Origin of the sequence: Rhodopirellula islandica (assembly GCF_001027925.1) — a bacterium.
GTDB lineage: Bacteria > Planctomycetota > Planctomycetia > Pirellulales > Pirellulaceae > Rhodopirellula > Rhodopirellula islandica.
Genome location: NZ_LECT01000023.1, coordinates 115,343 through 160,480 on the forward strand (window position 1 = coordinate 115,343; position 45,138 = coordinate 160,480).

Genomic DNA, 45,138 nt, shown 5'->3' on the forward strand with positions numbered 1-45,138 from the left:
CTGGTCAGGGACGCTGACGAGCGCGCTCGCGTTTCGGTTTCAATCGCTATCCGACGTGGGTGGTCCCACTCGTCCAGGCATTGTGCATCGTCTGGATCGAGACACCAGCGGCGTGATCGTCGTTGCCAAGAACAACGCGGTGCACCTGAATTTAGCTGCCCAGTGGCACGACCGATTGGTGCAGAAGGAATACACCGCGATCACATCGGGCCGACTCGATCGAGATCGTGACTGGATTCACGCTTCGATCGGACGTCATCCCTACCAGCGCGACAAACAAGCGATCCGTGAAGACCATTCGACCAGCAAGTCCGCGTCGACGTTCTATGAAGTCGTGGAACGCCATGGCCGCGTGACGCGAGTGGACGTGCGGCCCAAGACGGGGCGCACGCACCAAATTCGAGTTCACCTGGCGCACATCGGCTGCCCGATTCTTTGCGATCGACTGTACGGTGGGCACTCCGAGTTGAGCCGTTCGCAGATTCGCCGGATGGCCGGCATGGAAGTCGCAACGCCTGGTGTGCAGCCGACTTCTGAAGACCAGCAGGTTTTGCTGGGGCGTCAAGCCTTGCACGCCAAAGCATTGACCTTCACCAACCCACAAACCGGGAAAGAAATGACGCTGACCGCGCCCATTCCTCCCGACATGCAAGCCGTTCTTGATCTGCTGTCTTCTGACCCTTCTCATTAATTCTTCTCTCTGCAATTTCCTGGAATCTCGTCGCCATGGCTGAGCTCTTTTCGATCTCCGGTTTGTTCACGCTTGGGATGCTGGTGCTGTTGCAGGCGGTGTTGGGGTTCGACAACTTGCTCTACATCTCCATCGAGAGTCAGCGTGTTGCCGAGGACCAGCAGTCCAAGGTCCGAAAGATCGGCATCGGATTGGCCGTGATCTTGCGAATCGTACTGCTGTTCGTGGTCGTGAGGTTGATCGCGTTGTTAGAAGAGCCCTTTATTGAGTTCCACAATGGCTACATCGACGCTGCCATCTCCGGGCACAGTTTGATTGTTCTGTTCGGTGGTGCGTTCATTCTCTGGACCGCTCTCAAGGAAATCTATCACTTGCTCGCTGAACCCGAACTCGGGCATTCCGAAGACTCAGCGAAGGCCAGTTTTGGCAAAACGATTGGATTGATCGTGATGATGAACTTGGTCTTTTCGTTTGATTCGATTCTCAGCGCGATGGCACTGACCAAGAGCTTTGCAATCATGGCGACCGCGATTGTGATCAGCGGAGCAATGATGATTTTCTTGGCTGACCGGGTGGCAGATTTCTTGAAGAAGAACCGCATGTACGAAGTGCTGGGCCTGTTTGTGTTGTTCATCGTCGGGGTGATGTTGGTCAGTGAAGGCGGTCACCTGGCTCACGTCGCGTTGTTTGGTCATGAAGTCCATGCGATGGCGAAGAGCACGTTCTACTTTGTGTTGGCGATTCTGATCGTGGTCGATGTGGTTCAGGGCAAGTACCAGAAGACGTTGCTTGCACGGCAAGAAGCCGCCAAGGCAAATCTCCCAAAGAAAGTCCAAGCCTAGAGGGTTCGTATGTCCGCGTCCCCGCACCGGCGACCTGCTCCCAAGCGACGTCCCGTCACGGATCTGGAACCTGGCAGAGTTCCACCGCCCAAGGCTGTTCGATCGAAGTCGGCTCAGCCCCCGGTCGCTCCTTCCAGGCCGAAAGGGGCGGCGCCCTCCATTGCTGCAGCCCAGTCGTCGGCCTCGGGGAAGCACTCGTCCGAGCCGGTCGTGGATTCAGCGAAGGTTCCACCAGGAGTCGTTCCGCCTCGCGACCGAGACACATTGTTCGCATTGGCAGAGTTTCTGCAGACGCGGCGGCCGGACCCCCAGCGGATTCCCGTCGTCCAGCGTGAGATTCACGCCGAGGTGTTGGGGCTCAGTCGGACGATCGACCGGCCCAATTTCAAACGGGTTGGACGCGATGACTTGGTGCGTTTGATCCATCTGCTCGACGAAGCTTTCTTCGAAGGCCGCGTGTTGCCAGTCGCGAAGGCGGAAGGTTTGGAGTTTGGGTTTTCGTCTCGGATGACCAGTGCCGCCGGCAAACTTGTGACGCACTATCCCGGCGGCAAACGCGATGGTCCGCGGCGTTTTGAGATGATCCTTTCGTCGACGCTTTTGTTTCAGACATTTGAGGATGTGGATCGGCCTGTCACGGTCACGGGGCGCACGTGTCGCGATCGCTTGGAAGCGATGCAGCGAGTCGCGGAACATGAAATGACACACCTGATCGAGATGTTGATCTGGAACGCGGGCAACTGCAATCAAAAGCGTTTTCAGTCGATCGCCCGCAGCTTCTTTGGGCACACGGATTACCAACACAATTTGATCACCCAGCGTGAGCGGGCCGCGACCAAGTTCAACATTCGCGTTGGCGACCAAGTTGCGTTTCGAGAGGGATCGCGGCGAGTGGTCGGGCGAGTCAATCGCATCACACGCCGTGCAACGGTGCTGGTGAAAGACCCGAAAGGGGAGTTGTTCAGCAACGGGGATCGCTATGTTCGTTACTATGTGCCTCTGGAAAAGTTGAGTCTCGTTTCATCGAAGTAGAGGTCCCTGATGCCGTCTGTTCTTGCTGTTGCCGCGCACCCTGATGACATTGAGTTCTTGTTTGCCGGGACGATGCTGTTGCTGGGCCAGCGTGGCTGGGATCTGCACTACATGAATGTGGCCGATGGTTCTCGCGGCAGCACCACGATGGGACGCGAGGAGTGTGCCGCAACTCGCCTGCAAGAGGGCAAACTCGCCGCCAAGTGTCTCGGGGCAACGTTTTATCCACCGATTTGTGCGGACATGGAAGTTGCCTACACGACCGAGAATGTTCAGAGGGTTGCCGCGGTCGTGCGTCAGTCCAAGGCGTCGATCGTGTTGACACATTCGCCCATTGATTACATGGAAGATCACGAAAACGCCTGTCGGTTGGCGGTCAGTGCCGCGTTCGCCCACGGGATGCCGAACCTGGAAAGCATTCCGCCGACGCCGGTTTACATGGATCCTGTGACGGTCTATCACGCTCAGCCGGTCGGTTGTCGTCAACCAACCGGTGAGCTGGTGACGCCGCATTTTTATGTCGACAACGGATCCGTCGTGGAGCAGAAGGCCGATGCGTTGGCATGTCACGCCAGCCAAAAGCAATGGCTCGACGAGAGCCAAGGCATGGACAGCTACATCGAGTCGATGCGAGACCTGTCACGGATGGTCGGTAAGATGAGCGGGCAGTTTGAGCACGCCGAAGGCTGGCGTCGCCGCGAGCACTGGGGATTCTGTGGCCCCAACGATGATCCGCTGCGAGCCGCGCTGGCCGACCAGATCGCCGAAGGAACCAGGAACCTGTAGCTCGGTGGTTTGCCACGAGGGCACGTGGGGTGTTTGCAATCGGCAATTGCCATTTTGCAATCACCCCGTAGGCCATGTTTTACATGGCAATCATGCCGATGCTTTGGAACAAAGCGAGCCGTCTCCTCGAACGCTTTCGCGAGAGCAGGGTCTGCCGGCGGAGAGCGATCGCCAGGTGGAACCTGGCCTACGCGCGCTGTTCAGTCGAGATGTCGCCAGCCAACCGCGGAGCGGTGACATTCGATCGCGTCGGGTTTCAACCGGACGTCCCCCGCGGTTGCGGAAACACGTTACGAGTTGATGCCGAGTCGTTGCTGAAGCGTTTTTAAATCGGTGGTCATGGCTTCGAGGTGTTGGGGGACCAAGGCTGGATCGCGGTGGTCGAGGTATTCTTCGTGCAGCGAGATCGGGCAGTTCAAGTCGCTGGCTTTCACCGCGTCAAAGAATCTTTGGCTGACCAGTCCATCGCCCAGCGGCACGTTTTCGACGCGGCCATCGACCCACTGATAGTCTTTGACGTATAGCATCCGAACGCGGGGCTGGATCATTCGCCAGGTCACCGGCCAGCTCATGCCGCCTTCGACTTGGGCATGCCGGATGTCATAGACAACGCCCATGTGATCTGGCGCGATGTCCGTGAGGACTCGGTCCAGATCCCAGAGCGAGGCGCCCAGGTAGTTCTCGCCGGCATGGTTTTGATAGAGGGCCTGCACACCAAGTTTTCCGCAGTAGTCTGCCAGCTTTCCGAATCGTTGTTTCCAGTGATCCAGCTGGCTTGCGATGGGTTGTTGATGGTCGTACTTGCCGTATCGCATGCGGAATCGTGAGATGCCCAGGTCGGCTGCGGTTTCCAAGACCGTCGCTCGATGTGAATCGTCCATGTCGCCGATGTCGGTCGTGATCAGCGTGATTTCCAAGCCGTGCTTTTGCATTGCCTTTTGCATCTCGGGCAGTTTCTCAGCGGCTTCCGCGGGGGCCACGTTGCCGCCTTTGCGGACGGTGGCTTCGACACCGTCGTAACCTGCTTCGGCGAGTGCCGAGGCCATGTCGTCAAAGGACATCGAGTTCAGGGGCTTCGTGAAAACGCAGATCGGCCAGCGGTGATCCGCCTTCGGTTCGGCTGCAAGCAGGCTGCGTGTGGAAAGCGATGCCAGGGACGCGGCGGCGAGCGAGCCAGCGAGGAAATCACGGCGGTTGGGCATGATGGATTCCGAGAGAGCGGTGGGGCGTGAGGTGGGGGCGTCACTCTCGCCTTGCGTGCAGGCAAGGGAGGACGGGAGCCAGTTTAACCGAACCGGTGTCTGCCGTTTTCGCGAATGGTGTCATCGCGGGTTGGAAGTGGCGCAGGAGGGTTGGGCGCAGACCGGTCGTGAGGTCGGGCGAGACCAAGGTGTGCGCAGCCGAGGCTTGTGTCGCTCTTCTCGGAGGGGACACAGTGTGCCGAGCGATTCGTTAGCTGACGAACGCGGATTCGAGGCCGCGGGTTTGCGTCAAGAATTCTTTGATCGAAGGCAGTCGATCATCGACATTCGGTTCAATCATCCGCGTGATCACGCGAGCCACTTTGGGGTGGATGTCGTCGCGTCGTTCTAGGATCGGGGTGGAAGTTTCCGTGTCGTGTTGCAGTGCCGCACGTCCGCTGACGATCTCACCTTGCCACGGGTGTTTGAAGGTCAGCAGGCAGTAGAAGGTCACGCCGAGAGAGAACACGTCGACGCGTTGGTCGGTCGCACGTCGACGTACAATTTCGGGGCACATGTACAATGGCGTGCCGGTGCGGTTGCCGGGTGCCATGAACGGTGGTGTGGCGGGAACGGACAATCCAAAGTCGATCAAGCGGACACCCGAGACGGTTTCTTCGCCTTCTTCCGGGGGTGTGCAAATGAAGTTGCGAGGGCAAACGTCGCGGTGGATGAAGCCTTGGTCGTGCACGTAGGCAAGTGACTCGGCCATCTCTCGCATCAACAGCATTTCCTTGCCGTCGATGACATCGCGTTTCTTGCGAACGATGACGTCTTGGATGCCCACGCCGGCGATGTATTCCATCACCAAGATGCGTTGGTTTTTGGCCGTGATGCCGTGTTCGAATGTTTTCACGATCAGCGGATGCTTCATCTGCATCGCGATTTCGCCTTCGGAAGGTTTGTTCAAACCTTTGAAGCGACTTTCGAACAGTTCGTACTTTTCGGGGTCCAGGATTTTAACCCCGACGTTCTCTTTGCGTTCCAGGTCGTAGGCAACAAAGAAGTTGCTCATTGTGCCGGTGGCTGCCGTTCGAGATCGCTCGAATCGTTTCTCCACATCGATCCGCTTCAGCGAACCGCCGCCGCCTTTGGAGAACGCACCTTTGATCGAATCGAGCAGCCCCATCGGTTACTTCCCGCAATAGTCGATGGCGGTGGCAATTTCTGTCTTCAGAGTTTTGCGATGGACGATGCGATCGATGTAGCCGTGCTCCAGCAAGAATTCGCTGGTTTGGAACCCTTCGGGCAGTTCGATGCCGATGGTGGCTTTGATCGTTCGCGGTCCAGCAAAACCGATCAGGGCCTTGGGTTCGGCAAAGACCAGGTCACCGAGCGAGGCGAAGCTGGCGGCAACACCACCCATGGTTGGGTTGGTCAGGACACTGATGAACAGTCCGCCTGCGGAGTGATAGCGAGAAAGAGCGGCGGAGACCTTGGCCATTTGCATCAGCGACAGGATGCCTTCGTGCATTCGGGCCCCACCACCGGAGGCGCTGATGATGATCAGCGCGAGGTTTTGTTCGGTGGCGCGTTCGATCAACCGCGTCAGACGTTCACCGACGACGGATCCCATGCTGCCCATGATGAACGCACTGTCGGTCACCGCGAAGGCGACTCGGCGAGCGCGGATCATGCCGGTGCCGGTCAGGACCGCATCGGTCAAACCGGTGCGTTTCTGCTCGCCGATCAGTCGTTCGGCGTAGGGACGGCGATCGCTGAATTCGAGCGGGTCCGTTGGTCGCAGATGTTCGTTCATCGGTTCGAACGTGCCATCGTCGAGCACCTGAGCGACGCGTTCCCAGGCACTCACGTAAAAGTGGTGATCGCACTGGGGGCAGACGTTCAGGCGTTGCTGGACTTCTTTGTAGAACAGCGACGCGCCGCACGAGTCGCACTTCCGCCACACGCCCTCGGGCACCCCTCGTTTCCGATTGCCGGCCGTGTTGGGCGCGGGGCGGTTGGGGGTGGGAGAGGTTGGCGCTGCGTCGGAGGTTGACGACGTCGCGGCTGAAGACGGTTGCCCGTTGCTGTTAACTGCGCTATCCACTGCGGGATTTTCCACTGCGGTATCCATTTCCACTTTCGGGATCAGTCCAAGAGCATGTCGTCCACGGTCATTCCACCGGGGATCATGGGCAGCACGTGTTCTTGGTAGGGCACTTCGACGTCCAACAAGAAGGGGCCTTTGTGATCAATCATTTCTTGCAAGGCGCCTTCAAGGTCCGCTTTCTTTTTGACCGTGGCGGCTCCGCATCCGTAGCCTTTGGCAATTTGCACAAAGTTCGGGTAACGGTCGCTGGCGTATTCGAAGCGATCTGCGGTGCTCTTGCCCTTGGCTTCTTCGTGATCGATGGGGCCAAGGTAGGTGTGGGCGCGGTTGCGGTCCATGAATCGGTCTTCCCACTGAACCACCATTCCCAGGTGTTGATTGTTCAGCAACAGGACCTTCACCGGCAGTTTTTCGCAGAAACACGTCGCGAGTTCTTGGATGTTCATCTGGAAACTGCCGTCGCCGTCGATGTCGATGACGAGTGCGTCCGGGTGAGCGGCTTGCACACCCATGGCGGCTGGCAATCCGAATCCCATCGTGCCGAGTCCGGAGCTGCTCATCCAAGTCCGAGGCTGGCGGAACTTGAAGAACTGAGCCGCCCACATTTGGTGTTGGCCCACGCCGACGCTGACGTACGTCTCGCGATCAGCGGTGATTTTGCTGAGCGTCGCGATCGCGTGCTGTTGCAGAATTCCGTCGAACGAGTTGTCGTACTTCAGCGGGTACTTGGCTTTCAGGTCGGTGCAGGTCTTCTGCCAAGCTTCGATCTCGGGGGCCTGGACGATTTGGTTCAGTTCCCGAAGCACATCCTTCACGTCGCCGCGAACAGGGATGTGAGCTTGTTTGTTCTTGTTCAGTTCCGACGAATCGATGTCGACGTGAATGATCTTCGCGTCTTTCGCGAACGCTTCCACTTTGCCGGTCACGCGGTCGTCGAAACGCACGCCCAGTGCGATCAGCAAATCGCAATCGCGAACGGCGTAGTTGGCGTAGGCGGCACCGTGCATGCCCAACCAGTCCAGCGAGCGTGGGTCATCGGGCGAAACAGCGCCCAAGCCCATGATGGTGGTCACGGTTGGAATGCCCGTTTTCTTGATCAGTTCACGAAGTTCTTCGCTGGCTTCGCCGGAAACGATCCCGCCACCGGCGTAGATCACAGGGCGACGCGCCAACTTGATGGCCGCAGCCATTTGCTTGATCGTTTCGCTGGCAACCTTGGGTGGTTCGGGGGTGTAACCCGGGAGATCCATTTCTGGATCCATGTCGATTGGGAAGCTTCCCAATTGAACATCTTTGGGCATGTCCACCAAAACGGGGCCGGGACGACCGCTGGTAGCGATGTGGAAGGCTTCCTTCATGATGCGAGGCAAGTCAGCCAAGTCAGTCACGAGGTAGTGGTGTTTGGTGATTCCACGGCAGATTTCGACCATCGGGGTTTCTTGGAACGCGTCGGTTCCGATCGATCCCGTGGGAACTTGCCCGGTGATGCACAGCATCGGGATGCTGTCCAGTTTCGCGTCCGCGATGGCGGTCACCAGGTTGGTGGCCCCAGGGCCGCTGGTCGCCATCACCACGCCGATTTTGCCGGTGCTGCGCGAGTAACCCTGCGCGGCAAACGCACCGCCTTGTTCGTGACGGGGCAGAATCGTGCGAATCGAGTCCCCGTAACGTGTCAGGGCTTGGTGCATCGGCATGCTGCAGCCGCCTGGGTAGGCGAACAAGACTTCGACACCGTGATCGACCAATGATTTGACGAGTACATCGGCTCCATTCATCGGTTGCTGATCGCCTTTCGCGGCGCTGGCGTTGGAAGAGCTCGAAGCGGTACTCATCGGTGGTTGACTACTGGGGACAGAGTGGGATTCGAAAAGAGTCGAAATGGACCTTGCTCCGATCGTGAAAAACTTCCGAAGCTAGGGCCCTCCAACGTAAATTCCTCAGCCCTGACTGGCAATGGTGAAAACGAGGAACTGACCCCAATGAGCTTTGTTTTAGACCTATTCGCGATCGCCCTTGGTGGCTCCATCGGGGCCGTTCTTCGCTACCTGATCGCATTGACGGTGGTTTCTGCCCCGTTAGGCGGATGGTTGACGATGCATGGCAGTGTCGGCACGACGCTTGCAAACTTGCTCGGGTGTTTCGCCTTGGGGGGGCTGTATCAATTTTCTCAGGCGTTGGTGGCCTCCGATTGGGTCGCGACGGGTTGGGCGGCGTCTCTGGCGCAGCCTCGCACGCTCTTGGCCGTTCGGATCGGTGTTTTGGGGAGTTTAACCACCTTCAGCACCCTGATCGGCGAAACCGCTGTGTTTGCCTCGCAGGGACGTATTTTGGCCAGTTCCCTGCTTTTAGGGATCAATGTCATCGCTGGCTGGTGTCTTTTTTGGGCCGCGGTGTCGGTCGTTCGGAACTGGACCTCATGATCGCTTCGGTTGTTTCACTTCCCATTGGCAATTGGGTTCTGCGGTTGTTGCCCCTCCTGGCGGCGCTGCTGGCCGGCTGGATGGCTGCTCCTGCCAGCGGCCAAACCATGCCTGGTTTTTACAATGCGTTCGGCAAGACCGGCACGACGCGTAGTCGCCACGTGGCCTCGACGTCGGAAACGTTTGATTTGCCTGCCACCTACGTTTCGGCTTCGCAATTTGCTGATGACGCCTCGCTGCACGCGGTTTCAGTCTCGCCTGATGGCAAGGTTTTGGTTGCCGTGGGTGATTGGGGCGTGGTCGTTCGGAGTGACGATGCAGGCCAAACCTGGCGAAACTTTGCCTCGGGAGTCGACTTGGCTCTGTGTGATGTTCGGTTTTTGAATGAATCTCGCGTGGTCGCGGTCGGCGGTGGCTACGAGCCTGTCACGGGACTGAGTCGCGGGGTGGCGATTGCCAGCGACGATGCTGGGCGGACTTGGCACCGAGTCGACGCGATGGAAGCGACGAAGTTGCACCGCATGGCCGTTCGAAACAGTTTCGATGCCGAACCGCTGCCCGCTGGTTCCCTGGAGGCAATTGGGGACGACGCGGAAGCTTCGACCGGCAATCGTTTTCACTCCTTCGATGGCGGTTTGACTTGGTTGGAAGACACCGCTCAATCGCCCGAGTCACGCAGCAAGTTGCGTGACTGGTTGCGTCAAGATGTGCTGGTGCAAGACAGCCAATCGGCTCGCCAGACCAAAGGCGAAGGGTGGCGAGTTCGCGTGGATGCTCATGGGCTCATCGAGCGATCGACGGACGACGGACGAACTTGGAACCCTGTCCGCGGTGCCGGACGTGCGCCTGCGGTGATGTTTGTGGCGGCTTCGGAACAGACCGTGCCATGGGCGTTGATCGGTCGCGAAACATTGGAAATGAAACGACGTGTCGTCGTCGTGCTGGATTCTGCGAATCCCGCTAGCGCACAAACCGTCGGCAGGCTGGGCCGGGTGCGGCACGCCGCCATGCGACTGGGAGTTGCCAAAGCGGTTTGGTGCAGCAGTCCAACATCGGATCGGCAGCCTTCCGTGGATTTGCTGCAGCAGCATCAGCCCGCGGTGGTGGTGCTGGACGCGAATTTGCCGGAGGCGACGCGAAAGGCTTGGGTCAGTGCGACGCTGGAGGATTCCAACTTTCCATTGACTGCGTCATTGACACGCAAGCAGCCTCGGCGTGTTTACGCCAGCGAGTTGCTGGCTGGCGCCGTCGTCAGTTCATCCCGCAGCGTTGCCCTTCGCAGCGATGCGCTGTTGTCGGGGCGAGCCGTGTTGGCGGGCGATTTGGCATTGGATGCGATGATGGTGGTTGCCCCAGGAACGGCGGTGCCCGAGAGCGTGGTGGTTTCGCCCATGCCTGGAACCGCGACAGAGCTTCGGCGGGATCTGTCACTGACCGGCGGGTTGGTGCTGGCGGCTGGTCAACAGTTTGGCTCCGGTGTGACCGATCAAGCTTCACGGCGACGCTTGCAAATCGCGACCGCCAGGATGAGCCAGTTGTCGCGTTTGAAAGAGTTGCTCCACGACCCGGGACTCCGTTCCAAGGAACTGGCTGACACGCTGGAGGTCCTCTTGCCTCGGACGGCTTCGGAGGATCGGACGCGGATGCTGTGGTGGTTGTGGATTCAAACTCGGCACGCAGCGCAACTCGCCAGTTCAGAGGGGAATTGGCAGCACGCTCGATCCTTGACGACGTGCGAAGACATTTTGCTGCGGACGATCGTCGATGCCGCACCCGTGGACTCCGTGCGGCGCTGGGCGGACTGCATGTTGCAAGCCCGGCAAGAAAGCTTTGAACGTTCGGTGGTCTCGATGTCACCGAGCCAGCCTGGTTGGCTGGCGTCGAAGGCCGGCGGTTCGCACCCCGGTTGGGGCGACAAAGGATCTGCTAACCGCGATGGCGGCACCCGGGCAGGGGACGGTTTCGGGAACGCGGGCGGTCAGCAGGACGCAGTGCAATCGGGAATGCATTGGCAAACGCAATCGTTGTCGCCCTTTGCGGTGAAGCCGGTGGCGTATGAATCGACTTCGTCTGCGATCAACTCGCGTTCGTCCGCTGGCGGAATGGCTCGCGCCGGTTCGCTGAATCCACTGGCATCTGGAGCACTGGAGAGTTCGTTGCCAACCTTGTCACCGATGAGCCAGCGAACCAATTGGGAATACCATCCCGTTGTGATGGCGGCTCGACGCATCTCGGGCGTGGGCGTGGAAGCGGGGGATGGTCCCTCGGAAGAAGAATCAACTGCTTCCTCGCGATCGCAAACCCGGAAATCCAACGCGTTGCCTCGCGTTGCCTCGCGACCAAGATTGGATTGCGAGTTGGACGATGCTTGCTGGACTGATCTGCGTTGGCAGCGCACCGACGATCTCATGTTCGCTTGCGTGACAGACCGGGAGTACTTGTACGTCGCGGTCGTTGACTCAGGGAACTCCGGTGGCACGGGGGCTGAGTCCGGTCGGCCCCAGGCATTGGAGTTGTGGATCGATGGCGATGGCGATTTGATGTCCTCATTTCGTTTCTGGTGTGACTCGCGAGGCAACCGTCACGCTTCGGTGGACGGGTCGGTGCGATGGCAACCGAACTGGTACGCCGCACTGAGTGGATGGAGCGAGAGCGAATCGAGCGACGAGGTTGCTTCCGAGTCGTCTTTCAGCCGAGGCCCGCGGGTGTTGGCGGAAATTGCGATCCCGTTGGTCGAGATTTTGCCACGTGCGGATTCTTGGTCGCGGTTTTCAGAACAATTTGGTGTCCGTGTGCGTTCGTCGCCGGCGGGGGATTCCGCGGATTCAACGCCAGGCCATTCGCCAATCGGCGACGCCGGGCGATTGGCCTCTGATTTTCAAGCGTTGCCCAATCCGCAACACTGGCGATTCTTTCCCATGCCTGGCGAGTGATCGATTCTGGTGAGTCGCGGCATGCGAACGCCCTGATCCTTTGAGTTCGGTTTTGTCTGACACTGCCCCTGAAACTGATTCCGCCGACGAACCCATTCGGTCGTACACCCGGCCGCCCGAGCAGCCCTTGTTCGATCGCGTTCGGACGTGGACGGACGTCATGCCTTGGCTGCGATTGGTTCGCGTGGCCAGGTTGGCTGGCGCGCCGGTTTGGTTGGTCGTCGTCGCGACCGTGGATTTGATCTGGCGGATTGGGCTGGAACGAATGATTGGTCGTTCGGCCGGTGGATCTCTGGCGGCGGACGGATGGCAAACGTCCACGACCCTAGGAGATTTGATTTGGACTGGACCTTGGGTTCGTCCGGTCCCAGCCCCGTGGATGGATGGCGTGCCGTTGTTCATGCTCCACTGGGCGGCAGTGCTGTGGACGTTTGTTTGGTGGACACCCGTCGCGATGGTGTTGTTGCGATTGGGGATTCTGCTGACCGCCGGGCGTGATTTGCCAGGGTTTGTGGAGACCTGGAAGATCATTGGCACACGCTGGAAGTCGGCCCTGTTGATCAGCGTGTTGCCGGCCGTGTGTGCTTTGCCGCTGGTGTTGTTTCTGGTGTTGGCTGATGGTTTGGCAACCGGCGAGCAACCTCATCTGGTCTGGAGTTTCTTGCTCGCACCACTGGCGATTCCCGCCGCCTTGATTGTCGGGTTGTTGATGGCGGGGGCAAAGGCGGCGATTCCCTTCGGGTTGGCGGCACTGGTCAGCCAAGAGAAGGTGGATGCGATGGATTGCCTGAGCCGAGGCTACGAGGTCACGTTCCGCCGTTTGCCTCAGTTCGTTCTGTTGTTGGTGCCAGCGGGTGTGGTGCTGGCGATCGTGGTGGGTGGCTGGCAGTTGGTCGGTTTGACCGCGATCTCCACGATGCGGAATCCGGTTTGGACCGCACTCCTTTCGCGTTTCCCAATCATCGTTGGAATCACCGTCGGCTGGGCGATGGTCGGCGGCGTGTACTTGCTGCTCCGCCAGTCCGCTGGCGGGCAAGAAGTGGAGGACGTCTGGGACGGCCCGAAAGCGAAGCCATTGAAGATCCCATCCGTCAAACGCGACGCAAAGCCAGAGTAGAACAGTTGTCCCCCACTGTTTGCGTGCTGGCGTGGAATCGTTGAGCGGCCGGGCGCGATCGCGGGTGAAGCTTGACGCAGAGGCGGTGAGTCGCGGAGACGCAGAGGAGTTGGTTGTCTCGGATGCTAGCTCGCTTCGGACCCAGCCTTTTGCCTGAGTCAGAGTAGAACAGTTGTCCTCAACTGTTTGCGTGCTGGCGTGGAATCGTCGAGCCGTCTGACGCGAGCGCGGGTGAAGCTTGACGCAGAGGCGGTGAGTCGCAGAGACGCAGAGGAGTTGGTTGTCTCGGATGCCAGCTCGGTTCGGACCCAGGTTTTTGCTTGAGTCAGAGTCGAACAGTTGTCCCCAACTGTTTGCGTGCTGGTGCGGAATCGTCGAGCTGTCTGGCGCGATCGTGGGCGAAGCTTGACGCAGAGGCGGTGAGTCGCGGAGACGCAGAGGAGTTGGTTGTCTCGGATGCCAGCTCGGTTCGGACTCAGATTTTTGCTTGAGTCAGAGTAGAACAGTTGTCCCCAACTGTTTGCGTGCTGGTGTGGAATCGTTGAGCTGCCTGACGCGAGCGCGGGTGAAGCTTGACGCAGAGGCGGTGGGTCGCGGAGACGCAGAGGAGTTGGTTGTCTCGGATGCTAGCTCGGTTCGGACCCAGCCTTTTGCCTGAGTCAGAGTCGAACAGTTGTCCCCAACTGTTTGCGTGCTGGCGTGGAATCGTCGAGCCGTCTGACGCGATCGCGGGCGAAGCTTGACGCAGAGGCGGTGGGTCGCGGAGACGCAGAGGAGTTGGTTGTCTCGGATGCTAGCTCGCTTCGGACCCAGCCTTTTGCTTGAGTCAGAGTAGAACAGTTGTCCCCAACTGTTTGCGTGCTGGTGCGGAATCGTCGAGCCGTCTGGCGCGATCGCGGGCGAAGCTTGACGCAGAGGCGGTGGGTCGCGGAGACGCAGAGGAGTTGGTTGTCTCGGATGCCAGCTCGCTTCGGACCCAGCCTTTTGCCTGAGTCAGAGTCGAACAGTTGTCCCCCACTGTTTGCGTGCTGGTGTGGAATCGTCGAGCTGTCTGACGCGATCGCGGGTGAAGCTTGACGCAGAGGCGGTGAGTCGCGGAGACGCAGAGGAGTTGTTTGTCTCGGATGCCAGCTCGGTTCGGACCCAGGTTTTTGCTTGAGTCAGAGTAGAACAGTTGTCCTCAACTGTTTGCGTGCTGGCGTGGAATCGTCGAGCCGTCTAGCGCGATCGCGGGTGAAGCTTGACGCAGAGGCGGTGAGTCGCGGGGACGCAGAGGAGTTTGCTGCACGGCCTCACAGGTTACGATCTCGCCGCAACCTGTAGCTTGCTGGGGCCCCCAGCAAGCCGAGCGCGAACCCGCAGCCCAGCAGTCTCCCGCCAAGCAGAGCATGAACTCACGGTGGGGACCACCGTGCTACAGGTTCAGAACATGCCGCCGGTTTGTTGTGGCGTGTTAGGAGCATTCTGGCTGCTGCCGTTTGTGTTTCCGCCTCCCTCAGCGGCCTGAAGGCATGTCCCACAGAAATAGCCCGAATCAATAGCGCCAAAAGAATCTTGGAATGGCACGGACTTGGTTGGCACATCCTCGCCAACCGTTCCGGCTCGGAGGGCATCGAAGAGGGCTTCGATTTTCAAGTGAGTTGCGAACGTGGTCGAAATCAGGATGCCTGGCCGATTGGATCCGCCGGTTGGCAAGGGTGCCATGGTGCCCATTCCACCGAGCGTTTCCCAGCTCTCTGGGTCGATGGAAGTTTGAATCAATTGCATGGCTTCGGAAATCGATTTGGTCAGCCCGGTCGCCTCCAGATAGTGAATTCGATGGAGAGGACGTTCCTCGGCAGCCGTGACCGTCGTCACGACCCACACGTTGTCCTCGAATTGGAAGGTCATATTCTGATCGCGAAGCATTCGATTCATGACCGAACGGAAGCTTGTTTCCTTGGCATGAATATTCACTGGGATGTCGGCTGACAGGCCTTCGCCTTCCATCGCGAAAACGTCAAGCACGATGCGGTGATGAAGCTGTTCTTGCAGAGACGCGACCGCCTCGTCCAAGGGCATGTCGTCGGACTCAATCGAGACCGTTTGGTTCAGGTCGGATTCCATCGTCTCAACGGTCTTGGCAGAGATCCCCGCCCAGCGATCTGTTGCGATGCCAGCCCGAGCCAGTTTCGTGAAATCAGCGGTGATCACCAGGCCGTCCGAGGTCAGCTTGGCGGCCAGGTTCAGTGGAGCCAGAGCTCGCTTCAAAGCAACCTGCAACGGGATCTCCGCCGCTCGCACTTGGACGACCGCGGCGGACGGGTCGACTTTCGCGATTCGCATCGCGGCTTGGTCGAGTGTGCAGGGGACACCCAGTTCTTCTTGGATCAATCGAGGCAATTCGCTGAGTTTGCGTTCGGTGTCGATTTGCACTCGCTGATGGAATTGATGCTGAAGGAACATTGCCCACTCCCGAGCTTTCTGTTCGTGGGACGGGGGGCCTTGGGGCGGGGCGTGTTGTTGGGACGGGCCGCGGTACTGAGGTGGGCTCGAGTACTGAGGTGAGCGCGGAGGTTGAGATGGGGGGGACTGTTGAGCGTTATCCCGTGGCGAAGCGTAGGCCCGTGGGGGCTGATTGGGGACCGGTTGATGGGGCGAATCAGGGTACTCAGGGGTGGGGGCTTGGTAGCGGGGCGAAGTTTGGGCGCGGTTGGGGCCTTCGAATTGGGGGCCCTGAAACGCCGGTGGTTGCGCGTTCGTGATTCCGAACTGGCAAGTCACCAGGGCAGCCACGAGCGTGCCGACTGCCTTCATCCTGTTTCGCTGTTTCATCGTCTTCCACCTGCAAATTGGGGCCGGTTTCGTCCAGAGATGCCAGAGTTTATCAGGCACAATCGGGGGGTGGGGCGATTTGGTGGTCTGTTTCACCCCGGGGCTTTCGTGGTTCGGGCCCCGCCGGTACGCTTTCGGGGTCTGAAATTTTGCTCCTCCAACCATCTCGCGCGTGCCGATGACTGCCACCACCACTGACATTCAAACCCTCGCCATCGACACCATCCGCTGCCTCAGCATGGATGCCGTTCAAACCGCCAACAGTGGTCACCCTGGCACGCCGATGGCGTTGGCCCCCATCGCGTACCAACTGTTCCAAAACACGATGAATTACGACCCTGCCAAGCCTCACTGGCCGGGCCGGGATCGATTCGTGTTGTCGTGTGGTCACGCCAGCATGCTGCTCTACAGCACGCTGCATCTGATCGGCGTTGAAGCGACCGACCGTTACGGCAAACCCACCGGTGGCGAATCGATCTCGTTGGAAGACATCAAGAATTTCCGCCAAATCGGCAGCGTTTGTGCCGGTCACCCCGAATTCGCCGAAGCCGCCGGCATCGAAACCACGACCGGACCGCTCGGTGCCGGCGTCAGCAACAGCGTCGGAATGGCAATGGCCGAAAAGTGGTTGGCTGCCAACTACAACACCGACGATTTGACCCTGTTCAACTACAACACCTACGCCATCTGCAGCGACGGCGACTTGATGGAAGGCATCGCGACCGAAGCCGCTTCCATTGCCGGTCACTTGAAACTCGACAACCTGTGCTGGTTGTACGACGACAACAACATCACCATTGAAGGTGACACCGAACTTGCCTTCAGCGAAGACATGGGCAAGAAGTTCGAAGGCCTCGGATGGAACGTCCTGCAAGTGGACGACGCCAACGATGTGGACGCGCTGGGCAAAGCGATCGCGAAATTCCAAGCCTGCGGCGACAAGCCCACGTTGATCGTGGTGAAGTCGATCATCGGCTACGGTGCACCCAACAAGCAAAACACGCACGGCGCTCACGGTGCCCCTCTGGGTTGGGACGAAGTCGCCCTGGCCAAGAAGTCCTACGGTTTGCCCGAAGACGAGAAATTCTACATCCCTGCAGGTGTCAAAGAGCACTTCAGCGAAGGCGTTGGCAAACGTGGTGCAACTGCATCGAGCCAGTGGGAAGACGTTTGGACCAAGTACGAAGCGGCTGAGCCAGCCAAGGCAGCCGAACTGAAAGCCATGTTCGCTGGCGAATTGCCGGAAGGTTGGGACAAAGACATTCCTGTCTTCGAAGCGGACGCCAAAGGCGACGCGACTCGTAACAGCAGCGGCAAAGTCCTCAACGCGATCGCCAAGAACGTTCCCTTCATGATCGGCGGAAGTGCTGACTTGGCACCGTCGAACAAATCGGACTTGAAGTTCGAAGGTGCCGGCGAATTCTTGCCGCGTCAATACAAGGGCCGCAACCTGCACTTCGGGATTCGCGAGCACGCGATGTCCGGAATCGCCAACGGTTTGTGCTTGTCCGGTTTGCGTGGATACGCCGCGACGTTCTTCGTCTTCACCGATTACATGCGTGGTGGAATGCGGTTGTCCAGCATCATGCATCAACCGACCATGTACATCCTGACGCACGATTCCATCGGCGTCGGCGAAGACGGACCGACTCACCAACCGGTCGAACACCTGACCGCTTGCCGTGCGATCCCCGGTTTGAACGTTTTCCGTCCGGGTGATTCCAACGAAGTCGCTGAATGCTATCGCACCGCGATGGGGATCAACGATCACCCCAGTGCGTTCGTTCTGTCGCGTCAAAACATGCCTACCCTGGATCGCAGCAAGTACGCCGCGGCCTCCGGATGTGCTCGTGGTGGTTACATCTTGAGCGACTGCGAAGGCACGCCCGACGTGATCCTGATGGGCAGTGGCAGCGAACTTTACATGGCCGTTGACGCGGCTGAAACATTGACCGCTCAAGGCAAAAAGGTTCGCGTGGTCAGCATGCCTTGCATGGACATCTTCGCTCAGCAAGACGCCGCCTACATCAACGAAGTCTTGCCATCCGAAGTCACCAACCGCGTTGCGATCGAAGCTGGCATCCAAATGTGCTGGGACCGTTGGATTGGCTTGCAAGGCAAATTCGTCGGCATGCACTCCTTTGGTGCCAGTGGCCCATTCGATGCCGTTTACGAGCAGTTCGGCATCAATGCCGATGCGGTTGTCAAAGCGGCTCTTTCCTGAGTCTCAACGTGTTTGCCGGTCACGGATTCGCTCGCATGTGAATCCGTTGACCGTTAACGAATGCGAGACTCATCTTGTGTCAGCCGTCGGCTGACTTCTTCCAACTTTGATCGAGAACGGAAGGCTGAATGTTTGCGGGCGGATCGCTCGTCGAACGGCCTTTCCGTGTCACCGACCCTTCATCACTGAAAGAAAATCCCTTGTCCGGAACTTGCGTCATTGGTCTGCAGTGGGGCGACGAAGCCAAAGGCAAACTCGTCGACTTGTTGGCACCACGTTTTGATTGGGTTGTTCGCTATCAAGGCGGAGCCAACGCGGGACACACCGTCGTTGCTGGTGATGAAACCTACAAGCTGCATCACATCCCATCCGGGATTCTGCACAGCGATGTTCAAAACGTCATCACCCCTGGCGTCGTGATCAACCCGACCACGATGCTCCAAGAAATCGATGGCCTGCAAGCTCGCGGGATCGACGTTTTTGAGAATCTGAAGGTCAGTGAACGGGCTCACTTGGTGATGCCTTGGCACATGATCGAGGACGCCACGATCAACGCCACCGCCGTGCGCGGCGAATCGATCGGCACCACCAACCGTGGCATCGGCCCGTGTTACCGTGACAAGGTCGGACGGACCCACGCGATTCGCATGATCGATTTGATCGAAGGATCTCGGGACGAACGCATCTCAACCGTTGCTTCACAGAAGCAAGCGTTGTTGAAGAACTTGGGTGCCTCCGAGGAAGAACTTGATTCGATCGCACCTGAAAAGATGGTCGCTCTGGCGGCTTCCTGGGCGGAACGTTTGGCTCCCATGATCGCCGACACGACCGACATGGTCTTGGACGCAGCCGAAGCCAACCAGAAGATGCTGTTCGAAGGTGCCCAAGGTGCCTTGCTGGACATCGACCATGGGACTTACCCGTTCGTCACCAGCAGCAACTCGTCAGGGGTTGGGGTCTGTGCCGGTGCCGGTGTGCCGCCCAAGTGGATCAACCAAGTTCTCGGTGTCTGCAAGGCGTACAGCACGCGTGTTGGCGGAGGTCCCTTCCCAAGCGAATTGGAAGACGAAACCGGCGAGAAGATTCGCAAGCTTGGCAACGAGTTTGGAACGACCACCGGACGTCCGCGTCGTTGCGGTTGGTTCGATGCGGTCGCCGTTCGTTACACCGCGCGCTTGTCTGGTGTGACCCGCTTGGCACTCATGATGATGGACGTGCTCGCTCACTTCGACGAGCTGAAAGTTTGCGTTGCATACGAACTGGATGGCAAGGAAATCCATCGCGTGCCAGCTCATGCGGAACAGCTTCGTCGTTGCAAACCAATCTACGAAACGATTCAAGGTTGGAACACGCCCGTCGACGACGCTCGTTCGGTCGAAGACTTCCCGCCACTCGCGCTGGCTTACGTCAAACGCATCGAAGAGTTGGTGGGGGTTCCGGTGGGCGTGTTGTCGGTCGGCCCCGACCGTTCTCAAACCATCTTCACCGAAGAATCCAAAGCAATGGATCTCTAGGATCGGCAATGGTGTGGGATAGGCTTCCAACCTGTCGTCGCGATGAATTGACAGGCTGGACGCCGATCCCCCCTTCGCTAGCAAGGTTGTACGCGGGAACCGTGGCGAACGCCAAAACGGCTCACATGCCCGCGACAACTGCGTGCCTGCTTCGCCTGTCGTGACCGGCTGGAAGTTGATACCACTGTCTTACGAAGCTTCCGCCACATCCGATGCCGGGACAACCTCAAAGGTTTTCTCGGCGACGATGCTGCCGTCGATCTCCAGCCACATTTGCCACGGACCCAATTTGTCGTCGATCGGGTCCCAGACCGTGTCGCCCAAGTAGAAGTTCCAATCGTTGGTTTTGACGTACACGGAACCATCAAAGGGCTCGCGAGTTTTGCCTTTTTCATCCTTGATGCCAGGGTGATCGATGCAGAAAAACAGCTCTTGGTTTTTGGCACCCCTGATGTTGACGATGAACCCAAATTCAACGTCCACTCGAGCCGGGATGATGGTGGTGCTGCGGATGAACCGTGGAAGTTTTTTGGATTCACCATCCCACTTGGAATGAATCCCAAAGGTTCGCATTCGCGTCTGGATTTTCTTCTTCGCCAACGATGGTTCTCAGTTCGAGGAGGATCCGTGCGAGCGACCTGACAGTGGATGCCTCGCTGTGGTTCTTCACCATGCCATAAATGGGCGGCGAAGAAAATCCCGTGCCGCGGGGGAGCAAACATCGCGTTCGTCAGCCCGAATAGAATGAGGCGGTTGATTGAGTCGACTTTCGGTTCTTCCTGTGAGCCGTTTGGGCGTTCGCCCCGGTTCTTTGTTGGTGGAACCGATGTGAACGCCTAAACCGCTCAGTGAATCAACAGCTCGAATGTTTTGGGGCGTCAGGCAATTGTGTCGGACGCTGGTGAGTTCCTTGGTGGCGGAGGCGAGATCATGCGTTGGATTTTGGGTGCATTGGTGATGAGTTTGTTGGCCGGGAATTTGGCTGTCGATCACGCTCGAGCAAACGATCCCGAAATCCCTGCGATCACGCAGTCAATGCAGCAATTCGTGGCGGACAAAGAAATCGCGGGGGCGGTCACGCTGGTGGTCGGCCCAGATTCGGTGAAGCACGCCAGCGTGGTCGGGATGGCTGATGTTGCCAAAGAAACGCCGCTGCAACGAGACACGCTGTTCTGGATCGCTTCGATGACCAAGCCCATCACCGGAGCTTGCGTGCTGATGATGCAAGACGAAGACAAACTTTCGGTCGATGATCCGATCGCAAAGCACCTGCCAGCGATGAAGGGTTTGAAGCTGGCCGACGGAACGCCAGCGAACATCACGATTCGGCATTTGATGACGCACACCTCGGGCATGAGCGAATTGCCACGCGAGAGTGCCTACACCGAACCCACGCTGGAAGCCGCCGCTGAAAGATACGCCGAGTTGCCCGTGATGTTCGAACCGGGCAGCGAATGGCGGTACAGCCAAACGGGCATCAACACCGCCGCCCGAATTGTGGAGGTGGTTTCTGGAATGACGTTCGACCGCTTTGTCGAAGAGCGAATTTGCCAGCCATTGGGGATGACCGACACGACGTTTTACTTGTCGCCGGAACAGCACCAGCGATTGACGAAGACCTACCGCGTTGTCGATCGTGATGGCAACAAACCAAAGCACCTGGAAGAAGCCACGATCGGAGTCTTGTCCGGTGGCACCGCCATGAACCGCAACCGATTCCCCGCCGCCAATGGTGGTTTGTTTTCCACGGCGGATGACTACGCAAAGTTCAGCCAGATGTTGTTGCGAGGGGGACGAGTGGGCGATCGGCAATTGCTGTCTCAGTCAGCCGTGGAACAGATGCGAACCGTTTGCACCGGCGATTTGAAAACTGGTTTCACCCCCGGCAACGGATGGGCGATCGGTTGCTGCGTGATTCGCGAACCGCAAGGCGTGACCAAGGCCCTCACGCCGGGAACGTTCGGTCACGGGGGTGCTCATGGAACACAGGTTTGGATCGATCCGGAAAAAGAAGTGGCGATGATCCTGATGGTCCAGCGAGCCAATTTTCCGAACGCGGACGCTTCCAAGGTTCGGCAAGCGTTTGGCGAAGCGTTGATGCAGGCTTTGTAAAAGATGGCGGTACGAGGTCGCGTCGCTCTTGATTGCAAATTGCAAAATGCTTTTGGCACGTGATACCGCCCTCTCTCAATTGCTAGTGGTCTGTCACGACTTGTTCTTAGGGTAGTGGACGAGGCTACGAGTCCTGAACTGGCGTCAAATCCAAGGACTCGTTGCCTCGTCCACTACGATCAATCCTAACTTTTAACGGTAACAGACCACTCGTTTGCAATGTTCACTTTGCAATTTGCAATCACCGAGTCGGCTCCAGAGTAGAACAATTGTCCCCAATTGTTCCGTCCTCACACGTTCCGTCGTCAAGCCATTTTCCGATTCTCGCATCCATTGCCACGAGGACCCTCCAGACGCGTCAACGCCCAAGGACCACGTGAACAACAAGTGACGATGTTAGCGGTGTGGCGCAAGCCGCCCGGTGAGGAACCGGAGGGCTCGCGCCCTTCCGCTACGTCACTTGTTGTTCACGCGTTGCTAAAATGAAAGTCCGTGGTAGTGGACGAGGCTACGAGTCCCTCGTTTCTCACTCGCTCAAAAGGACTCGTGACCTCGTCCACTACCTCCGTCTTGGCATCAACCTGTCGGCAGCACACCTTGGAACAACCTCGTGCCGATGCGGACCAGCGTGGCGCCCTCGGCGATCGCGGCGGGATAATCGCCGCTCATTCCCATCGACAATTCCGGAAGTGAAATTCCGGTGGCGGATTCCATTCGATCGCGAAGTTCTCGCAGTTTGCCGAACTGCTTGGCGGCAGCGGCCTCGTCGGTGCCCCAGCCCGCCATCGCCATCAGGCCTTGGATCTGCAGTCCTGAGTCGGATGCGGCCGCGAGATCCCGCCAATGAACCAGCAGCGGTTCCAACTGCTCGATGGGCAATCCGGTTTTGGCCTCTTCCTCGCTGACATTGATTTCGATCAACCCAGCAATGGAACGCGACTGAAGCAGGCTTTCGTTGTGCAACGCAGCGAGCAACCGTTCGCTGGCAATCGCGTGAACGAGTGGTTCGGCGGGAAGGAGGCGGCGGACTTTGTTTCGCTGCAAGTTGCCAATTTGATGCCAGCGAATGGTGGAGTTGTCGAGCGTTTGGAATTTGCTCTCCAGCAATTGCGGACGGTTCTCACCCAGGTCATGGCAGCCTGCTTCGACCAACCAGTCGGTGATTTCGGCATCAACGTATTTGGTGACACCGACCACTCGCACACTATCGGGGGAACGCCCGCAGCGCTCGGCGGTTTCAGATACAGATTGTCGGACCGCGTTCCAATTGTCTGCGATCAGCGACTTCGCAGTCGCTTCGTCGCACGCCATCTGTTGTTTTGAGATTGGTTCAGCCATGCAGGCGTTTTAGCACAACGCCAACCAAAGTGGCATAGGCTTCCAGGCTGTGAGAAAAGCATGTGGCATTGGCTTCCAGCTTGTGAGATCGCGGATGTCGGTTCGAATCACAGGCTCGAAGCCCATGCCACTTTTTACGCAATGATGCTGCGGCGATTGTTGACGTAGTCCCAGAGCACAAACCGGTCAAGGTTCTTGCCGCTGGTGAAGAACACTCGGCCGCGGGTTGATTGGGCCATGCGGTAAGCGAACCGAATGTCCTCTTCACTTTGTGACCAGCTGGGGATCAAGAAAATGTTGATCGTGATCCCTTCTTTGGCGCAAAGCTGAGCTTCCCGCATGGTCGCTTCTTCGGTTTGCGGATCGGGTGGGTACAGCATGTACAGCCACTCGCCTTCGAAGTGGGCGGTTGGCAAACCGTCCGTGATCAACACAACCTGTCGATTGGGAGTGTCGCAGGTGGCCAGGTTTTGCCTGGCCATTTGCAACGCGTGCTGAATGTTGGTGAAGTGCGGGTGGATTTCGTGCTCGCTGATGTCTGGGTTGCTCATGTCGCACTTCAAGCGAACCCAGGGATCATGAATGGTGACCTGCTTGGGCATGCACTCAATGATTTCGCCCGGCGTCCGCAGTTTGGCGAACGTGTACATCTCGATGAACTTCAAAAAGTCACCGGGGTACTCGCTGTTGATCAATCCTTGGAGAGCCAACGCCATGCGTTTGACGTTGATGTATTGGCCCTCGTACCGCATCGACCCGCTCATGTCCATGATCACCGCCGTGGCGGCCTTGGGGTGGTTGCGAGTCTTGTGGACCACAATGTCATCGCTGTGCAGTCGCAGCGGACGTTCATCCTTTTGGCGCAGCAATGCATTGATGATCGTTTGCGGCAAATCCAAGTTGGCGACACTGTCACCAAATTCGTAGGGTTTCGTCTGCTGCAGTTCAACGGCACCTTCGCCGACCACATTGCCTTCGTGACGCCCGGTGCGTGACGGATCGAGTTCACTGAAAATCTGTTCCAGCAAACGGCCTTGGAAGATCTTGTAAGCCTGCGGTGTCAGGCGAAAGCCGGAGCCGTCCTTGTTGCGTTCCAGGCCCTGGCGTTCGGCTTGTTCTCGCATCAAGTTTTCGACTTGGCGACGCATGTCCTCCAGTTGTTCCATATCGCTCGGTTGAGCAAACTCGCTGAGCATGTCCATGTCGATCAAACCGATCTGAGCGGACTTCTCGGCTTCTTCCAATTGCTGCAGCAACTCGTCAATCTTTTCGAGTTCTTCTTTGATCTCGAGTGCCTTGGGAATCGACATCGATTCGTTGCCGATGAAGTCGTACTTGGTTGCCAGCTCTTCGAGGTTGTGTTTGTCCTCCATCGCCGAACCGGTCGCCAGCAGATTGCGGGCGAGGTCGCTGTTGTCGTCGCCCGCCTGGTACCACAGCCGCTCAATCATGAAGGGTTGTTCTTGATTGATCGCCATCTGGAAAAGCTTTTCCATCTTGGCGGGTGGTCGCACGCGTTTGGCGGCCTGATGAAACGCCTTGCGAGCTTTCTTTTGAACCGTTCGAGCTTCGTAGGTTTCCAAGATCTTGCGTTTGCGATCTTCCAGCAACGCTTTCAGAAAGTCGATGCTGGGGCCCAAGCCCGCGATCTGGCTGGGGTCGAGCTTCACCGCGTTGGCGAGGTCTTCCTCGGACAATTCGTGGAAGTTGCCGTACATCAATGCTTGTTCAAACGCGGGCGACACCAGGTCCGGCGGCGGTTGGCTGGGCGGCGGAAAAGCGACCGGATCGTACTTTTGATAGGAGTGGATCACCCCACCGACAGGATCGCGTCGGTCGCGAGACGGCGAATCAGATTTGGGTTGGGAAGTGTCCATGAATGGTTTCGTTGGGAGTTCGAGCGTTGCGGTGGCGTCCTGCGATCGCCAGGAACCGCATTTTACGCGGCTGCAAAGCGACGCGTTCAAAGTAGTGGTCCAAGTGCTTTGCTGGATTGGTCTTGGTGTTCGTAGGCTGGGCTTCCAAGCCCGGCCAAACCGTGTTCTTTCGCCTTGGCAGGGATGGAGTGGACCCTGGAAGGACCTTTTCACCGGTGGGGCGACGGCCTTGGAAGGCCATCGTACGGATTGTTGTCGACGGTCTTGGAAGACCGTCGTACGGGCCAGCGATTCAGGATGGGTTGTGCTCCGGCAGGGAGAGGCAGAGCACCATTTGGTCGCCGCGAATCAGCATGCGATTGCCGACGATCACGGGAGCGGACCAGCACGGGTACCGCAAGGCGGGCCGGTCGCCGGCAGCGGTCTCCAATTCCCAGACCGCCAACTCGTCGAACTGATCCGGCGTGGCCCGGACGACGTGCAGCGAGCCGGTTTCCTTCACTACCAACAGCACGTCGCCGAGCCGGGTCGCGGTGCTTCGGCGTCGATCCAGTGCCGTCCATTTGACCTCGCCGGTGGCAAAATCGAGGCAGCGGAAATCGCTGTCGGGGGCATTCCGACCGCTGCAGGCGTACAGGTTGTCTTCGTGCAGGATCGGCGTGGACATGTGGGAACGCAATGACTGAGATCGCCTGCGACCGACGGGATCTTTCCAAACCGTTTCGAATGTGGCTTGCTTGCCATTCACACTGATGTCATAGACCGCCGCACCCGCGTCGTAGCACTCGCTGATCAGCACTCGATTGCCAGCGACGATCGGGACCATCGCGTTGACGCTCTCCAGAATGTCGGCCCGGTGATAGACCTTGCCGAGGGATTGGCCGTCCTGGGGATCCAGCAGCCACAGGTGATCGCGGGCAAACATCAGCAGGTAGTCTTTGCCGTCCAGTGTGCCTTTGCCGTCCAGTGTGATGGTGCGTGGGCTGCTGTAGCTGGCCAAGTCGTCTCCGCCGGTCCATCGTACCTCACCGGTCATTCGATCCAGCGAGACCATCAATGTTCCTTCTGGGACAGCTCGGCCCAGCCGCCCCGGGGCCAGAGATTGTTGTTCCTCGGGGCTGCCGCCGACCATCACGATGACTTGATCGCCGACGATCAACGGCGACGAACCGACACCAAAGAAGTTCTGCACGACGTCGTATTTTTCGTTCAAGTTGGTCGTCCATTGTTGATCGCCCGATGCACAGCTCCAGGCGGTGAGTTGGCCTGCCACGCCGTACGTGAAAATCTGGGCTTGATCGGGACCGTCACCCGATTCGGCGATGGTCGGACTGCATCGCGGACCGGTTTCGTACCCGTACATGTCGCGGTAGTTCAGCGGGTAAGAACGCGACCACAGGACAGTTCCGGTTGTCAGGTCGATCTTGCGAATTCGTTCGGTGTCGTTGCTTTCATCGAAGTGAAAGTAGCTGTTGTCGCGAACCACACCGATGCCATAGCCGTCTCCCACTTCCAACGTCCAGTGGCATTGGGGGGGATCGTTCCAGTTCAAGGAAGCGATGGATTTGGGAGCCGACTCGGTGAGTTTTGCACTGCCGCTGAAGTCGTCGTTGAGAAAGCGGGGCCAGTCAGGCTGAGTGAGCGGGGATTCAGCCCAGCCGAGAGAAAATGAGACCAGCACCAGAGCAATGGCTCGGAAGCTGGCCAGCAGGCGGGGCGGGATCAGGAAGCGGGCTCGTGGAGCGATCATCGAAATACGTTCGGTAAGAAGTGAAATCAAGTTGTTGAAGTGGGATCCGGCAGCGGACGCTGGTCCCCATCCAAGATGCATTGTAGAACCAGAGACCATGGCTGATTTACACGTCACAAATCGTTTTATCATTGCAGAAGCGGACCTGAATTGGTCGGCCTCGCGAAGTGGTGGTCCGGGTGGGCAGAATGTCAACAAAGTCAATTCCAAGGTGACGTTGCGTTGGAAGCCGCTGCCGCAGACGGGATTCGACGAATTTTGGTGCAAGCGTTTTGTCACCCAGTTCGGGACCCGCATCAACAAAGAGGGGGAAATGGTCCTGCACAGTGAAACGACGCGGGACCAGTCTCGAAACCTTGCCGACGCTCGCGAAAGGTTGGTCTCGATGTTGCTGGGATGCCGGGTGCCCCCCAAAAAACGCAACGCAACGCGACCGACACTGGGCAGCAAGCGGCGCCGGTTGGAGGGAAAACGCCAGCAATCCGAGAAGAAACGCATGCGTGGAAAGCCCCGCATGGACGATTGAAGGTTCTCGTTTGGCGGGCCCTTGCTATACTGATCCGTGCGCGAGTCCGATGGAATGACTCTCGCCAATCCTCTTCTCCCTTTCAATTCACTTTGGCATCCTTGCTCAATGAAGCGTGCTCGGCATCTTGACGATCTTCTCCGCAGTTGGGAATTCGACCCCACTTCGCTCAACGTCCGTCTGATCAAGGGCAAAGATGATCGCGACGTCATCCAGATGCGAGTCGACATGGGCATCCTCCAGCTGGAAACGACCGGCCGGCCGGACGGCGAATTGATCGAGTCCAGCGAAACGTATTTGCAGCACCTGCAAATGAATCGCTTGGGAAACCCCGACGCGGAACTTTCCGAAAAAGACTGCAATGAAATCGATCGCGAATTCATGCAGTTCTATCACCGCCGAATCTGCTGGCTGCGGCTGCAGTTTTACCACCGCGCCGTGATGGACGCTGATCACACGTTGCGATTGATGGATTTGTGCGACGAAATGTCTGACGATCCCGAGTGGATCTCATCGCACGAGCAATATCGCCCGTTTGTGCTGTTTCATCGCACTCAAGCGGAGGCTCTCGGCGAACTGGAAGAAAACACTCCCGAGGAAGCCATCCAGGCGATCAATCGTGGGCTGGACACGCTGCGTGAATTTTTTATCAAACACGAGGCCGAAGAGCACTTCGACGAAGACGAATTGATCGTGCGATTGGTTGACCTTCGCGAATCGCTTCGCAACGAGTACTCGGTCGGACAAACGTTGCGGGAACGCTTGGACGCGGCTGTTCAAGAAGAGAAATACGAGTTGGCAGCTCAATTGCGTGACGAGCTGACTCGTCGCGAAACCCACTGATTCGCACGAGCCTGCCATGCCGCTGATCGCACCCGCGCCCCTGGGATCGTCCACTTGGTTGTTGCAACTGCGGACGTTCGCGATTGTTGGCCAGCTGATCACGATTCTCTTTGCGGGGTTGCTCACACCGACGTTGCTTCCCATCAGTGCCCTGCTGGTATTGGTGATCTTCACTGCCATCACCAACGGTGCCTACGGTTGGTGGCTGTCCCGAGCGGAACGCAATCGCGGGAAATCGCCCACGGAATCCGCAACGGATCAGGCTTTGTCAGCGGCTGGGGCGGAAGCCGAGGCAGAGATGTTTTCGCAAAGCATGGACGGCCACGCCAATGTGCTCAGTGAGTTCAAATCGGAGACACCGCTGCGTGTGGCGTTTGTGCTGATGGCGATGGATCTGATCACGCTGACCGCCATGCTGTACTTGACCGGTGGGGCGGACAACCCGTTCAGTTTGTTTTACTTGGTGAACATCGCCGTTGGCGGCGTTATCTTGACCGCGCCGCTGACCTGGACGCTGACTGGGTTGGCGATTCTTGGCTACGTCGTTTTGCTCCTCGATTCTTGGTCCGTGGCGGGGCTGACGATTCAGCCGGCAGTGACTCCCGGTTGGTTGATCGCGACGTTGGATTTGCGTGACTGCGGAATGTTGTTTGCCTTCGTGACGTGTGCCACCGTTTTGTCTTACTTCGTGACCCGGATTTCTCGTCAGTTGCGTTTGCGAGAACGGGATCTTCGACGCAGCCAATCCGAGCGAGCCGACGCAATGCGTTTGGAAGGTTTGACGACGCTGGCCGCGGGGGCAGCTCATGAACTGGCCTCGCCTCTGTCAGCGATCGATGTGGCTTGTCGTGAGTTGACACGGCATTTGGAGGACATTCCTAAACCGAAGTCCGTCGACGAGGACTTGTCGTTGATCGACGGCCAGTTGCTGATGTGCCGCCAGATTCTTTCCCGAATGCGAGCGGCTTCCGGTGACACCGCGGCACAACGTTGGAATCGGACCACGCTGGGCGACTTGATCGACACGGCACTCGAAGGCATTCGCGATCCACACCGGGTGGAGATCGTGGAGCCCTTTGGGGATGCGTCGTGGGAAGACCAGCCGATGTGGCTGCCCGAGGAGGCGGTCGCCCAAGCCATCCGCAATTTGATTCACAACGGGCTGGATGCCAGCGACCAGGAGCAATCCGTCGCGGTGGAGTTGCTTGTGGACGGGGAAGAGGCTCGCTTGCAAGTGCGAGATCAGGGCCAAGGCATGTCCGAAGAGGTGCTCGGTCGCGCCGGCGATCCGTTCTTCACCACTAAAGAACCCGGCCGTGGGATCGGGTTGGGATTGTTTTTGACTCGCAATGTGATCACCCGATTGGGCGGCACGCTGAAGTTCGATAGCACTCCGGGCTTGGGCACGGTCGCCACGGTGCGATTGCCTTTGCCCAAGGAACCCACCGCGGCGGAGTGATTCAGAGGGTGTGCGGCTTTGAGGTGCTGTGCACACAGCGTCTTGCGAACCCCGCCCGTTGAAAGAGGTCGTGCAGTTTTGAAGTGCCGTGCCAGTAACGCCTTGAGAACCCCGCCCGCGCAGCGGGAGGGGTCGGAAAGCGAGCGTTCAGCGAGATTTCCGGGGGAGGGCAATCCGCGCCGCATCCCATGCTCGGCCCTCACCCTCGCGTACGCCTGAACGGCGTCGCTCGACCTCTCCCCAAACTTCGTTTCGGGAGAGGTACGCCATGTGGAAACTTGGCGAAAACCCAGCATCAGAAAACTGCCCGACCTCTTCACCAGGGGGGAATCTGGATGCGTCTGACGTGTGGGCCTCTGTGATCGGACGACTGGCGAAATCCATGCCGACCGTGGGGCTGAATCGTTTCCCTCGACTGCTATACTGGAACGCCCGTACTCCCACCGACTGATGCACTGGTGCAACGATGAGTTTCTCTGATCCGAACAGCGGCAACGACGGTGTGCTGCCCTATTCCAGTCCATCCGAGGTGTGCACCTCCGAAACCGTGGGTGCAGAAAGCATCTTGCTGGTCGACGACACCGTCGTGCTTCGCGAACGGATGGCAGTGGCCATGCAAAGCCGTGGTTTTCGCGTCACGATGGCGGGGAATTACGACGAAGCCGTGGCCGTTTTCAGCCAATCGCCAACCGACTTGGCAGTGCTTGATTTGCGAATGCCAGGTCGCAGCGGCTTGGATTTGCTCCGCCGATTGCTGGAGATCAAACCGGATTGCCGCGTCCTGATGCTGTCAGGGTTCGGCAGCATTCCTGCGTCGATCGATGCGGTCCGTGCCGGTGCGGTCAATTTCTTGAGCAAACCCGCAGACACCGACGACATTCTGTCCGCCTTCATTCGTGGAGAAGGGCAGAACGTTCCCGAAGGCGGGCTGGCATTCCCAGCACCGTCACTGGCTCGGAACGAGTGGGAACACATTCACCGGGTGCTGTCCGATTGCGGCAACAATATCTCAGAAGCCGCCCGCCGACTGGGCATCCACCGTCGTTCGCTGCAGCGAAAGCTTCGCAAGCGAGCCCCGGAGGATCCCAAGACCCCTGGTGCGGACGACGTCTTCGAAGACGACGAGGATTGATTTCGCGTCGAACGCTGAGGCCGTCAATCACAACCCGACACGTGACGGCCTGTTGATTGAATCCTAACCCGAAGCGTTAAGCAGGTACCCAGGTGTCATCGAGTATGTGAGCCGTTTGGCGTTAGCCACGGTTCCCACGCAAAACCGGGGCTAACGCCCAAACGGCTCACAAGGTGAAACCCAATCATTCCTGCGTGCCTGCTTAGCGAGGGATCGCGTGACATTGCAACGAGCCTGTGGGTCCCTCGCTCGCGCGTCGGGTTGTGAAATCGAGTGAATCAACAAGCCGGTGAGCGAGGGACGCCCCCAATTCCCACGACGGCCCCATCCGGGGCGATACCCAGACGCCGTCCAGCGGTCCCTCGGTCCATGCGCGTTCCAAGCCAGCGTTCCACCACAACAAACCCGTGCCAACAAAACAAAACCCCGCCTGTGAGAACACAGGCGGGGTTTTGAATTTCATTCTCGATGGATTGAGTCGAAACTCAATCAGCACAGACTAGATGTCGGTGTTGGCATCGGGTTGTGGCACTGGAGGAGCAGCTTCTTGAGCTTGGTCGCTGCTGCTTTTGACTTCTTCTGCAGCAGGTGCGGCAGGAGCAGCTTCTTCAGCAGCAGGAGCGGCTTCTTCAGCGGCTGGAGCAGCAGGAGCTTCCTCAGCAGCAGGTGCTGGTGGAGCAGCTTCTTCGGCAGGAGTCGCGTCCGTTGCTTCGTCAGCGACGGGAGCAGCTTCTTCGGTTGCAGCAGCTTCGTCGGTGACGACGCTACCAGGAACCAAAGTTTCGCCTGGAGCCAATTCAAAGCCTTCGCTGCTTTGCATGACGGAACCTTCCATCACAGGAGCAACTGAGCCACCGCAGCAAGGAGCTGCTTCGACAACAGGAGCAGGTGCAGGTGTGCCACAGCAAGGTGCTGGTGCAGGTGCTGCTTCACAGCACGGTGCAGGAGCTGGTTCGCAGCAAGGTGCTGGAGCTGGTTCGCAGCAAGGCTCTGGTGCACAGCATTTCTTCGACTTCAGTTTGGCCAGCAATCCGCCGCCACACTTGTGAGCCTTCAAGCCGCTGAACAAGCCGCCTGAGTTGCAGCATTGGTTGGAGTGCAAGAACTTGAAAGCACTTGCATTGCTACTGAAAGCCAACGACGCACCCAACATCAGTGCGACGACGGCGGTACCCTTCACCAAATTCCGATTCATGTGTTTCTCCAGAGTTAAGTTCGGAGGTTTCGGTGCGATCCGTGTTCGCACGCTTGAATTGAGGTGGCATCCGGTCACCCTGATCAATTGCGTTTACACTCCGTCCGTTATTCGCCCATGAGAGGGGGTTCAGGGGGAGGTGCGGTGACATTACCGCTTGCAGTGACTTTGCGTTACGGTAGCTCGCTCGTAAATGTTGTCAATTGCCCAAAGCACCCAAACTCCTTCTGCCGAGCGGGTTTGGGCCGTCCGCTCGGAACCCAGTCCGTGGCTCGCCCCTCGAAATCGGGACGACGATTTCCCGGCGGATTCAGCCGATTGCCCCGCAAATTCACGTTTTCAAGGGGATTTGCGGGATGGCCGGGGCGACTGGCATCTTAGAAGTCGCTCGCCGCGGACAAGGCGGCCAATCAGAAATGGCGTGGAATCTTCCTCAGGCCGGATTTCGTGGCGGAGGATTGTGCGCAAAGCGTTCCCAACCAGAGACGTCTCGCGGGACACCCGGGGTTCAGAGGTCGTGCGGTTCTTAAGTGCCGTGCGAGTAACGCCGTCAGAACCCCGCCCGACGAAGGAGGTCGTGCCGTTTTAATTCACCCTCCCTTTGGGAGGGTCGGACCGCTTCGGGCCGGGGACGGTTACGCGCCGGATCCAATGCTGAGCCCTCCCCTCGCTTCGCTCCACTTCTCCCCAAACTTCGTTTCGGGAGAGGTGGACGCCAATCGACGAACTATCGCTGCATCGATTCGGTGGCGGTTGCAGCGGGGGCCGCAGCGGTTTGGGTTTGGTCCTGAGCGTTCAGGATGCGAGCCATTTCGTCGCCGTTTTCGAAGTCCAGGATCAGCTCGGGTTCGCCGGTCGCGATCCCGAGGACCATTCCCGAAATTCTCCAGCCTTCACTTTGTTGCACGACGGGCAGGACAATTTGGAATTCCTGTTTGGTTCCATCGGCTTGGGAGGGCTCGCTCCAGACGCAGTGAACCAATCGCGTGGGGTACTTCTGGCCTTCGGGAAGGTGTTCCATCCCGACTTCTTCGCTGCGGGTGATGGTGACTTCGGCGTCAGGCGATCCAAGCGGCTGGACGACGTGGCCAATTCGAGCCAATTCCGACTGAGCACGCTTGGTCAGCAGCGTCATGGCGGTGTTCTCGGCGCCACCACGACGAATACGGTCGAGGAACTGACCGACAACCGATTCGGCTTCGTCCGCAGAAGCAGCGGTGGTTGGGGTGGCTGTGGCGGATTGGGAGGCAACGGATTCGGGGGTGGACGAACCACAACCGGTCATCGAGAGCGTTGCGGCTGCGACCGAGAAACCAAGAGCAAAACGACCCAAGATCCGCATGACTGAAACGGACATATTTTCCATCCCTGGAATTGAATGACTGACACACAAATGGCGATGCGTTCATCGCCAAGGTCGTGGAATAGTCGATTCAGCCCACAGGGGTCAACACAATTGCGAGAATTCGCCAAAACAGCGCGTTGGCACTACTTCGCGGCTTCTTGGGCACCGCGGTTGCGACGCAGTTGGCCGCATGCCGCGTTGATTTCGTCGCCTTTGCGTTGCCGGAAATTCACGTTCACCCCCGCGGATTCCAAAATCGCTCGGAATCGTGCGATCGCGGCCCCGCTGGGCGTTCGATAGGGCAAACCCGCCACGGGGTTGTAGGGAATCACGTTCATCATCACGCTGCGGCCGCGAAGAATTTGGCTCAACTGACGCGCGTGTTCATCGCCATCATTGATCCCCCCCAACAACACGTATTCGAACGTCAAACGTCGACCCGAGGAGTGGAAGTAGCGATCCGCGGCTTCCAAGACAGGTTCAATTCCAATCTTGCGATTGATTGGGACCAGCTCACTTCGCAGTTCATCGTTGGGGGCATGCAGCGAGACCGCCAGGTTGTACGGAACCCCGGTTGCCGCCAGTTTGTCGATCGCCGGTGGCAACCCCACCGTGCTGATCGTGATGCGTCGCGGGCTGATGCCCAGCCCATCTTCATTGCGAGCGACGTCGAGAGCGGCCAACACACCTGGCAAATTGGCCAGCGGTTCGCCCATCCCCATCATCACGATGTGGCTGAGTCGTTCGGTGGCGGGCAGGCGTTGCTGCAGTCGCAGCATTTGTTCCAGGATTTCGCCGCCGGTCAGATTGCGATCCACGCCATCCAGTCCACTGGCGCAGAACACGCAGCCCATCGCACAACCGACTTGGCTGCTGACGCAAATGCTGCGTCGCGGACCGTCCCGCAACAACACACATTCGACTTCGCCGCCGTCGACCAAACGAATCAGGATCTTCTCAGTGCCGTCCTTGGACTTTGAGACGACGGCTTCGGTGGCGTTGAAGATCGCAAAGTGCTCTTCGAGCTGATCTCGCAGCTTGGCCGGCAAGTCCGTCATTTCGTCGAACGAGGTGGCTCGTCCGGAAAACAGCCAACGCCGGATTTGCTTGGCACGAAAGGGTTTTTGGCCCTGCTCTTGCAACCATTCTTTGAGCTGATCGAGCGACCAGTTCAGCAAGTGCTTTTTACGGGGGCCGGCGGACTCCGAATCAGAGGTCGTGACGAGCGGCAATGAGACCATCGGAGTCAAACAAATTGAAAAGAGGAAGCGGCGGTGTGATTTTGATCCGGCGTGACTTCCCTATCAGACGCTTCGTTGGCCTGGAATGCAAATGGAAATCATGGCCAACCAACGTGCAACGGCAGCGTCAGGGTTGAACGCTGATTTGGTTGTCGATTCGCGAGACGCCCGGTTCCAATCGCATCAGCAATTCGGTCATTCGGCGATCGGATTCGTTGCGAACCATGCCGCTCAGCGTGGCGGTGCGATCTTGGATCTGAACGTTCACGCCATCATACCGCGAGGATTGAGAATTCATACGGCCAGGCAGGTTGCCGTTGACGGTGGTCAAATTCGATGTGCCCCGCAGACGCGATGAGGCGGACTGCTGCACACGACTGGATTCAAGGGGGGCGACTTCCACGGCGCTGCGAAGTCGTGTTCGAATCGGAGGGGTGGCTGTGTTGCCACGGGCCGCGTTGGCACCTCCAAACAGGCTGCCAAAGGCCGCTCCGAGGCCACCGCCACCGCCAAATCCACCGCCAAATCCGCCGCCTCCCGTGCCGCCACCGCCCGCTTGGGACACCGCGGCTGCACCGACAGGCGATGCTGTGTTGGCACCCACTGCTCCGCCTCGCTGGATGCCCTCACTGAAGACTGCGTCGGGGTCCAAACCTTGGCTGATGGCGCCGTCTGTTTGGCCGCCCGCGGCGGTTTCTGTTCCACCCTGCTGTGCCAGCGCCGACGATCCCAGTGCGATCCAGAGAGTGGATGCGGCCAGGCACGCTACAATTTGAGACGTTCGTTTCATGCGACTATCGCTCGGTGGACGTTGGGTTTCGGATACGATTGAGGGAGTGACACTCCTTCTCTGATTGTAGCTAGCCCCCACGAGCTCGTCCAAAATGATTCCTCTTCGATCCTTGCCTTTCAGTCGCTCGTTCACACGGAAGTTTCCAGTTGTAACGTTGATAACGACAGTCGCCTGCCTTCTGCTCGCGATCGGCTCGATCGCCTTGGCACCGGAGGTCGCTGCTCAAAGTTCACCGACGGAAGACAGTCGGACCACCGTTCCGGCTCCCCGGCTGTTGCCCTCGGGGACCTTGGCTTACTTGCGGGTCGACAATGTCAACGACATTCGCGCCGACTGGGGCGGGTCTTCGTTGGGGAAAATGCTGGACGATCCCAAGATGCGTCCCTTCGTTTCGGACATCTATCAAATTCTGAACGATCTGTTCGATAAACCCGGCAAAGAAATGGGGCTGACGCTCGACGAACTTCGGTCACTGCCGCAAGGCCAACTCGCCATCGCCCTGCTCGAGGGCCCGCCGCCGGAAGAGAAAACGGACGAAAAGAAGGCGGACGAGGAAGAAGACGATGACGCGATCGCTCGTCGCTTGCGAGACAAACGCCGGCAACAGAATTCCTTCGCGGTGGCGATCATGATCGATGCTGGGCCGAACAACCAAGCGATGGAAACTTTGGTCGGACGCTTGATGGAGCTGGCTGAAAAGAACCGCTTCATCGTCCAGAACGAACAGATCGGTTCGATCGAACTGACACGTTTGGTTCGTCAGCGTGGCAATGGCGATGTCATTGAATGGTTCGAACAAGACGGCTTCTATGTCATTGGACTGGGACGCACGATCGCTCAATCCATTGCCAAGAAACTGAATGACGAACAACGAGACACCAGCCAATCCTCCGGACGCTCGCGACGCTCCGCCACCACTTCTTCTCCCGAAACCGAAACGCTGGCCCAAAACGCGGACTTCGTGGCGGTGATGAGTCGGTCGATCGGTGCCGAAGCCGAGATCCCGCAGATCACGTTCTTCGTCAATCCTTATGGCATTGTGAAACGAATCATCGCCCGAAGTGGTTCGGCGTTCTTCATCGCGCCGATTGTCCAAGACCTGGGCATCGAAAAAATTCGCGGGATCGGCGGCAGTGTCTTTCGCGGAGGTGAAATCATTGAATCGGTTGGGCACATGCATGTGCTGATCGATCCACCGCGTGATGGATTCTTCGGTGTGCTGCGTCCCGAGGACATCGAAGTCTCGCCGCCGACTTGGGTTCCCGCCGACGCTGCCAGTTTCACCTGTGTGGGATGGGACATTGAGACCGCGTTCAAAAACATTGCCAAAATCGTCAACCGTTTCGCGGGGGAAGGCAGCTTCGAAAAGAACACGGAGAAGCCAGCCAAAGAGCGATTTGATGTCTCACTCAAGGAAGAAGTGTTCCCGTTGATGACCGGTCGGGCTGTCACGATCCAGCGTTATCAGTTGCCCGCCAACTGGAACTCCATGGCACGCGTGATCGCAATCGAGGTCAAAGACGCCAAGGAGGCTGACAAGCTGCTCGAGAAAGTCAAAGCCAAAGCACCGCCAGCACGAATGAAGCCCGAGGTGCTCCGCGGCAAAACGGTGTACTTCTCCGAACAGCGTCAATTTGAACAACCCGGTGTCCGCGTGCCAGAAAACAGCGTGATGTTGCTGGACAACTGGTTGCTGTTCAGCGACAGCCGCGAAGTGCTGCTGCAAGTGCTGCGTGCCGAGGCCGGTGAAATTGATCGCCTGGCCGACGATGAGGACTACGTGCTGTTGACCAGTGAACTGGGAGCCAAACTCGAAGGCGAAACGCCGTTCCTGTTCCAGTTCAATCGCGATGCCGAGTCGTACCGCATCTTGTACGAAATGGCCAACTCAGAAGAGACCGCTCAGTCGGTCGAGAAGCGTGGCGGCGAAAACCCCATCGCGGGCCGCGTGGCCGAGCTGATGCGGCGCAATGATTGGCCGGAGTGGGAAGACCTGGAAAAGTACTTCAGCGTCAGCGGCATCTTCGGTTACGACGAACCAGGCGGCATCCACATCGGCTCGCTGAACCTTCGCCCGATCGAGTGAGTCGCTGTTCATCTCAAACGGTTCGTTCTCATATCAGCGGAATGGTCTGAGAACGGCCGTTGATGGGAACGACGACGCTCAGCGCACCAGAGTAGAGCAGTTGTCCTCCACTGTTCCGTCGGGCCACCCTCAATGGCCAAGCCCCCTCGCAACCAATGCATGAATGTTTAAATGTTTGCTTCTCCCTCCATCCCGGTAGGGATGAAGGATAGTAGCCGGGGGTAGCTGCGCGGGACATTCGAAAAATGAATGGTGGCTGCCGTCTGGGTTTCGCCCCGGATGGGGCCGTCTTGCTTAGCTCGGGGCGGAAGCCCCGAGAGACCGATGCCGGAAAACAAACGGTCGCCCCGGATGGGGCCGTCGTGCGAGTTGGGGCCGTCCCTCGCTCACGCGTCGGGTTGTGATGGGTGGTCTTGGCCGGCTCTGAGGGGCAAGAGTGCCCATCCTACGAGCGTCGAAACGTCGTTGAGAACTGAGTCGACAATCCGTCACCATTGACGCTCTGATTGCGGATGCCAAGTAGATTCCTGGATTGCACCACCGGGATGACAACTTGCGCAACCAAAGTGCTCCACAGTCCGGGCACCCGAGTAGAACAGTTGTCCTCAACTGTTCCGTCGGGCCACCCTCAACGGCCAAGCCCCCTCGCAACCAAATCCGCTCGCAAGCATTCGATCTGCAACCCTCGCACACCCACTCCAATCAAAGATCCAGCTCGTCCAGTTGATCCACCAATGCATCCAAGTCCGTGGCTTGATTGGGAGTCAATGGCGGCGGCGAGACGACGGCCGCCGATGGCTTGGCCGGGGACGGTGTCATGTTCTGGATGGGGGCGACTTTGGACTGGGCTTTCGGAGCCGCCGGCGCACTCGCTCGCATGGGCTTCGCCGATCCGCCCGCCCCGATCTGAAACGTCGGCGTCTGCCGGGTCGCCAGCAAGGCTTGCAAGTCCGCCAAGATCGTCTGCGAGGCTCCCTCGCGACGCATGTCAAAGTGGTACAGCTTCGCGATCGGTTCGGCGTCTTGAACCGGTGCGGCTTCCACATCGCGACGATGGGGCACGCGAGCGACTCGTTTGCCCAACAATCCGAGTGGTTTGGAAACTTGTTCGGCATCCGTCCAAGCCACACAGGCAACGTCGCCCGCGACGGATTCCACCGCCAACCGTTCGGTACCCGATTCGTTGGGGCCAGGAATCCGATCCAGCAACACCAGGTCCAAACCAGGCCGACCGAGCAATTGCCCCACGGCATCGTCGCAGGCCGGGTCGAAATGGCGATGCTCGCCGGTGGGACGCAGCACGATCACGTTCAAACGAACAGCCATGAAGGATCAACTCAGTGGTCGGGGCAGTTTTCGGGAAGGGCGTCGAGACGATTGCTGGAACATCCTGACTCAGACTTCTCCGCTGGCAATCCCACGACATCATAAAGTCGGGACCACAATTCGCGAACGTCGGTGACATCGTCAAGCATCTCGGGCAAGCCACCCTCGCTGGCACGCTTCAATTTTTCGCGAGCTTCTGGGTGGTCTCGCAACAATTCGTGCAGCAGGTCTTCGATCAGCTTGGCGGTCACTCTGGTTCGGTGCAACACGTGAAAACCACGCAGGTCTCGGTGGGCCGTGACCAAACAAGCATGTCCCGCACGCCGGGCTCGACGACGAAGATGGAAACGTCCCCAGGGCGACAATTGTTCCGCCCCGTCGACGACCAGCACCCCGCCGGGCGAAACCGTCGCCTGCACCTCGCCCACCGCACGATCATTCGCCAACACGCTGGAAACGCCTCGAAGCGGCGGACGATCTGGATCACCGGTCAACTGGATCCATTTCCCGCCGGGAAATTCGGCCTGCAGGGATTCCGCGATCCCATGCAGCAAGGTTGATTTGCCGGACCCGTGGTTCCCAACAATCAAGCCGAGTCGATGTTGCCTCAGACCCGATAGGATCGAAGCAATCGGCTGGTCCGAGTCGTTCCCGTTTGGATCAAAGTGATACGGGATCGCACCCGGTCGCGTGTGGCGACTGGCAAACGGATTGGTGCGTGGAGACGGCGGGTGAAAATCATGGGACATCATGCACATGATAGCGATGGCATCGTGTGCAGTGATCCCCCGCGGCGGACTTGGTGTGGCAACTGGCGCAGTTGGCTTTGGTCATCGGCAGAAACTCCGGCGACAATTCCACCGGCGATTCGCCTTCCATGTGCACCGCATTGGCCGGGTTGGTCGTTCCCAATTGGTGACAGTGCCGGCAGTCCTGCAGTCCCTGGATGTTTAAGTGCGGCGTGTGGGAGAAATGGGTCAGCCGATCCCCGTTGGTCTTCGCTTGGAAAGCTCGCCACCGCATGGATGCCAGGGTCGGTTCCGATCCGGGATTCGCGTTGACTTGATGGCACGCCGCACAGGCTTGGACGGCGGGCTGCGCCAACATGGTTTCTCTGAGCGGATCGTCGGCTGGCAGACGCTGAATGATTTCAATCATCGATCGCAACACGGCGTCGGAGTGCCCTTTGCCGCGATATCGAATCGACATCGTCAGGTCGTCGCGGTACCAACCGCCGAATGATTGTGTCTTCGCCGCATCGTATCGAGCGGCCAGTTCTGCCGCCCAATCGATCTTGGTGGGCAACGTTGAGCTCTCCTCGGACGCTCCCCATGCGGTCAGTGGATCGTCCGCCAGCAACGGATCAACAGTCAGCAACGGGTCATTGGCGAGCAAAGGATCCAGTTCGGCCGGATCTCGGTCCAGTTCGTTGTCCAACAATCCAAAGCCTGAGTCGGCAACCGGTTCTGCCTCGGGCGAAGTGGCGGGCATCGGTGGAACGCCTCTAAACCAAACTCCCATTGCGTCTCGGATGAGTTGGGGCGGGAAGGATTCGACCAGCGGTTGAGCGATCTGCTCCTCCACGCCCGCGTCACGCAATCGCTGCATCAACGCGTCTTGGCCGGAGGTGGCCAGGTCTTGAGATAGCTGGGTGATGGCCTTGGCGAGCGACACGGCTTCGACTTGAACGATGGGCGAGTCCCAGTTGGCCGCTTCCACTCGTTGGAATCGACGGAGTGCCGATTCGCTGGTTTCGGTTCGCAACATCAACGCCATCCAACCGTCGACGGTGCCATCCGCGAATCCCGTCGCCAGTTCAGGCCATTCGGCGACTTGTGCGGCGATGTCCTCCGGCAGCGTTGGCAACTGCAATAGCGACGGGCCTTCGGCGATCTGCACTCGCAAGGACGAATCATGGCACTGGGCACAAGCGATCTCGTAAGGCAACGTGGTCATCACCGGATCGGTGGAGTCCAAGTCAAAACTCGAGAAACTTGGGCCGATGTGACATGCCTTGCAATCAAACGTTGCGAAGCGGTTGCTCGTTGCCGGGTCGCCGGAGTTCTTCTCTGCTTCGCTGTTTTTTTTCTCTGCTCCGCTGTGTTGTTTCTCTGCTTCGCTGGGAAAGTGAATTTTTGCGTGCCGCCCGTGATCGAAGTGAATGTTCGATGTTGGTTGGTATGGCCACTGCCCAAATTCAGGGTGCGATTCAGCGAAGGAACCAAATTGGTTGACGTGGCAGGTTTGGCAACGCGAATCCGTGATCGCAGCCAAGTCGGCGTCCGCTCCGTGGTGCTCTTGGTGGCAAATGCTGCACGCCAAGTTGTTTTGAAACGCTGACGTTCGGCTCACCGTTTGGAGGGACAGATTGTTCTGGGAAGCTTCTGCCTCCCGCAAGCTGGCTTCCAAATCGAATGTCTTGCCGTCTCGTTTTTCGAGCGCTGCCAAAGTCAGCTCATCACGAATCTCAGGTGACAAGTTGTGTGCCCAGCGAGCGGACTGACGCGGCATCTGTTGTTCGTGGCAATTCAGGCACAAATCGGTCATCGGCACCGTTGGCAGGTCGGCGTGTTGGCCGCCCCTGATCCAGCTTGCCAGGCTGAAGAGTCCCTTGTCTGTGTTTGGGGCCGAGCCCGACGCTTCGCTGGCCGTTGCCAGCCAACGATTGCTGGTTGCGTTTTGGTGGCACGCCGCACATCGGTCCTGAGCCAATTCACCGGACAGGATTTGCGAGTGAGCGGTGGTCAGGTTGCCGGGCTGGATCACCTTGGGCGTCATCCGAGTCGCAAACAGGATCACCATCGCAACCGCCAGCAACGCCAACATCACAGCGGTGAACTGACGACGGCGACCAGCCCAGGTCCGCCGGGGATGGCAGGCTTCCTGTTCCGGATCGTTGCTGTTGGCGAAAGGGCACTCGCCCGTCAGGCTCGGGCCTTGCAGGCATCGATCGCATCCCGGTGAACGACCGCAGGAGTACGGGTGCCCGGGACGCTCGATCCGTGGTGGTGTCGGCAGTTGAAAGTCGTCGCGTCTCATGATTCCACAAACTGCAGGGCATGAATGGTGTGCATGATGGCGAGCGCCACCAATCCCAACGACATCACGGCGTGAACCGCCACCCAGGCTCGCAGTCGCCACTGAAGAGCATGTTGTGTGTCCAGTTCATCGCGGCGACGAACCAAACCTGCCAGCTCATCGGCGACTTCTTTGCCATCGTCTTCCAGGTAACGGTGCAGTTCTTTCAGCCCGATCACCAAACGGCGACGACGAAACGAGTGTGCGAACAACCGGTGGGACCATGAAAGCGGCGATTCCAAGTACCGACGCAAGTATTGGTCGTCGAACTCACCCAGCACTCGCTGTGAATCCACACTGGTCAAACTGTCCAGACGCTGCGTCGCGCGTGCCGCCAATTGTTCTCGGTGCCAATCGATTTGATCGTAGCGTGGTTGGCTGCCCATGGCCGTCAATCGAGCCGGCAACCGACGGCTGGCGAGGATGCCATAGAATCCTGACAGGCTGACGCCGATGAACAGCGCGCTCAACGTTCCTTCCAGCCAACCATCCGCGACCAACCGACCCGTCGCGATCGCAGGCACGTGCATCACGAACACGCCGCACGCAAACAGTCCTGTGAAGATGTGGACTTGAGTCCAGGTGCTCATCGTGCCCAGCGGCAGAATCGGGATCCGTCTCCGGATCCCAATCGCAAACAAAATCAAAATGGAACTGAGCAGCGTCCAGCCCGTCATCACACTGCTGCGATGAAGCGCCGCGTGCAGCGATTGCGAGATCCAAGCGGTCACCCCAATCGCGATCGCAACCATCATCAAGCTCGCGACGCGGCGACGACGAAACGACCAAGCCCGGCCGGAGCCAAACACTCGACTTCGGAATTGGGAGACCAGATCGGTTCGGAATTGTTGCCAGCGTCGCGAGGACGTGGAACGCCGGCGTTCAGCCACGCTCATGTTCGTCTCCTCAACCAATCTTCTAGGGGCGGTGACTCGCTCAAGTCAATTCGCACGATCGCGTCGTGTGGACAAGCCGCTGCGCAAGCGGGACCCGTCGGCAAGCCACTGCACATGTCGCACTTGGTCGCTTTGGTGATCGGTCGGTTGCTGGCTTCGTCGGTGTAGGGCCGACCCTGCGGATCGTTCACCGCCGCCATTTCAATGTTGCCGTACGGGCAGCCTTTGGCACACGTGCCGCAACCAATGCAAATCGATTCGGAAACGCGAACGTGACCGGTGGATTCCTCGCGGTGCAAAGCGCCTGTGGGGCAACCGATCATGCAAACGGGATCGGTGCAGTGCATGCAGGCTTGGACAAACTGCAGGCGATCGTGATTGACGCCGACGCGCGCAAATCGTGGGTTCCCGTCGTGAACACTCGCACAGGCTTTGACGCAATCATCGCAACGGGTGCAGCGATGCAAGTCAATGATCATCGCTTCGCGACCGTTGTTGAAACGGTTTTGAACGATGAATTCCAGCAACCCAGTGGGCTCGAACGAGGTCCCGGTGGGACTGGGCAGATCCTGCCAAGTTTCTTCGCGGTTGTGATTCACAGACGTCGAAACGATCGGGAGTTCGACCTTGGGACGCTCTTCGCTGCGGCGTTCGCGAGCTTCTTCCGTCGCGGGCATTCGCAGCAACGCTTTCGCAGCCAGCGCGGGCAGTTCGCTGCGGCGAACGTGCGGCAGGATGTCGGTTGCAAAGCATTCGACCGGAATGTGCAACGTGTCCAGGAACCCAACCGCGCGAAGCGAATGTTGCAGCGGCAAGTTGATGGGACCGTCTTCGTTGGTCACTCCCAGAGCGATTTCTTCCAGCCCGAACAGGTGACCTTTGCCGAGGTAAGCGGTCGTTCGTTGAGCCGCGCCGTAGCTCTGGCAGACTCGACCAAAGCCGCTGCGAACAAGGATCAAATCGGTGACTTGGTGCCCTTCGGTCGCCACCACCGGTTCGCTTTCAATCTGTTCGGCCGGCGATAGCTTGCGAGTCTTCTTGTAGTCCGCGTTCCATTCCAATCGACCAAAGGAGCGCTGGACCGTCGCCGCAACGACACGCTGCAAATTCTGCTCCGGCAAGAACCGCAGCAACGGGATCTCACGCAAGTGCAACGGCAACCAATTTTCGCGGTAGTGATCGTCCATTCGCTGCGAGAACGCGGGATCGCGACGGAGCATCTTCAGACCCTGCAGCCGAATCTCCAGCAACGTGCTGTTGCCCTGCGAGACCACGGTGGCGGATCGAGGGGCCCGGTACATCGCCGCGACTTCGCCGAACAATTCGCCAGCACCCAGCCGCACACTCTGACCGGCTTGGACCAACCCATCAAAGTCTTGCAATTGCAGGACGGGCGGACGGTCTTCCGCGTGATGCGAAGAGGAGTGCAGCTCAACGTTCGGGACCACTTCATCCGGACGCCGAGCTTCCCGGACGCCAGATGGACGCAGCAATTGCCAAACGGCTTTGGGCCACGACACCTTTTCGGTTTCACGCCGACCAAGCGATTCCGGTGGCAACTCGCGAGTCAAAAGCTCCGCGTGTCCATCAACCACCAGGAAGGCACTGTTGGCGTAGTCGCCCTCCCGAGCGATCACCTCACCGTGAGCAAAACGATGCAGCCGGCAATCGTTGCGAAGGATCCCATCGAGCGGAATCGTCTTGGGGAACGCGGCTGGATCCAGGCTGGAAAAAGGGGACTGTTCGCGCAGCCATCCCACATCCGCATCGGTCATGTGCGGGTCCATCGGTTCGTCCCATCGTCGGGGACGACGCACGGCAACGGAATCGTCGGTGATCATGTCTGCGTCGATAGCCACCGCCGGGATTCAAAGTCAAGCCACAACCTGACCGAGACAAGTTTCACACGTCCGTTGAAAGCGGTAGGGCGCGAGCCCTCCGATAAAAACTCAGGACCGCTTCTGCCGCAGATGATCCAGTCGATGCCGAACGTGCCGCATGGTCCGCAGGGCATCCAGTCCCGCCAGCAACAGAATGGTCATCAAAACCAACATCACCGAGATCCAACAGCTCAACCAGACGACATGGTTTTTGGGTGACGCCAGTGTCGCGACCAGCACCAGGATGCCGCAGACCAGGAATAGGAAGTTCACCCGGCGGCGAGAGCGACGTCGACGCTGCAAGTAGATCTGGTCGATTTCATCGTCGAACCGTTCCCGCGACCAACCCAGCTGCTCGGACCGCTGCAACCAAACAGCGAAAAAGATCAGCGTGCTGGCCAGGACCAAACCACCGGCAAACATGAGGGAGCCTTTGAAAGAGAAGCGAGCCAAGCGGTGAGTCCCACCCATTGGATCCATTCATCCTATCACGTTGGTGGAAAGCTCCTAGCTCCTAGCTCCTAGCTCCTAGCTCCTAGCTCCTAGCTCCTAGCTCCTAGCTCCTAGCTCCTAGCTCCTAGCTCCTAGCTCCTA

35 protein-coding genes (1 of these 35 running past the window's edge) are annotated in these 45,138 nt (G+C 58.6%); 15 read left to right on the forward strand and 20 right to left on the reverse strand.

The window, feature by feature from the left end; translation table 11 throughout:
• The 4 genes from RISK_RS11760 to RISK_RS11775 form a co-directional block, all read left to right on the forward strand.
• Positions 1-691 carry the 3' portion of an RluA family pseudouridine synthase gene (locus RISK_RS11760; RefSeq protein WP_047814488.1) on the forward strand. The gene continues 311 nt to the left of window position 1, outside the view, so only the last 691 of its 1,002 coding nucleotides appear in the window; the start codon falls outside the window, past its left edge; it ends in the stop codon at positions 689-691.
• 35 nt (positions 692-726) lie between these two features.
• A complete protein-coding gene (locus RISK_RS11765) occupies positions 727-1,533 on the forward strand; it encodes a TerC family protein (protein WP_173442650.1) in 807 nt (268 codons plus the stop codon).
• Positions 1,534-1,743: 210 nt separating this feature from the next.
• Entirely contained in the window at positions 1,744-2,565 is an 822-nt protein-coding gene (locus RISK_RS11770) for a hypothetical protein (RefSeq protein WP_047814538.1), read from the forward strand.
• A gap of 9 nt (positions 2,566-2,574) precedes the next feature.
• Positions 2,575-3,351: a PIG-L deacetylase family protein gene (locus RISK_RS11775; RefSeq protein WP_047814489.1), complete on the forward strand. Its 777-nt coding sequence runs from the start codon at positions 2,575-2,577 to the stop codon at positions 3,349-3,351.
• A gap of 290 nt (positions 3,352-3,641) precedes the next feature.
• Here the strand turns inward: RISK_RS11775 and RISK_RS11780 are convergent, their stop codons facing one another.
• From RISK_RS11780 to ilvB, 4 genes are all read right to left on the reverse strand, one after another.
• Positions 3,642-4,553 carry a sugar phosphate isomerase/epimerase family protein gene (locus tag RISK_RS11780; protein WP_047814490.1) on the reverse strand — a complete coding sequence of 304 codons (912 nt, stop codon included), beginning with the start codon at positions 4,551-4,553 and terminating at the stop codon, positions 3,642-3,644.
• Between the two features lie 250 nt (positions 4,554-4,803).
• Entirely contained in the window at positions 4,804-5,721 is a 918-nt protein-coding gene (locus RISK_RS11785) for a serine/threonine protein kinase (RefSeq protein ID WP_047814491.1), read from the reverse strand.
• A gap of 3 nt (positions 5,722-5,724) precedes the next feature.
• Positions 5,725-6,675 (reverse strand): acetyl-CoA carboxylase, carboxyltransferase subunit beta, encoded by a 951-nt coding sequence (accD, locus tag RISK_RS11790; protein WP_047814492.1) that lies wholly within the window; start codon positions 6,673-6,675, stop codon positions 5,725-5,727.
• Between the two features lie 8 nt (positions 6,676-6,683).
• Positions 6,684-8,477: a biosynthetic-type acetolactate synthase large subunit gene (ilvB, locus tag RISK_RS11795; RefSeq protein WP_047814493.1), complete on the reverse strand. Its 1,794-nt coding sequence runs from the start codon at positions 8,475-8,477 to the stop codon at positions 6,684-6,686.
• A 147-nt stretch (positions 8,478-8,624) separates the two neighbouring features.
• On the opposite strand from ilvB, the gene RISK_RS11800 reads away from it, so the two are divergent.
• From RISK_RS11800 to RISK_RS11810, 3 genes are read left to right on the forward strand one after another with little or no spacing between them, the layout of a single operon-like run.
• A complete protein-coding gene (locus RISK_RS11800; RefSeq protein WP_150122568.1) occupies positions 8,625-9,065 on the forward strand; it encodes a fluoride efflux transporter FluC in 441 nt (146 codons plus the stop codon).
• The gene (locus RISK_RS11805; protein WP_047814539.1) at positions 9,062-11,998 is read left to right on the forward strand and encodes a hypothetical protein; all 2,937 of its coding nucleotides are present in this window, start codon (positions 9,062-9,064) and stop codon (positions 11,996-11,998) included. The genes RISK_RS11800 and RISK_RS11805 overlap by 4 nt, the downstream gene beginning before the upstream one ends.
• Positions 11,999-12,050: 52 nt before the next feature.
• Positions 12,051-13,115 (forward strand): hypothetical protein, encoded by a 1,065-nt coding sequence (locus RISK_RS11810; protein WP_236696226.1) that lies wholly within the window; start codon positions 12,051-12,053, stop codon positions 13,113-13,115.
• A gap of 1,422 nt (positions 13,116-14,537) precedes the next feature.
• Here the strand turns inward: RISK_RS11810 and RISK_RS11815 are convergent.
• The gene (locus tag RISK_RS11815) at positions 14,538-15,560 is read right to left on the reverse strand and encodes a hypothetical protein (protein WP_236696227.1); all 1,023 of its coding nucleotides are present in this window, start codon (positions 15,558-15,560) and stop codon (positions 14,538-14,540) included.
• 541 nt (positions 15,561-16,101) lie between these two features.
• Between RISK_RS11815 and tkt the strand changes: the two genes are divergently transcribed.
• Both tkt and RISK_RS11825 read left to right on the forward strand, forming a co-directional pair.
• Complete coding sequence (tkt, locus tag RISK_RS11820) at positions 16,102-18,153, forward strand: transketolase (protein WP_083434931.1); 2,052 nt, start codon at positions 16,102-16,104, stop codon at positions 18,151-18,153.
• A gap of 200 nt (positions 18,154-18,353) precedes the next feature.
• Positions 18,354-19,667, forward strand: a complete 1,314-nt coding sequence (locus RISK_RS11825) for an adenylosuccinate synthase (RefSeq protein ID WP_173442651.1) — start codon at positions 18,354-18,356, stop codon at positions 19,665-19,667.
• Between the two features lie 189 nt (positions 19,668-19,856).
• On the opposite strand, the gene RISK_RS11830 is transcribed toward RISK_RS11825, so the two are convergent.
• Positions 19,857-20,267 carry a DUF3859 domain-containing protein gene (locus RISK_RS11830; protein ID WP_047814498.1) on the reverse strand — a complete coding sequence of 137 codons (411 nt, stop codon included), beginning with the start codon at positions 20,265-20,267 and terminating at the stop codon, positions 19,857-19,859.
• A 330-nt stretch (positions 20,268-20,597) separates the two neighbouring features.
• Between RISK_RS11830 and RISK_RS11835 the strand changes: the two genes are divergently transcribed.
• On the forward strand, positions 20,598-21,779 hold the full coding sequence (locus RISK_RS11835) for a serine hydrolase domain-containing protein (protein ID WP_047814541.1): 1,182 nt from the start codon (positions 20,598-20,600) through the stop codon (positions 21,777-21,779).
• 576 nt (positions 21,780-22,355) lie between these two features.
• Here the strand turns inward: RISK_RS11835 and RISK_RS11840 are convergent.
• The 4 genes from RISK_RS11840 to RISK_RS11855 form a co-directional block, all read right to left on the reverse strand.
• A complete protein-coding gene (locus RISK_RS11840; protein ID WP_047814499.1) occupies positions 22,356-23,117 on the reverse strand; it encodes a YggS family pyridoxal phosphate-dependent enzyme in 762 nt (253 codons plus the stop codon).
• 134 nt (positions 23,118-23,251) lie between these two features.
• On the reverse strand, positions 23,252-24,994 hold the full coding sequence (locus RISK_RS11845; protein WP_047814500.1) for a VWA domain-containing protein: 1,743 nt from the start codon (positions 24,992-24,994) through the stop codon (positions 23,252-23,254).
• Complete coding sequence (locus RISK_RS11850; protein ID WP_047814501.1) at positions 24,969-25,235, reverse strand: hypothetical protein; 267 nt, start codon at positions 25,233-25,235, stop codon at positions 24,969-24,971. The genes RISK_RS11845 and RISK_RS11850 overlap by 26 nt, the downstream gene beginning before the upstream one ends.
• Positions 25,236-25,286: 51 nt before the next feature.
• A complete protein-coding gene (locus RISK_RS11855) occupies positions 25,287-26,744 on the reverse strand; it encodes an outer membrane protein assembly factor BamB family protein (RefSeq protein WP_047814502.1) in 1,458 nt (485 codons plus the stop codon).
• Between RISK_RS11855 and arfB the strand changes: the two genes are divergently transcribed.
• The 4 genes from arfB to RISK_RS11875 all read left to right on the forward strand — a co-directional run bounded on the left by arfB (position 26,683) and on the right by RISK_RS11875 (position 30,704).
• Positions 26,683-27,270, forward strand: coding sequence for an alternative ribosome rescue aminoacyl-tRNA hydrolase ArfB (gene arfB / locus RISK_RS11860; RefSeq protein WP_449314167.1), 588 nt, complete (start codon positions 26,683-26,685; stop codon positions 27,268-27,270). The two genes, RISK_RS11855 and arfB, sit on opposite strands and share 62 nt — an antisense overlap.
• 108 nt (positions 27,271-27,378) lie before the next feature.
• Positions 27,379-28,113 (forward strand): UvrB/UvrC motif-containing protein, encoded by a 735-nt coding sequence (locus tag RISK_RS11865; protein ID WP_047814504.1) that lies wholly within the window; start codon positions 27,379-27,381, stop codon positions 28,111-28,113.
• Between the two features lie 16 nt (positions 28,114-28,129).
• A complete protein-coding gene (locus RISK_RS11870) occupies positions 28,130-29,572 on the forward strand; it encodes a sensor histidine kinase (protein ID WP_047814505.1) in 1,443 nt (480 codons plus the stop codon).
• A 466-nt stretch (positions 29,573-30,038) separates the two neighbouring features.
• On the forward strand, positions 30,039-30,704 hold the full coding sequence (locus RISK_RS11875) for a response regulator transcription factor (RefSeq protein ID WP_047814506.1): 666 nt from the start codon (positions 30,039-30,041) through the stop codon (positions 30,702-30,704).
• Positions 30,705-31,203: 499 nt separating this feature from the next.
• On the opposite strand, the gene RISK_RS33035 is transcribed toward RISK_RS11875, so the two are convergent.
• The 4 genes from RISK_RS33035 to RISK_RS11905 all read right to left on the reverse strand — a co-directional run bounded on the left by RISK_RS33035 (position 31,204) and on the right by RISK_RS11905 (position 35,275).
• Positions 31,204-31,524, reverse strand: coding sequence for a hypothetical protein (locus RISK_RS33035; protein WP_236696228.1), 321 nt, complete (start codon positions 31,522-31,524; stop codon positions 31,204-31,206).
• A gap of 1,102 nt (positions 31,525-32,626) precedes the next feature.
• Positions 32,627-33,256, reverse strand: a complete 630-nt coding sequence (locus tag RISK_RS11895; RefSeq protein WP_236696229.1) for a hypothetical protein — start codon at positions 33,254-33,256, stop codon at positions 32,627-32,629.
• Positions 33,257-33,387: 131 nt separating this feature from the next.
• A complete protein-coding gene (rlmN, locus tag RISK_RS11900) occupies positions 33,388-34,485 on the reverse strand; it encodes a 23S rRNA (adenine(2503)-C(2))-methyltransferase RlmN (RefSeq protein WP_047814510.1) in 1,098 nt (365 codons plus the stop codon).
• Between the two features lie 127 nt (positions 34,486-34,612).
• A complete protein-coding gene (locus tag RISK_RS11905; RefSeq protein ID WP_047814511.1) occupies positions 34,613-35,275 on the reverse strand; it encodes a BON domain-containing protein in 663 nt (220 codons plus the stop codon).
• A 157-nt stretch (positions 35,276-35,432) separates the two neighbouring features.
• Here RISK_RS11905 and RISK_RS11910 point away from each other — a divergent pair, with 157 nt between their 5' ends.
• A complete protein-coding gene (locus RISK_RS11910; protein WP_236696230.1) occupies positions 35,433-37,364 on the forward strand; it encodes a DUF3352 domain-containing protein in 1,932 nt (643 codons plus the stop codon).
• Positions 37,365-38,066: 702 nt separating this feature from the next.
• Here the strand turns inward: RISK_RS11910 and RISK_RS11915 are convergent.
• The 6 genes from RISK_RS11915 to RISK_RS11940 all read right to left on the reverse strand — a co-directional run bounded on the left by RISK_RS11915 (position 38,067) and on the right by RISK_RS11940 (position 44,967).
• Positions 38,067-38,690, reverse strand: coding sequence for a hypothetical protein (locus RISK_RS11915; RefSeq protein ID WP_047814512.1), 624 nt, complete (start codon positions 38,688-38,690; stop codon positions 38,067-38,069).
• A gap of 11 nt (positions 38,691-38,701) precedes the next feature.
• Entirely contained in the window at positions 38,702-39,442 is a 741-nt protein-coding gene (locus RISK_RS11920; RefSeq protein ID WP_236696231.1) for an ATP-binding protein, read from the reverse strand.
• The gene (locus RISK_RS11925; RefSeq protein ID WP_047814544.1) at positions 39,429-41,516 is read right to left on the reverse strand and encodes a hypothetical protein; all 2,088 of its coding nucleotides are present in this window, start codon (positions 41,514-41,516) and stop codon (positions 39,429-39,431) included. Before RISK_RS11925 ends, RISK_RS11920 begins: the two co-directional genes overlap by 14 nt.
• A 209-nt stretch (positions 41,517-41,725) precedes the next feature.
• Positions 41,726-42,664, reverse strand: coding sequence for a hypothetical protein (locus RISK_RS11930; RefSeq protein WP_047814514.1), 939 nt, complete (start codon positions 42,662-42,664; stop codon positions 41,726-41,728).
• Complete coding sequence (locus tag RISK_RS11935) at positions 42,661-44,523, reverse strand: cyclic nucleotide-binding domain-containing protein (RefSeq protein WP_047814515.1); 1,863 nt, start codon at positions 44,521-44,523, stop codon at positions 42,661-42,663. Before RISK_RS11935 ends, RISK_RS11930 begins: the two co-directional genes overlap by 4 nt.
• A 90-nt stretch (positions 44,524-44,613) precedes the next feature.
• Complete coding sequence (locus RISK_RS11940; RefSeq protein WP_173442652.1) at positions 44,614-44,967, reverse strand: hypothetical protein; 354 nt, start codon at positions 44,965-44,967, stop codon at positions 44,614-44,616.
• Positions 44,968-45,138 lie beyond the last annotated feature (171 nt).

What these genes read in the sequence shown, in the direction of transcription:
- RISK_RS11865 (WP_047814504.1), top strand. Translation starts at nt 27,379, where the DNA reads ATGAAGCGTGCTCGGCATCTTGACGATCTTCTCCGCAGTTGGGAATTC.
- RISK_RS11925 (WP_047814544.1), bottom strand. Translation starts at nt 41,516, where the DNA reads ATGTTGGCGTTGCTGGCGGTTGCGATGGTGATCCTGTTTGCGACTCGG.
- RISK_RS11780 (WP_047814490.1), bottom strand. Translation starts at nt 4,553, where the DNA reads ATGCCCAACCGCCGTGATTTCCTCGCTGGCTCGCTCGCCGCCGCGTCC.
- RISK_RS11930 (WP_047814514.1), bottom strand. Translation starts at nt 42,664, where the DNA reads ATGAGCGTGGCTGAACGCCGGCGTTCCACGTCCTCGCGACGCTGGCAA.
- RISK_RS11805 (WP_047814539.1), top strand. Translation starts at nt 9,062, where the DNA reads ATGATCGCTTCGGTTGTTTCACTTCCCATTGGCAATTGGGTTCTGCGG.
- RISK_RS11800 (WP_150122568.1), top strand. Translation starts at nt 8,625, where the DNA reads ATGAGCTTTGTTTTAGACCTATTCGCGATCGCCCTTGGTGGCTCCATC.
- RISK_RS11855 (WP_047814502.1), bottom strand. Translation starts at nt 26,744, where the DNA reads ATGATCGCTCCACGAGCCCGCTTCCTGATCCCGCCCCGCCTGCTGGCC.
- ilvB (WP_047814493.1), bottom strand. Translation starts at nt 8,477, where the DNA reads ATGAGTACCGCTTCGAGCTCTTCCAACGCCAGCGCCGCGAAAGGCGAT.
- RISK_RS11915 (WP_047814512.1), bottom strand. Translation starts at nt 38,690, where the DNA reads ATGGCTGTTCGTTTGAACGTGATCGTGCTGCGTCCCACCGGCGAGCAT.
- RISK_RS11815 (WP_236696227.1), bottom strand. Translation starts at nt 15,560, where the DNA reads ATGTTCCTTCAGCATCAATTCCATCAGCGAGTGCAAATCGACACCGAA.
- RISK_RS11765 (WP_173442650.1), top strand. Translation starts at nt 727, where the DNA reads ATGGCTGAGCTCTTTTCGATCTCCGGTTTGTTCACGCTTGGGATGCTG.
- RISK_RS11905 (WP_047814511.1), bottom strand. Translation starts at nt 35,275, where the DNA reads ATGAAACGAACGTCTCAAATTGTAGCGTGCCTGGCCGCATCCACTCTC.
- arfB (WP_449314167.1), top strand. Translation starts at nt 26,683, where the DNA reads ATGGCTCGGAAGCTGGCCAGCAGGCGGGGCGGGATCAGGAAGCGGGCT.
- rlmN (WP_047814510.1), bottom strand. Translation starts at nt 34,485, where the DNA reads ATGGTCTCATTGCCGCTCGTCACGACCTCTGATTCGGAGTCCGCCGGC.
- RISK_RS11940 (WP_173442652.1), bottom strand. Translation starts at nt 44,967, where the DNA reads ATGTTTGCCGGTGGTTTGGTCCTGGCCAGCACGCTGATCTTTTTCGCT.
- RISK_RS33035 (WP_236696228.1), bottom strand. Translation starts at nt 31,524, where the DNA reads ATGCAAAGCAGCGAAGGCTTTGAATTGGCTCCAGGCGAAACTTTGGTT.
- RISK_RS11850 (WP_047814501.1), bottom strand. Translation starts at nt 25,235, where the DNA reads ATGGCCTTCCAAGGCCGTCGCCCCACCGGTGAAAAGGTCCTTCCAGGG.
- RISK_RS11775 (WP_047814489.1), top strand. Translation starts at nt 2,575, where the DNA reads ATGCCGTCTGTTCTTGCTGTTGCCGCGCACCCTGATGACATTGAGTTC.
- RISK_RS11920 (WP_236696231.1), bottom strand. Translation starts at nt 39,442, where the DNA reads ATGATGTCCCATGATTTTCACCCGCCGTCTCCACGCACCAATCCGTTT.
- RISK_RS11785 (WP_047814491.1), bottom strand. Translation starts at nt 5,721, where the DNA reads ATGGGGCTGCTCGATTCGATCAAAGGTGCGTTCTCCAAAGGCGGCGGC.
- RISK_RS11835 (WP_047814541.1), top strand. Translation starts at nt 20,598, where the DNA reads ATGCGTTGGATTTTGGGTGCATTGGTGATGAGTTTGTTGGCCGGGAAT.
- RISK_RS11895 (WP_236696229.1), bottom strand. Translation starts at nt 33,256, where the DNA reads ATGTCCGTTTCAGTCATGCGGATCTTGGGTCGTTTTGCTCTTGGTTTC.
- RISK_RS11840 (WP_047814499.1), bottom strand. Translation starts at nt 23,117, where the DNA reads ATGGCTGAACCAATCTCAAAACAACAGATGGCGTGCGACGAAGCGACT.
- RISK_RS11875 (WP_047814506.1), top strand. Translation starts at nt 30,039, where the DNA reads ATGAGTTTCTCTGATCCGAACAGCGGCAACGACGGTGTGCTGCCCTAT.
- RISK_RS11870 (WP_047814505.1), top strand. Translation starts at nt 28,130, where the DNA reads ATGCCGCTGATCGCACCCGCGCCCCTGGGATCGTCCACTTGGTTGTTG.
- RISK_RS11845 (WP_047814500.1), bottom strand. Translation starts at nt 24,994, where the DNA reads ATGGACACTTCCCAACCCAAATCTGATTCGCCGTCTCGCGACCGACGC.